This window comes from Geobacter sp. (genome assembly GCF_030834625.1).
In the GTDB taxonomy this organism is placed as follows: domain Bacteria; phylum Desulfobacterota; class Desulfuromonadia; order Geobacterales; family Geobacteraceae; genus Geobacter.
In genome coordinates this window covers 1-57,671 of the sequence record NZ_JAUQXO010000065.1, presented here as the reverse complement: position 1 = coordinate 57,671, position 57,671 = coordinate 1, and the positions used below count along the sequence as shown (strand labels likewise).

The following is a 57,671-nucleotide window of genomic DNA, read 5'->3' as shown; positions in this document are numbered from 1 at the left end:
ACTTCAGCAGGTTGCCAATACGGGTTCCACCGTCCTTCTGCTGGGAGAAACCGGTACCGGCAAGGAACTCATGGCCCGCGCCATCCATAACCTGAGCGGGCGCAGGGATCGTGCCATGATCAAGGTAAACTGCGCGGCACTGCCGGCCACTCTGATTGAGGCGGAGCTGTTCGGCCATGAAAAGGGTGCCTATACCGGAGCCGCGGCACGGCATACCGGGCGGTTTGAAGCCGCGGACGGCTCGACCATCTTTCTTGATGAGATCGGCGAACTTCCCCTTGATCTCCAGTCAAAGCTGCTCAGGGTACTTCAGGAGGGGCAGTTCGAAAGGCTTGGCAGCACCACGCCCATTCAGGTGGATACCCGCGTCATTGCCGCCACCAACCGCGACCTGGCCAGGGAGGTCAAGGAGGGGAGATTCCGGGAAGACCTCTACTATCGCTTGAACGTCTTTCCCATTTACGTACCGCCGCTGCGGGAGCGCAAGGAGGATATTCCCCTGCTTGTCCGGGCCATGGTAAAGGAATTTGCCGTCGCCTTCGGCAAATCGATAGAACGGGTGCCGAAGAATAACATGGATGCCCTGGTGCGCTACTCCTGGCCGGGCAATATCAGGGAACTGCGCAACGTGGTCGAAAGGGCCATGATCCTCAGCAACGGTGCCACTCTGGAAATGGACGTGCCTGACAGCACCGCAACCCCTGCAACCAGGGCGACAGTGCTTGCGGAGGTAGAACAGCTCCACATCCTTTCCATCATGGAAAAAACAGGCTGGCGTATCCGAGGCAGGAACGGAGCCGCGGAGCTTCTGGGACTTAAACCGACCACCCTGGAATCGAAAATGAAGAAGCTGGGCATCAATCGCGGCACCCCCTCCCCCGAAATACCGTAGATCCCACGAAATATCGTATCTTAACCTCTTTCATCGATTATCCTCCATCTCTCGCATACTTATACCAATCTCTCCAGGCTTTACCCCTTCCAGCAGCCAAAGCATCATCCGATATTTCGTAGATCCACATCAACCCAGAAACATAAATACAATCTCATTTTGTCATATAATTGTATATATATCAGTCACTTGAAACAGATAGAGTTTTAATTAAGCTGCTTGGAACAAAGAGTGCAAAACAATGTTTTCAAATGGTGAGAATCGATAACTTGTCAAACAGGAGAGCCAAACATGAATCAAGTGGCCGTCAAAGAGGAAAGCGAGTTTATAAAGCGGATCAGAAATCCTGGCCTCTTTTCCAGGATCATGGATGCAGTAGATACTATCCCGTTTTTCAAGGACGGCATGTACCTGGGATTTTCCGGATTTGCCGAGGGACACCCGAAGACGGTACCGGGCCTGCTGGCAGATCATGTTGAAAAACATGGCCTTGCCGGCAAGATGAAATTCAACGTCTTCACGGGCGCTTCCATCGGAACCGATGTGGACGACCGCTGGGCCAAACTTGGGATGCTCGGCAGACGTTGGCCCCACCAGCAGGGAAACGCAATCCGCAAGGCCATCAATGCCGGCGAAATTGATTACGGCGACCGCTATCTTTCCATGTACGCCCAGGACTTCGGCTATGGCTACTACACGCTGGACAATAACGGCAAGATCGATATCGGCATCATCGAGGCGAGTTGCATTACCGAAGACGGCAGTATCGTTCCCACCCTCGCCGTCGGCATCATTGCCGAGATTCTCGAGCGGGCGGACAAGATAATCATCGAGATCAACAGCAAGATCCCCTCCCTGGAAGGACTCCATGACTGCGTCGGCGTGGCCCTCCCCCCCAACAAGAAGGTCTACAATATCCTGAGCGTGAAGGACCGGATCGGCACCACCAGCATTTCCTGCAATCCGGACAAGATCATTGCCATCGTCGACTCCTACAAGGACCCGGTGGGCCGCCCCCTGGGGGCGCCGGACGGCAATTCGGTGCTGATAGCCAACCACATCATCGACTTCCTCCAGTTCGAGGTAAAAAATGGCCGTCTGCCGAAAAATCTGCTGCCGCTCCAGTCCGGCGTTGGCTCCATCGCCAACGCCGTCATTGGCGGGCTCCTCACCAGCCCCTTCGAAAACCTCAATGTCTGGACAGAGGTCTTTCAGGATAACCTGCTGGATATGTTCGACTCGGGCAAACTGGACTACGTGACCACCGCCTCCTTCTCTCTCTCCGATAACGGCATCAAGCGCCTGCTGGCCAACTGGGAAAAGTATACTTCGCGCACCCTGCTGCGCCCCATCCAGATCACCAACCACGCCGAACCGGTACGGCGGCTCGGCCTGATCTCCATGAATACCCCGGTGGAGTTCGACATCTACGCCCACGTCAACTCCTCCATCGTCAACGGCTCACGGCTGCTCAACGGGGTCGGCGGTTCCGGCGATTTCATGCGCAATGCCTATCTCTCCATCATGCATACACCGTCTACCCGTCCCTCGCAGACGGACCTCCACGGCATCAGCTGTGTGGTCCCCATGGTCACCCACGTGGACCATACCGAGCATGACATGGACGTGCTGGTAACCGAACAGGGGCTTGCCGACCTGCGCGGCCTCTCGCCACGGCAAAGGGCCCAAAGGATCATTGACCACTGTGCCCATCCGCACTACAAGCCCCTCCTGCAGGAGTACTTCGACCGCTCCCTGAAGGAGTGCCTGGCCAGCAACAGTGCCCACGAGCCGCACATGCTCCACAAGGTTTTCAAGATGTACAGAAACCTGGAAGAGAAGGGAACCATGAGGGTGGAAAACTGGGATTGACCTCTGCCGGGCAATGCCGCGCACCGGCTATCCATTCATCGACGGCTGAATATCAGAGAGGAGTATTCCCATGGCAGAAAACAGGAACGATTGGGCAGCGCTTGCCAGCATGCCAAAATTCATCAAGCTCCACAGGAAAAAGAAGGCATTTCTCCTCACCTTGTGGTGCCTGAGCTCCATCATGTTCTACCTGCTTCCGGTCTGCGCCGGTTATGCGCCGGAATTCATGAAGGCGAAGCTCCTGGGCCGACTGAATGTCTGCTACTTTTTCTGTCTCTTTGAATTTGCCATGATCTGGGCCATCGCTCTCATCTATACCCACAGATCCAACACCTATTTCGACCCGCTGACGAAAGAGGTGCTGGCCGATATTACCAAGGGGGAACAGGCATGAAACCGTTACTGATTGCATTGATCCTGTGCATAACCGTTTCTCCCCTCTGCTACGCCGCGCCGGTCGGCGACACCGCCGGCAAACCGGGTAGTGCCTCGCCCACGGCCGCAGTCGCCGGGCCGGCCCAGGGGCCGTCAGCCGCAGTGTCAGCCCCCGTCGCCAAGACCCCGCCCCCCCTGGCAAATGAGGTCAAAACCAACAAGGCCATTACCCTGAGCATGTTCATGGCGATCATCCTTTTGACCGGGGCGATCGTCGTGCGGGCGGCAAAGAGCACCAGGACCACGGCTGACTACTATGCCGCCGGCGGCGGGATCTCCGGCATGCAGAACGGCTGGGCCATTGCCGGTGACTATCTGTCGGCGGCCACTTTCCTGGGAATCGCCGGCATCACTTCCGTTTTTGGCGCCGATGGGTTCATGTATGCGGTGGGACCCTTTTTCTCCTTTGTCACCATCCTGCTGGTTATCGCCGAACCGTGCCGCAATGCCGGCAAATATACCCTGGGCGATATCCTTTCGTTGCGTTCCGCCTCAAAGGTAGTCCGCGGCACGGCGGCCCTGTCGGCGGTGGTGGTTTCCACCTTCTACCTGCTGGCACAGATGGTGGGGGCCGGCAAATTGATGCAGCTGCTCCTGGGAATCCCCTACACTGTCTCCGTCATCGGTGTCGGCGCCCTCATGATCCTCTATGTTACCTTCGGCGGCATGAAGGCCACCACCTGGGTGCAGATCATCAAGGCGTTCCTCCTCGTCCTGAGCGGCATCACCATCACCGTGCTCCTGCTGTGGAAGTTCGGTTTCAACCTGTTCGCCTTCTATGACGCGGTTGCCGCCAGCCCCGCCGTCCAGGAGCACGTTCGGGGGCTTCTGAAGCATGCAACCCCCCAACCCGGTTTCGACTATGGCCAGCGCTTCCTTGAACCGGGGCTGATCCTCAAGAACCCCCTCGACCAGATATCGCTGGGCATGGCGTTCGCCCTCGGCGCTGCTGGACTTCCCCACATCATGATGCGCTTCTTTACCGTGCCCAATGCCCAGGCGGCCCGCAAGAGCGTCGTCATCTCCATGGTACTCATCGGCGCCTTCATGATCATGGTGACGATTATCGGTTTCGGCGCCGCTCTCTTCATTACGCCGCAGCAGATCACCGCCGTCGACAAGGGGGGAAACATGGCAGCTCCCATGATCGCCCAATTCGTTGGTGGCGGCGCAGGCTCCATCGGTGGGGACCTTTTCCTGGCCTTTGTTTGTGCCGTTGCCTTTTCCACCATCATCGCCGTGGTTTCCGGCCTGATCCTGGCGGTATCCGCCGCCGTTGCCCATGACTTCTATGTGAACGTCCTCAAGGACGGCAAGCCCGACCAGCGTGAGCAGATGAAAATCGCCAAGATGTCCGCCTTCGTGATCGGCGCCGTTGCCATTGTCTTTGGCATCGCCTGCGAAAAACAGAACATCGCCCACCTGGTGGTGCTCGCCTTTGCCGTGGTCGCCTCCAGCAACTTCCCGGTTATCCTCTTCGCCCTTTTCTGGAAGCGCTTCAATGCCGGGGGAATCGTGACGGGCCTCTCCGTCGGAGCCATTTTCGCCATCGGCCTCGTCCTCGTCTCCCCCACCATGACCTATCCGAAGAAAGTCGCCGCCGATGCGAAAAAGGTTGTGGACCAGCTGGAGAAGAAACAGGCATCAGGGGTGGCGCTCGCCGACAAGGAACTGACGACTCTGGAGAAGGCAAGAGCCGATTATGTGAAGAACAGGGACGGCAAATCCCTGGTTGGTCTCGATGCACCGCTCTTCCCCCTGAAAAACCCGGCCATCCTCTCGGTCCCGGTCGGCTTCCTGGCCGCCATCGCCGGCACTTTGCTCTTCGGCAGCCGCCGCGAGGAGGAGAAGTTCGACGAACTGTACATCCGGCAGAACACCGGTTACGGCATGGCCGATGCCAGTGACCATTGATCAACGTCCATGACGGCTTCCGCTGTTTATCGGAAGCCAATCCAAAGAAGAAGGAGAGTTCACATGTTAACAAAGGCATTCATCCCCTACCGCGGCTACTACAGCACCCCCTTCGCCAAGTGGCAGGGAAGCCTGGCCAACGAGCATTCAATCGTCCTGGGCGCTGCCACCAGCAAGAGGTTTTTCGAGAGCAAGGGGTGGGACCCGAAGACCATCGAATATGTCCTCGTCGGCAGTACCGTCTATCAGCAGCAGTGGTTCTACAGCGGCCCCTGGGCCGCGGCCATGATGGGGGCCGAGGGCTCGCCCGGCGTGCTCATCACCCAGGCCTGCTCCACCTCTGCTTTTTCCCTCTATCAGGCGGCCATGGGGATCGAAACCGGCATGTTCGGCAACAGCTGGTGCCTCTTGGCCGACCGCTGCTCCAACGGCCCCCATGCCGTCTGGCCCAACCCCGCGGGTCCGGGCGGCAAACCCATAGCCGAGGACTGGTTCATGGACAACGTCAACAAGGACCCCTGGGCAGGTGAGGCGATGATCCGGACCGCCGAAAACGTGGCCAGGGAATTCGGCATCACCCGCGAGGAGTGCGACGCCCTTACCCTGAGGCGCTACGAGCAGTATCAGGACGCCCTGGCCAACGACCGGGAGTTCCAGAAACGCTACATGTTCCCTGCCGAAGTGCAGGTATCCAAAAAGAAGACCATCACCCTGGAAGCCGACGAAGGGGTCATGGCCACCACCAAGGAAGGGCTGGCCGGCCTCAGGCCGGTACTCCCCGAGGGTGTCCTCACCTTCGGCGCCCAAACCTTCCCGGCCGACGGCAACTGCGGCGTCAGCGTCACCACCCGCGAGCGGGCAAGGGAGCTGAGTGCCAACCCGAGCATGGAGATTCAGCTCGTCTCCTTCGGCTACGCCCGCACAAAGAAGGCATTCATGGCCGCCGCCGTGGCCCCCTCGGCCCAGATGGCCCTGGACAAGGCGGGCATCAAGGTGGCCGATCTGAAGGCGGTCAAGACCCACAACCCCTTCGCCGCCAACGACCTGGCCATGGCAAAGGAACTCGGGCTGGATGTGAACACCATGAACAATTACGGATCATCACTGATCTACGGACATCCCCAGGCCCCCACCGGCGCCCGGCTGATCATGGAGGGAATCGAGGAAGTGGCCATCAAGGGTGGAGGCTACCTCCTCTTCTCCGGCTGCGCCGCCGGGGACACCGCCGCCTCAATCGTGTTGAAGGTGAGTTGAAAACAAGAATCCCCAAAAAACGGAGCGAAATCATGTCCTACCAATACATCACCCTGAAAAAAGAAGAGCGGGTCCTGACCATCAGCCTCAATCGCCCCCCCACCAATCCATTAAACGGCGAATTCGGCATGGAGCTTTTCAAGGCGTTCAGCGACGCCGAGCAGATGGACGACGTCACCGTCGTGGTCATCACCAGCGCCCTGGAAAAGGCGTTCATCGCCGGTGCCGACATCAAGGAGATGGCGGCCCAGGGGCCGGCCGAGGCCGAGAACTTCTCCAGGCTGCTGCAAGGGGCCAACAACATCCTTAGCCGGATGAAGAAAGTGGTCATCGCCGCCATCAATGGCCATGCTCTGGGTGGAGGCTGCGAGCTGGCCCTTGCCTGCGACTACCGGCTGATGACCTCCGGCAAGGCCCTGATCGGGCTCCCCGAGGCCGGTCTCGGCATCATTCCCGGCGCCGGCGGAACCCAGCGACTGCCACGGCTGATCGGCCTTTCCAAGGCCCTCGACATCCTTCTGCGCGGCAGGACCATGGGTCCCCAGGAGGCCCTGGCAATCGGGCTGGTCGACCGGCTGATCGAGCCGGAAAATTTCATGGCCGAAGTCATGAAGTTTGCCAATGAACTGGCCGCCGGAGCGGGCAAGGCACTTGGCTACATCAAGGCAGCCGTCTACGAGGGGATCGACCTGCCCATGGAGCAGGCCCTGGCCGTGGAGCGCAAATATTCGGCGGAAAACCACCGGACCCACGATGCAAAGGAAGGGCTCACCGCCTTTATCGAAAAGAGAAAGCCGAATTTCCTGAACAAATAAGATATAACCACCAAAGGAGAAGAAACATGAAACTCGACGATATCAAGACAGTAGGAATGGCCGGGGCAGGCAGCATGGGTGCCGGCATTGCGCAGGTGGCCGCCATGGCCGGCTTTCGGGTCAAAGTGGTGGACGTAAGCGATGAGATCTGGGGTCGGGCCAAGAAAACCATCACCAAGAGCCTGGAGCGGATCGTCAAGAAGGGGACCATCACCGAACAGGAGATGGAAGAGACCCTGTCAAGGATCAGCTTCTCCACCGACGTTGCCACCCTGGCCGACGTCCCCTTCATCTTCGAGGCAGTCTTCGAGGACATCAACGTCAAGAAAGAGCTCTTCGCCAAGCTGGATGCGGTCTGCGGCGCAGACACGGTCTACGCCACCAACACCTCCTCTATCGCCATCACCGAAATGGCAGCCCTGGTGAATCGCCCGGCCAACTTCGTCGGCATGCACTTCTTCAACCCGGTGCCGATGATGAAGCTGGTGGAGGTCATTCCGGCCCTGCAGACCGCGGTCGAGACCAAAGACCTGGCCCTGGCCATGGCCAAGAAGATCGGCAAGACCGCCATCACCTGCAAGGACACCCCCGGCTTCGTCGTGAACCGGTTGTTCGTTCCCTACATCATCGACGCCGTCCGCTTGCTCGAAGAAGGCGTGGCCTCGGCCGAGGATATCGACACCGCCATGAAGCTCGGCTGCAACATGCCCATGGGACCCCTGGAGTTCCAGGATTTCGCCGGCGTCGACATCGGCTACTACGTCAGCAACATCTTCTACGACTACATGAAACAAGAGCGCTTTGCTCCTCCCGGCCTGCTGAGGAACATGATCAAGGCCGGCTATGTGGGACGCAAGGCAGGCAAGGGATTCTACGACTACTCGGAAGAGAAATGAATTTTCTCCCTCCCCCCTTCCCCCCTCCCATCAAGGGAGGGGGGCAAAAACTGGCAACAAGGAGATTTCAATGAATGGCAACCTTCTGAATGGTGGTGAATTTTTGTTGGCCGACACCGCCGGCATGGAAATATTTTCGCCTGAAGAATTTACTACCGAGCAGAAGCAGATTGCGGAAACCACCGAAGAATTCATGAAGAAAGATGTCTTCCCGAATATTGAACGGATCGAGGACAGGGATTTCGGGTTCGTCGTTGAAAAGCTGCGCCAGTGCGCTGACCTTGGCCTTTTTCTCGCCGAGGTCCCCGAGGAGTACGGCGGTCTGGAGCTGGAAAAGACCACCAACATGCTCATGATCGAGAAGGTTGCGCCGGCTGCGTCATTCTGTATGGCATTCAGCGGCCATACCGGCATAGGCATCCTGCCGATGGTCTACTACGGGACCCCTGACCAGAAGGAACGGTACCTGGGAAAACTCTCATCGGGAGAGTGGATCGGTGCCTACGCCCTGACCGAACCGGACTGCGGCAGCGATCCCTTGAGCTCACGCACCACGGCTGTCCTGAGTGAAGACGGCACACATTACGTTCTCAACGGAACCAAGCAGTTCATCACCAACTCGGCCTTCGCGGATCTGTTCACCGTGTTCGCCAAGATCGACGGCAAGCACTTTTCCGCATTCCTCGTTGAAAAGGGATTTGAAGGGTTTTCCGTTGGTGCCGAGGAAAAGAAGATGGGGCTCAAGGGCTCTTCCACCACCCAGCTCCTCCTGGACAATGTCAGGGTGCCGGTGGAGAACCTGCTGGGAGAACCGGGCAAGGGACACAAGATCGCCTTCAACGTACTCAACGTGGGCCGCCTTAAAGTGGCCACCCAGACCCTGGGGATGGCCAAGGGGGCCTTTGCCGAGGCGGCATCCTACGCAACGGAGCGGAAGCAGTTCGGTAAACCGATCGGCTCGTTCGGCGCCATCAAGGAGAAGCTTGCGGACATGGCGGCCGCCATCTATGCCTCCGAGACGGTGATCTACCGGGTCGCTGGGCTCCTGGACAATCGGCTGGCAACGCTGGATCATTCCGGCGATGACTATTACGAGCGCTATCAGAAGGCAATTGAAGAGTACGCCGCCGAGTGCGCCATTGCCAAGGTCTTCTGCACCGAGCAGCTTGACATGATCGTTGACGAAGCCGTGCAGATCCATGGGGGTTATGGCTACATCAGCGAATATGCAGTGGAGCGATACTACCGGGATTCGCGGATCCAGCGGATCTTCGAGGGAACCAACGAGATCAACCGCATTCTTATCCCGACCATGCTCTTTCGCAAGGCCGACGGCAACGGCAGCCCTCTGTGGGAGCTGGTCAGGAAGGCCGGGGATGGGGCTGCAGCTGAAACAGCCTATGCCGGTGAATTTGCCCAGGCAGCCGCAACAATAGCCAGCCTCAAGCAGCTCTTTCTGACCGTGCTTGGTGCTGCCGTACCGGCCAGGGACCATCAGGAGGTGATGCTGGCCATTGCGGATATGATCATCACCATCTTTGCCCTGGAGAGTGCCGTGCTCAGGGCGGACAAAACGTTTGCGGCAGCCGGCGTGTCAAAGCAGAATCAGCTCAAGGCCATGGTGAAGGTGCTCGCCTTTGAATTGTCGAACCGCTTCCAGTCCGCCGCAACCCGCTGCTGCGCCTACGCCTTGTCAGGAAGTGCCCTGGCCGAGATGCGGAAGAACGTCGCCACCCTCTCCGCCTGTCCGGTAGAAGGTCTGCTGGAAGCAAAGCACCTGCTGGCCGAAGCTGCGAAGGATGCCGGCAAGTATTCTCTCTAAGGTCGATTCATTGCACCGCGGTAGAGGCTTCGTCCTTCTCTGCTGGTAAGGTTGTAGGCACAGAACGGCACCAACCTGCCGTCGGTGGATATGACTGAAATGCAGCAGCCCCTCAGCCGCTCCAGGTCCAGGTTTTCGGCATCCTGGAAGGCCATGGCGGATATGGTGAAGCTCCTGGTGGCAACCTCCAGGAGAAACACCTCCAGGTCAAGAGCCCCTTCGACCCGGACCGCGTCCGCGCTGCTCCCGCTCCAGCAGGCGGTTTGTTCCGATAGTGATGAACGGCTGGGAAACGACGCCGCTGATGGCAGTTTCCAGCGACGTGACACGGTATCCACGGTCTTTCTGATTCCACCGCTGCCCCACTCCGACGAACAGCAGCTATCGCCGCCCGTCGCCCCCAGCGAGCGCAGTCCGCCGTCGGCCGAGTAAATGTACGTGGCGTGAAAGGAACAGTGGGCATGTTCACCACCGGGAGGAGAAAAGTCCGCCAGCTTGAGCAGCCCCCCCGTCTGTCCTTCGAGACACCTCATCAGTTCAGGAAGGGTAAAACGGTCCCCGTCGCCGCTTAGCTCCGGAAAGCGGCCGAAATAGCTGACCGGCTGGAAATGGATGCCCCGCACGATCGGGGCGAGATGCAGGGCCTGCCGTACTATGGCTCCGATGGCGTCGGTGTTTACTCCTCGCACGAGGGTCGGGACCAGGACGACACCGAGACCTGCCTCTCCGGCATTCCTGACGGCCTGGAGTTTCTGCTCCAGAAGCGCTCTCCCCCTCAGGGTGCGGTAGATCACATCATCGACCCCGTCGAACTGGAGGAACACCGACGAAAGGCCTGCCGCCTGCAGCCGCTGTGCGTAGTTCTTGTCAGTGGCGAGGCGGATACCGTTCGTATTGAGCTGGATGAAGGAATAACCGATCCGTCGCGCCGCTGCGACGATTTCCGGGAGGTCGTCCCGAAGGGTGGGTTCGCCCCCTGACAATTGGAGATTGCACGGGCCTGCTGCCCCCATGGCCCGTTCCAGCAGCCACGAGATCTTCTCCAGCGACGGATCCTCCGTTTCCCCCTGGCCGGAGTCGGCAAAACAGACAGCGCATTGCAGGTTGCACCGATCCGTCACTTCGAGCAGAACCGAGCAGGGAAGCTGTTCATGGGCGCTACAGAGGCCACAGTCGAATGGGCAGCCCTTGTCAACGGTTCCATAACAGATGTCCGGATGGACAGGTGGCTTCGGCCTCCGCCATTGGGCCATTGACGGTTCTCCGCGCCAGATGAGGGTCCTGAAGTGACCATGTTCTTCACACGTTTTGTCCTGAAAGACCTCGTCTCCCTGTAACAGTCGTGTCGCTGTGATTCGCTTGAGGCAGACAGGGCAGAGGCTTTCGGTTACATCCGGCTTCGCATTTTTCATGACATCATCCATTACTGAAACGTGGGCCCCGGCTTCCGGGCAACCAAAAGAAAATAGCTGATTCCTGAACGGTCGGCCTTTTTTTCTTTATGTCCCTGACCGCACCCCCATGAGTCCGGCAGACACTCGCCGGCAAAGATCATACGGACCGCGAACTCCCTAAGCAGCCGGTCGTGTGCTTCCCACAGGAGAAGGGTAAAACCGCGCCCTGACAACGAGTCAAGGAGCTCCTCCCGCGAGAGAAGCCCATCCGTTCCCTGACTACCTTTACTGAAAACGTCGCTTAGCACCAGATAACCCCCATCCTTCAAGACCCGTGCAAACTCATCGAGAGCCGCCGACGTGTCATCGAGGATGGAGAGGACGCATTCACAAAAGAGGGCATCGAAGGTGTCGTTCCTGAAGGGGGTCTTTTCCGCATGGCCCTGGATGAGTCGAGCCGTTTCGAGTCGGGTGGCAGCTTCGCTGAGGAGCATTTCCGATTGATCGAGTCCCACCAGGCTGTAGAGGCCGGACCGTTCCAGGTGCTGCAGGGTTCCCCCTGAACCGCAACCGATATCGGCGACAAGGGAACCGGCAGGGAGGCTGCAGATTTCCAGCGCCCTCTCAGTGAGAACAGGGCCTCCCGGCCGTATGCACGGCCCCACGATGCGGCCGATCTCCGACCAATTGAAAGTAGTATCGTTCATCATGTCACCGGGAAGGCTACTTGTCTTCCAGAGCCTGCTCCGCCTCGGCCACCTTTCCTGTCGCCAGTTCCTCCTCCACGAGTATGAAACCGCAGTGGGAGCACGCCGGAAGATTGATGGGAAATATGGACTGCATATACTGAAGCCTGACTGTTTGTACTTCCAGGGTAGACTGGCACTGATTGCAGAGCCAGTCGCTGTCACTGCCGGACTTCACCCACTCATTCGTGTTCCCGCCCGACTTCATCACCATCCTGTGGGAATAGGCGGTATGCACCTGATAGTCCTCATCAACCCGGCAATATTCCACCCAGTAGGTGACCGCCTTGGGCCGATAGCAGGCGAGAGAACGGCCGGTGGAAGGGTTGATCAGCTTCTTTCCGGTGGTCTCGGCATGATGGATTACGTTCTGCACGTCTTCCCTCCGGATCAGACGATCCTCCAAAAGACGCTCAACGTCCTCGGCGATACGCAAACGTATCTGCTCATATGCATTCATCTGTGCCTCAATCCTGCGGGGATCTGTCAGGGCTGTCCCTTTTACCACTTCACCACCCGCACCTTCCCCCCGAAGTTCTCTTCATCCGGCAAAGCGATATCTTCATGTTCACAACTCTCGATGCCTTCCAGTTCTTCAAGCATGGCTACGTCGCCGCGCAGCAGATGTACATCCACCTCTTCCCCCGCCGCCACCACCGAAGGCTCTTGTGGAAGCATTGCAACGGCATTGGCCCTGAGCATGGTACGCAGCCTGCAAGCCTTGTGGTCACCGGTAGTGGTGGCAATGTAGCGGCCATTCTCCATTTCTATCCGGACCGACAGGCAATGGACAGTGCCCGGCTTCTTGTGGGTCTCCTCCCGAAGCGTCGCCTTGAAGTACGGCCGGATCACCCGGCGGTGCCCCATCATCCTGAGCAGAGCCGGCCTGACGAATTCCTCGAACGTGATCATGGTCGACACCGGGTTTCCGGGGAGGGAAAAGACCGGCGTCCCACCTTTCATGCCAAAGGCTTTCGGGCCACCCGGCTTTATATCAACTTTCCACAACAGCTGTCGAACCCCCAGTTCGGCCAGCACGCCCCGCACAAAGTCCCGATCTCCGGCCGAAACACCGGCGGTAGTGATCAACGCGTCTGCTTTCAGTCCCGCCAGCATCTGTTCCCTGAGGTTCTCCCTGTTGTCGCGGGCGATGCACAGGATGACCGGCTCGGCACCAATCTCCCTGAGAGCGGCAGCCAGGTACTGGGCATTGCTGTTGATGATCCGCCCGGCAGCCGGCGGCTCGCCCAATTCGACAAGTTCGTCGCCGGTGGAGAGAACCGCCACCCGCGCCTTCTGGTAGACCGGCACCACCGCCTTGCCGAAGGAGGCGAGCACGCTTATCTCCTGGGACTGAATGACCGTGCCCGCTGTCAGCACTATATCGCCTGTTGCCACATCTTCGCCTTGGAAGCGGATATGCTGCCGGCAGCGGACCGGCGCCATGATTGTCACGTGGCCATCGGCCTCTGTCGTCTCTTCAACCGGCACCACTGCATCACAGTTATGGGGGATGGGCGCGCCGGTCATGATACGGACGGCGCATCCCCCCAGAACCGGAGTCGACACGTTGCCTCCTGCCGGAATAAAGCCGGTGATCCGCAGGGTAGCACCTTGCACCGTACAGTCGGCACTGCGCAGGGCAAACCCATCCCTGGCCGAATTGTCGTAGTGCGGCATATCCCAGGTTGCTGCCACATCCTTGGCCAGGACCCTGCCCAGGGCAGAGTGCAGATCGACTCGCTCAACCCCAAGCGGCGTTACCTTGCCAAGAATTATCTGGAGAGCTTCCACTAAACTTGGCATTTGTCCATCCTCCGAATCTATGCCACAACCATGGCAGGTGCGTACCGGACCATCCCCCCCGGCATATCCGGGGGGGCTTAGGGTACTGAATTGGACTCTTACTTCGATGCACTATCACTTTTGTGACATTCGGGCAACAATGTCCGCTACGGTCTGAAGTCCATGTTTCTTGACCAGTGATTCCAAGCCGATCTCCATCTCGGTCACCTCTGTTCTTATGTCCTTCTCTTCCACTTCCTCTTCCCGTTCTTCGTAGATGAGGGCATCGACCAGGCACCACTTGACACAAATGGGCTCGTCTTCGCCATCGCACATGTCGCACTTAAGAGGAAGACCTGAGTCAGGCTCTTTGAACAGGTCCCTGGCGGGGCAGGAAGCCCGGCAGGAGTCGCACTCGCTGTATTCCTTGCCGTCCATTATATACTTGTTTCTGCCCATGCATTCGGACTCGGTATACTCACCAGCGAATACCGGAAGCCAGATGTCCTCGAGTCGGTTCGTAACAATCTGAATACGAGACCGTGCCGGGTTATTGCTGCTGTAGGGCGGAACAGCGTGGAAAGCGGAACACATTATCTCACATGTCCGGCAACCATTGCACTTGTCAGCATTAACCGTGATTGTCCTGATCTTTTTCTTAATTTTGGCCATTGTTTAATATCCCCCTCTTTTCCAAGTCATCGGCAACATAGCCCAGATCCAGTTCTTCCAGTTTTTCTCTCGTGGGAATACCGTCGTGATTCCATCCCTTGAATTTGTAATAGGTGGACAGGAGTTGTTCTTCGATTTCGGGAAACCTTCTTTTCCAATGATCCTTAGGCGGTTTTTCATCGGCCCGTCGTATGCCTTTTCTGTTATTGTATGCCCTGTGTAAATTACGGCTTCTGTTGACAATTTTCTTCAGACCAGCTTCATCCAGATCCATTCCGGTCGCTGCCGAGATCAATTGCGGATAGTTGTGAATATGATAGGGAGGTTTGAAGCAAAACGATGACATACCGCAGCACATGCCGCAGGCATCATCAATGTTGTGCATCATCTCCATCCAATCCACAATTTCAGAGGCTATGTCAGGGGTCGGATAATACGGGATCGCTTTTTCTCCTCGTGGTTCCCAGTCCAGCAGATATTGCTTGAACTTTTCATCGGGAAGCTGGGGCCAATCCCTGACAAACTCCTCCCGCTGCTCCATCGTGGGAAATGCCGACTGGGGCCATTGACCTTCCATCTGCGTAATACTTATCTTCTCGTTCGTGGAATACATGAGGAAATAGAGTGGGTCCAGCGTACCCAGCTTGATGGGGAGCTGCTCATGTTTCTTGATGGTGTTGTGATCGAATTCTTCCGCGCCATTGCCGATCTTACGGGCCGCAAAATAGACGCCGTCAGCCAGCACATCGCCGATACCTTCCCGCCGCACAACCCTGTCGAGCAACCAGAAGAATCGACCCGCCTTATCGGACGGACATCCCGCGAAGTCTTTGTCGGTAAGAATGCCGGCTTCATAGAGTTCGACAGCGAAGGCCAGGATTTGCGGGGTTGAGAAGGAATCGACCCCGTACTCCGTAGCCCGTTGCAGGATTTCCCAGGAAAAATCCAGGTCATCGACATACGCCGCCATGGCATAGGTAAGTTTCCCGAAGCATTTCGCCATGTACCGTGGAGTATCCTTGTGGGAAATCAATCCGCCGCAATGCTGCGGACAGTTAAAGCAGCTTATCAGCCGCTTTACCGCACCATGTTGCGACTTTGTCCAGGAGGCATCGATTTCATCGGTCCAGAAATCCCTTCTCCGGGTGCGGGCATTGCCCCACGCGAAATTTTCGGTGTGCCACTTCTCATCGGTATGCTTCATCTCCTGGGGAGAGCCGATCCCGGACATAATGGTCATAACATCCTTGATGGGGTTGGTGTTCCGGAAGTTTATATAGTTGGTCACATCGTTCAGATGCTTCATAAACTCTTCCGGTCGAGCAAGGAAAACATCGCCTGTGCCACGAATAGCTACCGCCTTTATCTTTTTGTCCCCCATTACGGCGCCGCCCCCGAGTCTGCTGGCGCTCGATCTTGACTGTTCGATGGAAGCCGTGAAAACCCGGTTCTCACCGGCCAGCCCGATGGCAGCTATCTGGGCTTTCGGCTGATTCAGTTCTTTTCGAATGAGTTCCTGGGTTTCAACAGCGCCTTTTCCCTGCAAATGCGTGGCATCACGTATCTCCACCTTGCCATTGTTAACCCACAGATAGACCCAGTCAGGGGACTTGTTCTTGAAGATTATCTTGTCATAACCGGCATACTTCATTTCCGCCGCGAAAAATCCCCCCATCATGGGATAGGCCAACGTGCCCGACTGGGGAGAAACAAAGGAGATGACGGTACGATTGGCACTGAACACCGGCGTACCGTTTAATAACCCGGTACTGAATATGAGCAGATTCTCGGGATCAAAGGCCTTGACCTCTGGGGGAACCCTGTCCCAGTGTTCCTTGACGCTGGTCCCCAGCCCCCCAAGATGAAGCTCCATCAACTTGGGATCGGTTGCTACCCGTTCAATGTTTCCCGTCGCCAAGTCCACTTCTAAATAATATCCTGCCTCTGCGTATCTCATGTTTACCCCTCTCTCCCCTCTCTCATTTAGTCTGCTATCCTGAGGCACGTCTGCAGTGAATGCTGGCAAAAGCCTCCGCACACCTCCTTGACGCTGCGGCCCCGGTTCCCAAGAAGCTCCATCTGCTTGGGGTCGGTTGCTACCCGTTCAATGTTTCCCGTCGCCACGTTAATTTCCAAATAACATCCAGCCTCTTCGCGTCTCATGGTTATCCCCTCCCTATACGTGTTTAGTTAATCTGATACCCCCCCTGCATTAATCTGGCGAATACGTTCGTCTGGTCCTCCCTTCGCCCCTCGGCTAATCAATCACCGGAAAACAAAAAGGGCTCTCTCTGGATAGAAAGGCCCCTTGACGTCCCGGACATGACTCCGGGCCGTTGGGTCCCCTTTGCATAAGGAAGGCAGCGCCGTTTCCAGCGGTACCCATAGGCCGGACCGCCATGAGGGATTTCCCTGTTAGGCGCCGCGGCTCGGAGACTGTTGTCTATTTGTAGTAAATAAGTACTACATTACCATTTTTTGTCAAGAAAAAAATCCCTGGAGGATGAAGGATCTGGTCGCGTAGTACAACGATAGTCCTGCCGTTACAGCAGATGCCGCACGGCTCGCCCCAATCCTTCCAAGGTCAGGGGGAACATGGGGAAGAGCCCTCCCACCGCTGGAACGGTCTCGTAGTGGGTCCAGGTATTCTCCGGCAGGGGGTTCATCCAGGCCCGCTGGGGAAAGGCCTCGGCGGTCTGCCGGAGCCATTCGATCCCCTTGGTCGTGTTCCCATGAAAATGCTCCAGCGAGCCGGAGTGGTAAAACAGTTCATAGGGCGCCATGGCGGCATCGCCAACCACGATGAGACGGTAGTTCTTGCCGTACTCGCGGAGGACATCGGCCGTGGGAACGAACTCGTCGGTTTCCAGGTCGGCATAGAGCTTTTCGTACACGCAGTTGTGAAAATAGAAGGCGCGGAAATCCTTGAAGTGGTTGAGCTTGTTGGCCGCGGAAAAGAGACGTTCGGAGAGGGCGCGGAAAGGCTCCATGGAGCCACCCGAATCCATCACCAGCAGAAGCCGGACATTGTTCTCCCGCTCCCGGGCAAAGACCAGGTCGATCTCCCCGGCGTTCCTGCAGGTCTTGTCGATGGTGCCCCCCAGATCCAGAGCCTCTTCGGCTCCGGAATCCTTCAGATCCCGCAGGCGCTTCAGGGCCACGCTGATCTGGCGCACATCGAGCGTCAGGTCGCTGCGCAGGTTGCGGTACCGGCGGGCAAATGCCTGCAATGCGGCACTACCGCTGCCTCGCTCCGAAGCGAAGGAGATGCCGGACGGATGGCTGCCATTGAAACCGAACGGACTCGTTCCCCCTGTGCCGATCCACTTCCGGCCTCCGTGATGGGCTTCATCCTGTTCCTTGAGCCTTTTCTCCAGCTCACGCAGCAGCTCATCCAGACTGAGCGACTTCATCTTTTCTATCTCTTCGGCGGAGAGCCGAAGCGGCGCCAGCTGACCCTGGAGCCACTCCAGAATCTTATCCTTGGTCGCCAGGTCCTCGGGCAATGGTGCATCCTTGAAACAATAGGCAAAGGCCTGGTCAAAGGCATCATAGTGGGCGACGTCCTTCACGAGCAGGCTGCGGGAAAGGTAATAGAAGTCATCGAGGCTCTGGTTGTGGAGCCCCTTGGAAAGACCCTCCAGCAGGGTAAGCCACTCGGTGAGACTGACCGGTACCTTGAGAGCCCGCAGAGAGTGATAGAGGGCCAGGAACATCAGCGAAAGAACCTGTGGCCGGCCGTTCGTACGTCCGCAGGACGGTTGGCGTGACGGGTCAAGGTATCCACATCCTCCTCCATCTTGACGAGGGCGCCCAGGAACGGGACGGATTTGAACGGAGGGGTCTCCTCCTCCGGAAGTCGCGCACCACTGGCCAGAAGCGCACGGATCCAGTCAAGCAGCTCGGAGGTCGAGGGGCGCTTGCGCAGGCCCGGCACTTCGCGCAGGCCGTAGAAAATAGTGCAGGCGCTCTGCAGAAGGTCTCCGGAAAGCCCGGGGAAGTGGACATCGATGATGGCGCGCATCTGCGCCTCATCGGGGAAATCGATATAGTGAAACACGCAGCGCCGCAGGAAGGCGTCGGGCAGTTCCTTCTCCGAGTTTGACGTGACAATCACTACCGGGCGATGGTTGGCCTTTACCCACTCGTCGGTCTCCAGCACGTGAAAGCGCATCTCGTCCAGCTCGAAGAGGAGATCGTTGGGGAACTCGATATCCCCCTTGTCCACCTCGTCGATGAGGAGCACCACCCGCTCCGGACTGGCGAAGGCGCGCCCCAGGGGGCCGTGCTTGATGTAGTGGCGGATGTCCCGCACGTCCCCGTCGCCGAATCGGGCATCGTTCAGGCGCTGTACCGTGTCGTAAGTGTAGAGTCCGTCGCGGGCCTTGGTGGTGGACTTCACGTTCCAGAGGATGATCTCCATCCCCAGGGCCTTGGCGATATGGTGGGCGAGGAGCGTCTTACCCGTGCCCGGCTCCCCCTTGAGCAGGAGCGGCCGCTCCAGGGCAATGGCCACGTTGACCACGTCCTGGAGTGCCCGGGAGGCCACGTACCCCTCGGTGCCGCGAAACTGGTGGAACGGCAGATTGTTCATGGTTCGTCTCTCCTCGAATTGAATAGTCAGTGACGATTACGCAGCCTTTCTGATGTTGCAGAGCAGCCCCTTCCACTGGGGATACCCCATGATCGGCTCCCGGCACTGGGCATCGGTCAGACGGTTACAGTTCGCCTCCCCCTCCCAGCCGTGGGGGACCAGCACCACCCCCTCCATGGTCCGCTCGTTCACGTCCGCCTTCATCTTCACCCAGCCGCGGTCCGTCTCCACAATGACGTCATCCTTATGGGCGATGCCGAAGGCCTCTGCGGTCCGCGGACCGATTTCGGCCCGGGGGAATGGCTCGAATTTCTTGAGCGATTCAATATTGTGGAGCTGCGTTCCGTTGTAGTAGAGGGTCCGCGTCCCGGTGGACAGGACCAGGGGATACCTGCTGCCGAGCTCTTCCCAGCGCGGTCCCTGGGGGCTCTTGAACGGCTCCAGGTACGTGGGAAGCGGATCGAACCCGGCATCCTCGAAGGCGTGGCTGTAGATTTCGATCTTTCCAGACGGGGTGGGGAAAGGACGCCCCTGGAGCCCATAGGTTTTCTCGCCAAACAGAGCACCACCCTTGCTCGCCAGCAGCGTCTCGAAATCGAGCCCGCTCGGTTCCACCTCGTGGGCGATCAGCTCTTCATCGGACTTCCAGGGGAAGAGCTCGCCAAAGCCGCACGCCTCGGCAAGGCCGGCATAGAAGTCAAGGGTCGTCTTGCTTTCCGCCAAAGGTTCAACGGCCGGCTCCCGCAGCATGAGATAGGGGAGGTTGTGGCAGACGTTGTAGTTGTAGCCGAGCCCCCAACCTTCCAGATGGTGGGCGGAAGGGAGCACGTAATGGGCATGCTGGGCCGTCTCGGTCAGGAACTGATCGTATACCACCAGCAGGTCGAGCCGGTCGAAGGCCTCCTGCAGGGCGTTGGAGTCCGGCATGGTCACCAGGGGATTGCCGCCGGCAACGATGAAGGCCTTGATCTTGCCGGGAATGCTCTCGGGGACCATGTTCATGACGCCGTAGGGGCTCGTCCTCCCCCAGAACTGATGGAAGAGCGGGTACTCGTCCGCACCGAGGGGGGTGCCGGGAATGGGGAGGGTGATGTCCGTCAGTCTCAGGCGCGGGCCGGAGACCCAGCCGCCGGGTACATTGATGTTGCCGGAGATTGCCTGCAGAATGGCGAAGGCGCGGTCCGTCTGGCTCCCGTTGGCGCACTGGTCCTGGGTGCAGGTGCCATGGTAGATGGCGGCCCCTTTGGTGCCGGCAAAGAGCCGGGCAAGGGCCCTGATGTCGTCGGCTTTCACCGAGGTGATCGCCTCTGCCCACTCGGGAGTGTACTGCTGCACATGGGGAACCAGCTTGTCGAAGCCGTAGGTCCATTTCTCCACGAACTCGGCGTCATAGAGCTTCTCGTTGATCATGACGTTGATCATCGCCAGGGCCATGGCGCCGTCCGTTCCCGGCCTGATGGCCAGGTACATTTCCGCCTTGTCGGCAATGGCAATCCGCCGGGGGTCGATGACCACCACCTTGGAGCCCTTTTTCAGGTTCTCGGCGATGGCCATGGCCAGCGGGAAGTCCGACGCGGCCGGGTTGTGCCCCCAGAGGATGTAGAGGGGGGAATCCAGCTCCTCCACCACGTATTTGCCGAAGGTCATCTGCCGCGTGCGGACCCGCATCCGGAAACAGATGCTTTCCACGGAGAAGAAGTTCGGGGTGCCGAAGGCCCCCTGAAAGCGGTGGGTCAGGGAGACGATCTCCAGGTTTTCTACCCCGATGGAGCCGCAGAAAAAAGCGAGCGTTTCCGGTCCGTACTGCTCCTTCAACCCGTTCAGTTTCGTGCCGATTTCCGAGAAGGCCTGCTCCCAGGAGATCTTTTCCCACTCTCCATTCACCTTCTTGAGTGGATGGGTGAGGCGCTCGGGATGATAGAGATGCTCGACTGTCGCCCGCCCCTTGGGGCAGAGTTTTCCTTTATTGAGCGGATGGGATTGCTGCCCCTGAACAGCGGTCACCCTGCCGTTTTCGACCGTCACCTCGGTGCCGCAGCTGTGGTAGCACAGGGTGCAGGCGGAATAGACTGTTTTCTTGCTGTTTTCGGACATTTGCTTTCCCTCCGTTTCATTGGTGCCTGGGAAGTTGATTTGAATTATCGTTATGTACCGCTATAAATCGAGCTGTTGTCGCCGGTCGGTAATCCGCCTTTTCACCACACCGGTCGTGAACCACTCAGCATCGCTGAAGGTAATGCTCCCCATGGTCAGTTCCCCCCCATGGAAGAGGTCGGCGAGGGGCCCGGCATGCAGGAGAGCGGCGCCGGCCTTCCAGGCGACCCGCTCCTCTGTCCCTTCCTTCACCTGGAAACAGAGGTGAAGCTGCGCCTGACCGGCGTCCCCCGTTATCTCGGCCGTGAAGTTCAGCACATCGGCAATGGGGAACAGTGCCTCGTCAAGGGCGGCCATGGTCAGGTGCGAGCCATTGCGGAGGGCAATCTCCGCCTCGATTCTCCCATTCACCCGCCCCAGACGTTTCAAGATCGTGCCGCAGGGGCAGACTCCGGGGAGCACCCTGGCCCGATCCCCCGTGCGATAGCGCACCAGGGGCATCCCCCGTCGGGTCAGGGTCGTGAAGACCACCTCACCCTCTCCCCCTTCGGCCACGGGGTGGCCGGTGAGCGGGTCGATGATTTCCGTGTAGAGGTCCGCCTCCCGCAGGTGATACCCCTCCCCCGCCGCGCACTCGACGCCTCCCCCCAGGCCGGTCTCCGTCATCCCGTAGTGGGTGAAGACCCGGCAGCCCCAGCGACGCTCCAGTTCCTGCTCGATGGCCGTCGACACGTAGTCGGTGGAAAGGAGAACGCTGGCCACCCACCCCCGGGGTATCGCCCCCGCCACGTCACCACGGGCCAGGGAAAGAATCTGGGTGGGAATCCCCACGAGACAGGGGGACCGATGCCGCAGGATCTCCGCCCTGGCGGCCGCCAGGTCACGCACGGGCCCCCAGGGTACTGGCTTCACCCCGATCCGGGTGAGGGCCCGCGCCAGCAGATCCCCCACGCTGTCGGGCCGCTCCCCCGGCAGAAAGATGATGACCGTTGCTCCAGCCTCCACCATGGTGGCCATGCCGTGGCTGAAGAAATCGACCGTCGCCTCCAGATCCTCCCCCGTAAAAAAGACCCGTTTCGCCTCCCCGGTTGTGCCGGATGTCTGGAGGGTAACGACCCGCTCGATCTCATCCTGGGAGGTGCAGAGCATCCTCCCCCCCTGTTCCCGCAGATCCCGCGGCGTCGTGAACGGCAGACGGGCAAAGGCCGCCAGACTCTCCACGCCGTTTTCATCCACACCGGTAAAAAGGTCGCGGTAAAAGGGGCTCTCCTGTCGGGCATAGGAGACCACTTCCCGCAGTTTTCGCAGCTGGTATTCCCCGAGGAGCTCAGGGGTCAGTGTCCCGTCGTCGTGGGGGAGCAGGCGCTTTTGAATCCATCCTTCCAGCGGCGTCTTTTTCATGGGAGCGGCTCCTGTCGCCGGCGGTACAGAGTCTCGGCTGTTGCGCTCGTGGCGGTTTCCACCAGTTCCCGGATCTTCTCCAGCGCCGCCAAGAGCAAATCGAAGCAGGCTCGCTTGTCGGGGCTTGACGCCAGGATATCCTCGCATCGCGTTCCCCCGTATGAAGCGGTTGCCCGCGCGGTAAACCACTCCACAAGCTCGATGAGGAGCCCGGGAAGACGGGCGTCAGGCTGTTCCTCGGCTGAGTCGCCTCCCAGGCAGAGCGACAACGCACATGCCCCGCCGGTGAGCACGCCGCAGGTTCCACCGGAGTAGCCGGTTCCAAAACAGAGAGCCGCCATTGACCTGACAAGATCCGCGTTGTCCCGCCCAAGTTCGCGGAGCATGAGTTTCACCATGATCTGGCTGCAGCAATAGCCTCTCTGCTTGAGAAGCAGAATTTCCATATGGGGGCCGTCAAACTGTATGGTAGGGGGCATCGCTATTTGTCCTCGAGCATCCTCTCGGCCAGGGCCATTTTGCCAACTGCGACCTCCTCGCTGACCAACACCCGCTGACAGGATGGACAGGCCGGAAGATCAGCAACAAAGTTCTCGTCCAGGTACGCCATCTTGACGGCCTCCAATTCCAACGCGAGGCCACACTTTCCGCAGAGCCAGCCAATCTCTTCAGGCTTCTTTTTGGATGGCATATTGAAGCCTTCAAGGATCTTCATCCGGTGGGAATAGGCGCTGTAGATCCGATACCTATCTTTTTCCCGCCCATACTCGACCCAGTACGTAACCTTGGATGGTGTGAAGCAGGCCAGCCTGTGGTCCGTCTCTTTCTGCGCATGAAAGAGCCCCTCCCGTTCCGCAAACGACAAGACCTGGCGGATGTCCTCTTCCCGGATACCCCTCTCTTCCATCATCTCCCGCACCCCGGGCTCCAACTGTATCGGCATGGTGTCAATCCGGTTCATGGTCAGCACCTTATCTCCCCATCCGTATTTTGCTCATCAACTGAAAAAAGGGGCCTTCCTGGATGGAAAGGCCCCTTGACGGTCCCGGAAATAATCCGAACCGTCAGGTCTCCTTTGCAAAATGGAAGGCTACACCGTTTCCAGCGAAGCCCAATGGCCGGATGCCTTGAGGAAAATCCTTTTAGGCGGCTCGGCTCGGAGATGAAAATTATGGTATGCCGTTATGAAGACTGTCGTAGCCTGGGAGTATTCTGTTCGGCAGTCTCCCTCTCATCGCTTCGAAGTTTGTAGTAGTCCTCCGGTGTGTTGATGTTGACGAAGGAGTTAAACTCCTGGTCAAAGAGAGCTACCTCTGAAGCTTCAACCTCCCGCACCATCAGCAGCGGCAGGAGCGAAAGTACGCGCTGTTCTCCGTTCTGCAGAAGCTCTTCCAGCACCGGAATGCACCCTTTGCCATAAATGGCGTGGATTGGTTCAAAACCGCCGTCACTCTTGGGAATGACCACATCCACACCCTGGTACTGTTCGGCAAGGTGGCGGATCAGATCGCCATTCAACTGCGGCATATCGCAGGCGACCGTGAAGATGGCCGGTTCACTGCACTGGCTGAGCGCTCCATGGATGCCGGCAAGCACACCCTTTCCCGGATAGATGTCAGGCACCTTCCGGCAGGGGAGGAACTGGTAAAGCTCCGGTCTGTTGGTAACGACGATCACTTCCTCGAAGAGCTCGGACATTTTCCGGTAGATTCCCTCGATTAACCGGCCGCCACGGTGGAGGAGGAGTGCCTTGTTGTTTCCCATCCTGCTTGACGCACCACCAGCCAGGATGACCCCCGTCATCCCCTTTATTTTCCCACCGTGCTCGGAGATGTCCAACCGGTCCCGATGAGAAAAAATTTCGAATCTTTCTGCCCGCACATAGCCGATCAGGGTAATCCCCGCCTCCGTCGCCATCTTCACCGCCGTTTCCGTCGGCGACGTGCGGGAGGCGACCAACCCGATCCCGAGAAGTGCCGCCTTGGCCACCAGTTCGGTGGAGATCCGCCCTGAGGTGACGAGCATCATGCCGGTCAGATCAATCCCTTTCAGGAGTGCTTCGCCGGCGATGCGATCGATGGTGTTGTGTCGCCCCAGGTCCTCGGCAAAGAGACAGAGTGAGCCGTCGCCCACCGCGGCGGAATGGATGCCGCCATGGCTGCGGTAGCCCTCCGCTTTCTGGGCCATTGCGTCCATCATGGCAAAGACATCGCGGGGGGCGAAACGCCTGGACAAGGTGACATTTCCCTTCCGTGCCATTGCCTGGGGGATGGTAAAGGAAATGCCGGTGCCGCATCCGGACGTCAGCACCGGCTTCAGAGTTTCCGGAAGCTCCCCCTTGATCTGAACCCGGGCGATACCGAAATCGTTGCAGACGGAGAGCATGTCGAAATCCTCCACCCGCTCCACCAATCCCTGGAGGCGGAGAAAGCCCGCCACCAGGAATCGCAGGTCATGGGGAGAGGCGATGAGGGTCGCCATCTCCCTGCCATTGACATTCAGAAGCAGGGGGACTTCTGCGACTACTTCCTTCTCCCCTGCCGACAGTCTGCCCTTGTCATACCTGTAGACAACGTTCATGGCTCACCTCTGAAAGCGATTTACCGTTGATACACCAGTGCGGTTAAATTCAGGCAGCGGCCGAGGCCCTGCGCACCGAACACATGAGGGATTTCACGTCCGGATACCCCAGGATCTTCTCCCGACAGTCGGTATCGGTGAGCAGGTTAGCATTGGCATCCCCCGACCAGCCATGGGGGACGAACACGCATCCCTCCGCTACACGCTCATCCAGAGCCAGCTTCATTTTTATCTGGCCACGATTGGTTTCTATGACGATGTCATCACCGTCGGCCAAGCCGAACTGCTTGCCTGTCGCCAGCCCCATTTCGGCAATCGGCCCCGGGGATTCAGCTTTGAGGGTATCGACACCGCGGAACTGGCTGTGAACGTAATAGTAGTTACGGTGGCCGGTGGAGAGAATAATGGGGTACTTCTCGAGATACTTCTTGTTGCTGCTCTTCGGGCTTCGTTCGGGCTCGATGTAGACCGGCAGGGGGTCGGCACCCACATGCTCCAGCGCCGCACTGAAGATCTTGATCTTGCCCGTGGGAGTGGCAAACATGCCGTCCTTCACCACGTATTCCTTCTCGCCGTAATAGGCTCCTTCAGGCTGGTCGTTCAACAATTGCTCAAAGGTGATGCCTGAAGGACCGAGTTCGAACCGTATCAGATCTTCTTCGCTCTCCCACGGGAACTGTTCGCCCATCCCCAGCCTTTTGGCAAGCTCGGTAAAGACCTTCCATTCCGACCAGCTCTCCCCGATCGGCTCGATGCACTTCTTGCGCAACATCAGGTATGGCAGGCAGTGGCAGACGTTGTAGGTGTACGCGAGCCCCCATTTTTCCAGGTGCGAACAGGCCGGGAGCACATAATGGGCCTCCTGGGCAGTTTCCGTCATGAACATGTCGTGCACCACAAGGAGGTCCAGACGCCGGAAGGCATCGCGGAAAGCATTGGAGTCGGCCATGGAGACCAGTGGATTCCCACCCACCACGTAGAACGCCTTCAACTTATCCGGAATCGCCTCCGGCACCATGGTTATGACGCCATAGGGGCTCTTTCGCCCCCAGACCTCGATGAAGAGCGGGTACTCGTCCATCCCCAGGGGATCACCCTCCACGTTGAGCCCCACATTGCCGAAGTACGGCCGCGGGCTGATAACCCAGCCTCCGGGAACATTGATGTTACCGGTAATGATCTGCAGAACCGAGAAAGCGCGGCTGTTCTGCGTGCCGCCGGCAGTCTGGTCCTGGGTGCAGGTCCCCTGATAAATGGATGCCCCTTTGGTGGTGGCGAACAGGCGGGCCAGCTCTCTGATCTTGTCAGCAGGGACCCAGGTTATTTCCTCGGCCCATTCAGGAGTGAAGGGCTCCACGTGCGGCACCAGCTTTTCGTAGCCGGAGGTGTACTTGTCAACGAAGTCATGGTCGACCAGATCTTCCTTGATGATGACGTGCATCATCGCCATGGCCATGGCGCCATCGGTGCCCGGCCGGATCTTCAGGTACATGTCGGCCTGGTCAGCGTAGGGTATGCGCCGGGGGTCGATCACCACGAGCTTGGACCCTTTGGCCAGATTCCTGTCCAGGGCAAGCTTCAGGGGAAAATCGCTGGCATCGGGATTGTGCCCCCACAGGATGTACAGCTTGGAATCCAGCTCCTCGGTGGGGTATTTGCCGAAGGTGATCTGCCGGGTGCGGATGCGCATCCGATAGCAGATACTTTCCACCGAAAAGAAGTTTGGTGAACCGAAGGCTGCCTTGAACCGCTGGGTCAGTTGCGCCATTTCCAGGTTTTCGACACCGATCGAACCGCTGAATACTCCCAGCACACTCGGACCGAACTCCTCTTTCAGCTTGAGGAGTTTTGCGGAAATTTCATCCAGCGCCTGGTCCCAGGATATGGCGACAAACTTCCCGTCCACCTTCTTGAGCGGGGTCTTTATCCTTTCGGGCGAATAAATGTGGGTCAGGGCCGCTTCCCCCTTGGGACAGAGCTGCCCGTCGTTGATGGGATGGTTTTCGAGCCCTTCCACCTTGACTGCCTTGCCGTCTTCGACGGTCACCTTGGTGCCGCAGCTGTGGTAACAGAGTGTGCAATCAGTCAGAACCTGCTTTGATGATCCCATATTCAAACTCCTTTCGAGTCTTGCAGAGTTGCATAATGGTAATTGTGTACCAATATACCATTTTTTACGGATAGTATGTCAAGCGAAATTCCAATCGCCCCAAAAGCCGGGATTGCTCCTGCTGCAGGGGATTCAGCCTTCAGGATATGTATGCTGCCAGAGCGATGGTAAGCAGCATGGTTTCGGCCGAATCGGAGCGGGATGTGAGCACGATCGGCGCCTTGGCACCCATGACTGCGGTGGCGATCCGCTGCTGGGTGTAATAGACCAGACATTTGCGCAACGGGTTCGCCGAAAGCAGGTTTGGCGCCATGATGATATCCGCCTGGCCGGCCACCTCGCCCTTGATTTTCTTGTACCTGGCCGCCTCCTGGGAGATGGCGTTGTCAAAGGCCAGCGGACCCTCAACCAGGCATCCTTCGATCTGGCCCCGCTCCGCCATTTTGCTTAGGGCCGCCGCTTCGATGGTGTCGGGCATGGCCGGGTTCACCACCTCGACGGCTGAGATGACGGCAACTTTCGGCAAGTGATTCCCCAATTTGTGGGAAAGCGACACGGCATTTTCGATGATCTGCTTTTTCTCGTCCAGGGTCGGCTGGACGTTGATGGCGCAATCGGTGAGGAAGCGAAAGCCACCTCCCGGTGCGTCGACGATTTTTTCGTAGATAGTGATCTCGCTGATTACCCTGTTGTCGTTCAACCCCTTCTGCTTGTCCAGGATTGCCCGCATGAAGGTGGCGGTGGGGAGGTTGCCTTTCATGATGGCGTTGGCGCTCCCCACGACCACCAGCCTGACCGCTTCTTCGGCAGCATCCTTGTGATCCGGAATGTTTATTATGTTAACAAGATGGGAATCAAATCCGGCCTCCGCCGACATGGCCTTTATCTTCTCCTCGTCGCCCACGAGGATGAACTCGGCAAGATTCGCCTCAAGGGCCTGCTTGACCAGCTTCATCACCGTCGTTCCCTCCGGCGCGACGATGGCGATCTTTTTCTTCGGTTTTGCCTGTACGGCAGTGATCAGTTCATCGAATGATTTAAGCATTTCCATCTCCTCTTTAGTAAGTTGAAAGCTGCTCAGTGCCCTGAAAGAAGCGCATGGCTCCGGCGGCAAGGGCATCCATTTCATTTTCGCCCGGATCGAGATGGACTTTGGCAATGAATGAAACTTTCGCTGTCAGACTGTCGGTCAGTCTCTTGGAATAGGCCAGGCTGCCGGTAAGGGCTATGGCGTCGACCTTTCCTTCAAGTATCGCGGCACAAGCGCCGATCTCTTTGGCAATCTGATAGGACATGGCCTCGAATACCTCCGCCGCGACAGCATCCCCCTCGCTGATCCTTTTTTCTATCTCAATGCCGTTGGTCGTCCCCAGATAGGCAACCAGCCCCCCACCCCCCTGCACAAGCTTCATTGCCTCATCCAGGGAATACTTGCCGCTGTAGCAGAGCTTGACCAGGTCGCCCGCAGGGAGCGATCCGGCCCGTTCGGGAGAAAAGGGTCCATCGCCGTCCAGGGCGTTGTTGACATCCACGACTTTCCCTTGGCGGTGCGCCCCAACCGAAATGCCCCCGCCGAGATGAGCGACAATCAGGTTCACTTCGTCATACCCCTTCCCCAGCCTGGCGGCTATCTTCCTGGCAGTTGCCTTCTGGTTCAGGGCATGAAACCTGCTCTGTCTCTCCAACTGGGGAATTCCGGAGTATCTGGCTGAAGGGCACAGCTCATCCATGGTTGGAGGATCAACCGTAAGCGCCGGTATGTTCCTCTGTTTGCCCAGATCGTATGCCACCATGCCGCCGTACATGTTGGGATGAAGGCCGTATTTCCCGCACTTCATGTCTTCGATCATGTCCGAGGTTATCCGGTAAATGCCGCCGGGTATCGGCTTGACATTGCTTCCCCTGCTCGCGATACAGTCAATCTCGTCCAGGGAGATGTCATGCTTTGTCAGAACACCTAAAATGCTCTTCTTCCGCAATTCATACTGGTCAAAAATAGTGCTGAACTGTTTCAGTTCTTCGGGTCCATGCCCCACCGACTCAGCCATCATCATTATTTCGGATTCATACACAGCGACTTTTGTAGACGTAGAGCCAAGATTGAGCACCAGTATCTTCTTTTTCTCCATGACATCCTCCCTCTCTCAAACCAGGTGTAATGGGTGTTTTCCAATTGCGGGTACAATTTAAAAAGCTGTTTGCAATATCAACTCCATAACACCAGACAATGGAATTGTCGCACATAAACAAATATAACATATCGTTTTATATATGTTTTTTATGGATGGATTTATTACGATGGTTTACCAGGCGGGCTACGGACACATGTGAGGTGTAAAAATGTGATGAGAGACGTAAAGGTTTGAGATGGCGGGTCAGACTTCAGTCTTCTTCAAGCCCGTATTCCTTGAGACGGCGATCGAGAGTGGGCCGCGAGATGCCGAGGATCTCGGCCGCCCGTTTTTTCTCGTTGTGGGTAAAGGCAAGTACCTTCTGGATATGTTCCCGCTCAATTTCGTACAGGGGCTTGAGCCCCAGGGGAAAGACGTCACCCTCACCTCCCTCATCCAGGTGGAGAGACTCGGGCGATAACACAGTGCCGTGGGAAAGAAGAACGGCACGCCTCAGCGTGTTCTCCAACTCCCGAACATTTCCCGGCCAGGGGTGGGAAAGGATAGCGTTCATGGTCTCATGGGGGATGATATCCACCCGCTTGCCGGTTTCATGGTGCAGCTTTTCCAGCAGATATTTCACCAGAATGGGGATATCGTCCCTGCGTTCCCTGAGGGGCGGAAGATCGATGGAAACCACTTTCAGGCGATAATACAGGTCATGGCGAAATATGCCGCTATTGGCAAGGGTAAGAAGATTCTTGTTGGTGGCGGCGACAATGCGCACATCGGCCTTGATGGTCTCGATTCCCCCTACCCGCTCGAACTCCCTCTCCTGGATGAAACGGAGCAGTTTGACCTGCAAATCGGGACTGATCTCGGATATCTCGTCGAGAAACAGCGTCCCCCCCTGGGCCAGCTCGAACTTCCCCGGTTTCGTTCGATACGCCCCGGTGAACGCCCCCTTTTCATGGCCGAACAGTTCGCTTTCGAGGACCGTTGGCGAAAGGGCGGAACAGGCCACGGCAATGAACGGACGATTGCGGAATTTGCTGTTGAAATGGATGGCACGGGCCACCATCTCCTTGCCGGTGCCGCTCTCTCCCTGGATAAGAACCGTGGCCCGGAAGTCGGCAATGGCTCCAATGGTTTTATACACTTCCTTCATTACCCGGGAGCGGCCCACCAATATGTTCTGTTCAAAAGGCGCGTCAATGGAGTCGCACAAGGCGACACCGGTGCGGGACAGGTCACTCATTTCGAAAATCTTTTCGATCACCTGGTCCAGATGATCAAGGTCGACGGGCTTGCCAAGATGATCGATGGCGCCGAGACGGATCGCCTCGATTGCGGTCTGCATGTCATCGTAGGCCGTAACCATGATTATCGGCAGTGAGGGTTTCCTTTCCTTTATGAGGGTCAGAACCTCGAAACCATCCATGCCGGTCAGCCGCAGATCGAGCAGCATCAGGTCAACGTCCCGGGTCAGGGCCAGTTCGACTGCATCGTTACCGCTGGTTGCCGTGATGACCGCATAGCCCACCTCACCAAGATGCAGCTCCAGTGTTCGACGAATGGCTCTGTCGTCATCGGCGATCAAAATCGTTTTCATGGCAGGCCATCTCCTTTCTCGGTGGGCCCCCTGAGGGGAAGTGTCACGGTAAAGGTGGCACCCAGACCAGGTTCGCTGTCAACTGAAACCGATCCGCCGTGGCGCAGGACAATTGTCTGAAGAATCGACAGACCCAATCCGCCACCGGAAGCCTTGGTGGTAAAAAACGGCTCGAAAAGCTGGTCGAGCTTGTTGGGCGGAATACCACCACCGGTGTCACTTACCCTGAGCAACGCGATCTCGTCCTTGCCATGGGCGGTGATGGTGAGCACCCGCTCGCCGATCGGTTTCTCCTTCATGGCTTCAAAGGCATTGACTACAAGGTTCAGGAGCACCTGATGAATCTGCCCGGGGTCGCAGACAATGAGCAGGGGAGAGTCGATGCGGACCTCGGTCCGAATCTCCAATTCTTCCATCCGCTGAGACATGAGTTGCATCAAGCGGTTGACAATCTCGCCCAGTTCCACTGTCTCCAGCCGCAACGGCCGGGAACGGGCGAAATCAAGGACATCGCTGAGCAGTCGGTTAAGCCGCTTGATTTCCTCCTCGACAATGGAAAAGTTTTCCCTGAGCGTACCGGCCGGTTCGATCTTTTTCCGGATCATCTGCATGTTCATCTGGATCGCCGAGAGGGGGTTGCGGATCTCGTGGGCCAACCCCAGGGCCAGGTGTCCCACGGCGGCCACCTTTTTTGCCATCAGCAACTCGTCAAATGTGGCCTCAAGCCGGGAATGGGCTTCACTCAAGGCGCTGGTGTGATAGTCAACCCGCGCGGAGAGAACCCGGTTCCAGTTAACGAGAAACCCCAACAGCAGTGTTGCACCTCCAATGACCGTCACCAGCAGGGTGGTAGCGAAGGCCTCCTGCCGGTGCATGAAGGTGGACAAGAGCTCATCCACTTCCCTCTCGGGGGTGGAAATTCCCAGTACCCAGAGGCGATTTTCGATCCGGAACGGATAATAGCTCCCCAGCTTCCGCACTTGCTGATCAGGGATTTCCGCATCCAGATAATCGTACCATCCGCTCCCCGGCTTCCCGTTTTCCATGGAGATGAGAAGATTATAGAGACCCGGCCATCGCGGGAGAAACGCCTCTTCGAAACTTTTCCCCATCAGCCTGCCGCTCGGGCCTACGAGGACAGTCCTGTTGCTGATATCCGCAAGCCAGGCGCGGCCATGCATGCCGACATGTATGGGAAGAATGTGCTTGCGCGCAAGTTTTTCAAAGTCAATGACACAGCTGACGACTCCGAGAAACTCCCCCCGGGGGCCATAAATCCCCTCTGCGACGATCAGGGCCTTTTCCCCTCGACGCTTCCCACCCTCAAGGCGCGTGAACGGGGAGAGGTACATCTGCCCCGGTTTTCCTTTTTCGCGGGCCCAGTGATAATAGTCACGCCAGGCATAGCTGCGTCCCGTGGTGTACGGATCAGCCGGCTCTATGGCAACGGCTGTTCCCCTGCTGTCAAAGACCACCAGGTCAATTACGGGGGTGTTGGCGAGAGAGCCGTAAATCTTTTTCAGGCGTACGCTGACTTCTTCGGCCCGCTGCCGGGTGACCGCATTTCCTTCGAAAAGATTCACCACCAGATCGAGGTTGCGATGAAACGTTGCGAACATCTCCTCGAGGGTGTGGGAGGCCAATTCGGCCATGAGGGACTGCTGCCGGTTGTACTGCTCGAAGAAGCGCTCCCGCGCTTCGGCGCGAACGGCGTTGGTCGTGTGCCTGATCCAGAGGAGGGCACCAAGGGCGGTGGCAACCACAAGGACCAGAATTATCACAAATTTGAGTTTGCGAAGATGAACTTCGCCTTGTCGCCCCACCATCACCGTATCCCTGCTCCCATCCAGCTCTTGCGGTACTCTGCGGTCTTCGCCTATCCGAATATCCACCGGCACTAAAGATTGAGCAGCTTGGCGGCATTCCCTCCCAAAATTTTTTCCACACCTTCTGCCGGCAGAGGCAGGGCGCTGATGGCCTCCATGTTGCGTTTTATCTCTGACGCCCCCGGCCAGTCGCTGCCAAAAATAACCTTGTCCGTATTTCGCGCCAGTTCCGGGAAATAGGTCATCAGTTTCGACGGGGGGAGTCCGGAAACCTCCATGTAGAGATTGGCATGCAGCTTGGAGAGGAAAAAGGCCCGGTCATACCAGAGACCCCGCCCCGAATGGGCCATCACCAGATTCAGGGACGGAAAATCGTTGGCCACATCGTCCAGATGAAGCGGATCGCCGTATTTTATGCGCGATCCCTTGAAAACCGAAGAACCAGTGTGAATCAGCACCGGTATTTTCAGGTCCTGCGCCGCCTGGTACAGGGGGTATATTCTCCGGTCATTGAGATAGTAATGCTGGTAGGTGGGGTACAGTTTCACGCCCCGGAAGCCCTCCACCTCAACCTTGTGGCGGAGTTCGCTCCCCAGGTCGGTGAAGAGATGGGGGTTGATGTCGCAAAAGGGAATCAGCCTCTTTCTCCCTTGGCAGAAGGCCTGCACCTGCTCGTTGGTGCAGACACCGGTTGTGCTATGGCTCAGTTCCGCCAGAATGCAGGCGTAATCGACCCCTTCGGCCGTCAGCAGCTCCTCGAACTCCCCCGGATCGCTGTAACGGTTGATATATGCCTCATATCCCGCGGGATCGGGATGGGACTGCTTTATCCATTCCGTCACCCATGGCTTCTGGTAGGTATACAATCCCAGGTGCACGTGGAAATCGATCCGCAACCTGCGTGAATCACTGTCTCGTATTTCATGGGCCATATGGCTTCCACCTCATCTTCCGACCTCTCGTCAATCAAACAACAAACCTTGGATAATAGTACCGTTTTGCGCTTTTAACATCAAGAGAGGAAATCATCCCCACCCCCGACCCTTGCAGGCAAGTGGCGTTCATCATCCGTTTCCCCGGCAGTGGGGTGGGGATGGCTTTGAGGTGTACGCGGATCAGAAGAAATAATAGGCTGCAAAGCGCCCGATGTTTACAGTGCCGGAGTCCGCAAGCCCTGCCAGGTTGCCGGTGCCGTTGGTGACATTGCCGTACTGGGTATTGATGTTCTGGTATTCGGCGGCAAAACGGACCGCGGCGTTCAAGTCATAGGTTACATTGGCATAGATGACGGAGTTTGATTTCTCGAAGTTGGAGACGCCGTTGTAACTTGAGTAGTTATAGGCATTTCTCCGTCCGTAGCCGGCCGTAATCCCCAGATCCTGGGTCGGGTAGAAAATGAGCTGCCCAAAGAGGCCGTACCCCTTGGCGGCCGACCTGTCGCCGGCGGGGCCCACCACGCCTATCGCCGTTGCGCCGATGGTGCTCATATTGGCTGCCATGTATGCCTGCCCTTCGAAGGAAGCGGTCATGGCGCGGTTCCGGCCATCCTTCGACGACAAGAGCGGCACGAAAGTGTAAAAGCCATACCCCCAGCTGTCCATTGAGTCGCTGTCCCCTGCCACGTCCTGGTTGCCGTAAAGGCCGAAGAAGCCAGCGGTAAGAGAATTCATGGACATGCCGTAGTAGCCCGGCGCGACCCCGAGAAGCTTGCTGATCAACATTGCCTGGCCGGCCACGTTTACCTCTGCCCCCCATGAGTCGCCATTTGCCCCGCTTTGGAGGTTGGAATTCTGCACAGGATTCTGAACCCCCAGGATCAGCCGCAAAGAGTTGTTTTCATTCAGCTTCACGCGCTGGGTCACTCTGATTTGTGGAACCCGCGGATTGTTCGGAACGCCAGTCATGGCTCCTTGACCAAAATCAACCGTGGAGGCAGTGGCCGGACCGAAAATGTCGTAGGCCTGTCCCAGCACCAGCTGGGTGTTGGCCCAGTCCAGCGAAGCGTTAGCCAGGCGGAGCCGCATGGTGGAGGTCTCATTGGAAGAGCCGCCCGAACCATAGAAGTCCGTCTCGATGATGGCGTTCGTCTTTGCCCCGAGGAAGGTGGGCCCGGCAACCTTCAGCCATATCCGTGACGAACGGGCGGTAAAGATCGACTGGTCCTGCTGGCCGGCAGGGGAGCTGCTCTTGGGAATGCCCCTCTGAAGCGTGCCCAGGGCACCGTTCGACCCCAGGTTTACCGAGTTGTAGGCGTAATCGAGCTTGACGTAACCACCGATGGTCAGGTTGAATTTGCTGTAGACCGGCGAGGCCATCTTGCCGTAGATGCCGGGAGCTACTTCACAGTTAGGCTGAAAATCGCAGTTATAGGCCGGCGCGGTGACCTGTGGCACCTCCTCGGCCATGGCCGGAGCGGCCAGCAGTAAAATGGAAACAGCCGCCGTGAGTCCCTTTTTCTTCATGTTTTCCTCCACACACTAGAAATGAGCTGTAACTTTCTCGTTATCCGTCGCACACATGACATGTTCCACCACTCCGCTTTCTCCCTGCTCCCCCTTTCGCTATTCGATACCCACCAGATCGGACGTGCGGGCCCCTTCTCCCTCCCTGATGGTGCCGTAGGCGCCGTTGGGGCCCACGAAGCCGGTTACCTCCAGGGTCCCGATCCTGCTTCCGGGGTCAAATCCCAGCCCTTTGACCCCCTTTCCGCCACGGTAGATCCTCAACCGTTGACCTATACCGATGCCGCTTTCCCTGCCGGCGTTGATGTAAACCTTCTCCCCCTCCACCGCCACAATCCCGCACAGCCACGGAACATGCCGCGCAACTCCACGGACCTTTTCCGCCACGGAATCAAGGGAAGCGGAAAGGGCAGCCCCCCTGGACACCGCATCATTCTCCGGATGGACCGGAATGGGAACCTCGATCCGGCGAAGCAGGATTCCACCCATGCCGTCATACAGCTCGGCCACCAGCACGTTTCCGGCCCCCTCTCCCTTCTGGGATCCGATGAATACGACAGCATTGAAGTCCCTGCTCCGGTTGAGGCTCAGAACGTAGGCACCGCGTTCCTCCATGGTCGCAGGAACGGAAAGAGCGCCTTCCGGCCGTGGCTCACCAACAAGGGCGGAGCTTCTCAGCTTCTCGCCGAGTCCCGCCGCCAACTCATTTCCCCCCATCTGCAGAACGGCGATACGCAACCGTGGTGAGACCGCTGGTGAAGTCGGAGCAGGCGTCTCCTTCCCAACCACCTCCTCGTACCCCTTTTTCAGCAATTGACTGCCGCGGGGAATACCGCTCTCCACGTACCGGCGGGGGACCCAGATGGTGGGCGATGCATTGGGAGACATGGTGTAGGCCGGGTTGTCTATCTCCACATACTCTTCCGACGGGCCGGCAGCGGTCCGGGGACCGGCACAGGCCGTGACGCCCAACAGGGCCAACAACGCGAAATATCTGAGAAATCCCATCTAATGCTCCTTTCTTGATGTCTAGCCTCCCCCAAGGAGGGGGAGCATGGTGATCTCATCACCGTTGCGGACGGGAAATGCCGCTTCGTTCTCAAGGACCACCGTGCCGTTGACAATCAGGCTCATGGATCCATCTTCGAGTTTGTCCACGGCACGGGGGAGCCTTTTTGCGAGCGCATCTCTCAGCTCCGCAGCGGTTGCCACGGGCTGATCGACAATGACTGCCCCTTCAGGAGCCCCCGGGAAGCCAAAGGGGAGCTTCACCGTGACGGCAAATCCGGTGGCAACCAGGGCAAGACGGCGGTGCCACTCCAGGGACGGAACACCCGCGCTGTTCAACCCCGTGATTGAATAAAAGCGGGCCTTCATCTCTTCGAACTGTGTCCTGTCGATCTTCTCCCCGGCAAAGGGGCCGACAGTGATTTCCTCGTCGAACCACCGGTCGGGGAGCGTGTCGTCCTTCTCGGTCAATCCCAGGCGGGCATTTATGAGCCGCTCGATTCCCGTGATGTTGCGCCCCACCTCGTCAAGCTCGCCAGGGGTGAATTCCTCTCCTGTCAGCTCCTTCAGCTGCCGGGCGAAATCATCGTAGTCGGCGGTGGAAGGGGAGTTGAACAGCTTGGTCGCAAAGCGGCAGATGCCGACGGCGTCGCCGACAGCGTAGATGTTCTCGCAGCGGCGCACGGCATATTCCTTCCCTACGTAACTGTTGGGCTCCGGCGCCACATGGCCGCCATAGAGAGCGGTCTTGAGCTCCCGGTTGTCGTTGATCTTGGCGTTGATCTCCAGGGTGGGGCGGTTTCGCAGGTGGTCCATGCCGCGGGTCGCGACTGCAAGACCCAGGGCGAACCCCTTGAGGATCCTGGCATCGTGGGGGTCCGACTGGAACAGGCCCTTGACGGCCATTCGGTATTTCAACGCCTCCGCAGGATATTTGCCCCGCTCCACAGCCCTCGTGGAGTCGGCGATGACGTCGCCGAACCCTTCCCGCCGGGCGGCCATGAAGAGGAGTCTCTCGACCACTTCGTAATTCCCCCAGGTGAGCTCAAGCCCGCCGGTATCCTCCCTGGTGATGATGCCCCGCTGATAGAGCTCCATGGCCCAGGAGATGGCGCTGCCGGCACTGGCCGAATCGAGGCCGAGTTCGTTGAGGATATTGTTCAGACGCAGCACCTGTTCCGGTGCGCTGATGCCGATCATCGGCCCCATCTTCTGCAGGGTGACGTATTCGGGGCCATCCCCCTTGTCGTACCGGTCGAACGTCCCGTCTCCCCTGATGCCGTTATAGGCCTTCTCCTTCTTGTGCTCCACGTCAGCCTGGCGCTGGTCGTAGCTGGCATTGCCGGTCAGCCCCTTGAGGGCGTTGGCCCCCCACCCCCCTTTCCCTTCCGGAGTAAGGTCGTTAAGCGGACGGCAACGGACCGGGCACCGGAGACAGCCATCCATGCCGGGCCGATAGACGTCGAAATTATCGGCGTCGAGGGAATCGCCCCAGCTGGTCTCCTGGTTGTTCTTTGTCCCCATGGCGCCGAGGATTCGGCTCGGTTTGTAGAGAAAGGGGGTGCCGACGGTCTGCAGGGCATTCTTGATAACGCTGGTGGAAAGTATCTTTTTGGCTATATCCTTATTGTTCTCCTTGAAGGATGGCGACAGGGAGGGGTGATCGCACTTCCCGAGGATCATGACCGCCTTGAGCCGAAGCGAACCCATCTTGGCTCCGGCTCCTCCCCGGGCATAGATCGCCTTGACCCCGCCCATGATGCCGGCACAGAGGGTGAGGTTCTCACCGGCGCTGGTGATCCGGACCATGGCCATATCCTTCCGTTCGGTGCAGGAGAAATCCCGCTCTACGGCATGGGCAAGGTCGGAGTTGTCCATTCCCCGGTAGGGAGTGGCATCGTGAAAGGAGACTTCCTGCTTCGTTACCCGCAGCAGGGTCCATTGGGGAGAACGGCCAAAGAGGACCAGGTGGTCATAGCCATGCTGCTTGAGATAGGTGGGAAAGGCGTCGCCGCAGCTGCTGTCGAGGATTGCGTTGCTTTCCGGCGAGATGCCGCTGACGTTGCCGCGGGTTGCGGTCGGAACGACGCCGGTCAGGGCTCCGCTGCCGAAGATCAGTGGGATCTCCGGGTCCAGCGGTTCCTTGCCGTCGACCATGAGATTGTAAAGCAGGTACATGTTCCCGCCGCGATTGGTGAGAAAGGTGCGCACCGCCTCCACCGGGAGGTATCTGGAAAAAAATTCCCGGCGTTCCAGGTCGACGAAAAGTACCGCTCCCTGGGTTGGATACTGAGGCTTGTCGTGCATGCGCGCCGACAGCTGCTCAACTTTTGCCCTGATGTCCATGACAATCTCCTGGCAAACATCGTTGTCTGCAATCTTGTCCGGCAGAAATACAATGCATCAATAGTTAGGTTTTTACATATTTTTCTAAATAGTTGTATTTATAACTCTGTTCTATCAGTTTAAATAGATACTAATAAACCCATTCACCGTGCTTGGTGGATGGGATGTGAAAAACCGGGGCAGGCATGGCGTCCTGCCCCTTGAACCAACAATGAAAGGAGTAACTACTGGTACTTCCTGAGCCTTGGGTTGTGCCGGCTCTATGGTAAACCGCTCACGTTCAGCGATCTTCCCAAACAACGGGGCGCTTGCCGAGGAAGGCATTCAGACCTTCAACGGCGTCATGGGTTGCCATCAACTCTTCGAGATACAACTTTTCCACCGCGGCTATTTTCGCTTTGGTCCGCTCAAGAACGCCGATCCGTGCCGCGCGCACGGCGAACCGGAGGGAACTGGCGCTGAGCCCCGCAAGGTGTTCGTCGAAATAGGCAACCGCTGCCTGCTCCGGATCTTCGGCCACCGCGGTAACCAGACCGATGCGGAAGGCTTCCTCCGCGCTGATGCTGCGGCCCGAGAAGAGGAGATCCTCGGACTGGGTCTTGCCGATCCTCTCCGGCAACAGGCAGGACGCAGCAGGGGCAAAAACGCCGATCTTGATTTCCGGCTGCCCCAGCATCGACCCCGGAGCCGCAAAGATCAGATTGCCTGCCGCAGCCACCTCAAGCCCGCCCCCCAGACACTGGCCGCGCACCGCAACCAGCAGAGGGACCGGGCATTCCAGCATCTGCACAACCAGGGCATGAAGCGTTTTCAGCATGGCGGCGCAGGAGTCGGGCATGTGTTCTTCAACGCTGGCGCCAAAGCTGAAATGGGGGCCTTCCGCGTCCAGAAGCACGGCCCGAAGCCGCGCACTGGACAGATGCTCCGTGAGTGCTGCCTGCAGTGCCGCGATCATTGCGGCATCCACGATATTCGCCTTGGGACGGGCCAGCCGCAGACGCAGCAGCTTCCCGTCCTTTTCCAGCCATACCTTGAGAGGGCTCTCGCTCATGGTTATATACTCCTCCACGCTATCAGAATTTCTGCTGTTTCGCGGGGCATCGCTGCCCCGCCGATTATTATCGGAAACTTACCGACCGGGAACCAGGATGGCCCGCCGGGTCAGTTTGTGGGCATGGGCCGCGTCAAAGACCTCGTTGATTTTTTCCAGGGGATGTTTCTCGATAAATGGCGCCAGGGCGATCTTTTTGTCGAGCACCATGTCGAGCGCTGCCGGATAGAGCTCGGTAAGACAGCCCCAATTGCCCAGAGCCCGGGCATGGAAGGCCATCAGATTGGAGAGGCGAAGTTCGATCTTGTCCATGGTGAAACCCACCACCGACAGGGTTGCGCCAAAGGTCATCAGGCCGAAGGCGGTGTCCTGGCCAGGGGCGCTGCCGGAGCATTCGAAGATCTTCCAGCAGGTTTCCGGCAAGCCTTTTTCCTTGACGAAGTTCTGGATGACTTTTTTCAGCTCTTTCCCCTGAAGCTCCCGTGCATTGATGGTGAGGCCGGCGCCGTACTTGGCCATGTTGTCCAGCTTTGCCTGGTCCACGTCGATGGCAACGACAGTGGCACCCATGGCATGGGCAATCTGTACGGCATAGCCCCCTACGCCGCCGATACCGATCACGATGGCCAGATCACCCTTTTGAACTTCCGCCTGAACGACAGCCTGGTAGGGGGTGGTTACGGCGTCGGCGACGACAGAGATGTCCGCCAGTTCAAAGCCTGCCGCGGCAAGTTTTTTTTCATCGACGGCACAGAGGCCCCGGGCCGGCACCTTGATATGGGTGGCAAAGCCCCCCTGGATGTCGTTGCCCGGCATCTGCTGCTGGCGGCAGATGGTGCCATGCCCTGAAAGGCACAGATCACAGACTCCGCAGGGAATGACCGCAGGGATCAGCACTGCCTTGCCTTGCCAGGCCTCTGCCCCCTTGCCTGTGGCGACCACCCTGCCGCTGATCTCGTGCCCAAGGGCCAACGGAAAGCCATTGTTGACACGCACGCCATCGTAATAAAAACCCAGGTCGGTATGGCATACCCCGCAGCCGGCAACCTCAACCACCACTTCATTGTCAGACGGCGGAGTCGCGTCAAAATCCGCCTTAACCATGGGTTCGCCCACGGCAGTCATTGTCCAGCGATGCGGTGCAGTGCTCATTGTCCTTCCTCCTTGTCACGTTTTTTCACTCTAAGTGCGTATGAATCATCTGCTTACAATCCGAACCAATATATGCAACTTGGTACCTGTTTACCAATTTATAGATAAATTTGTCCCCTGAAGGTGAAAGAACCCGGGGTAGGCACGCCTGCCCTACCCCTTTGTCAGGACATGTCAGTTATCTGTGAGTTCTATTTCTGGAGCATTCCCGTCAAGGCCGGCACAAACTGCAGGACATCGGCAACGACCAGTACGTCTGCTACTTCGCCGATGGGTGCATCCTTATCCTTGTTGATGGCTACGATAAAATCCGACTTCTTCATTCCCGCAAGGTGCTGAATTGCACCGCTGATGCCGCACGCCACATAGAGCTTGGGACTGACCGTCTGGCCCGTGGTCCCCACCTGGTGGCTATGCTCGACCCACCCGGCATCCACCACCGGACGGCTTGCTCCCAACTCTCCACCCAGGGCCTTGGCAAGGCTCGCGATGACCGGCACGTTTTCCTTTTTCCCAACTCCCCGCCCGGCGCTGACGATTACCTCGGCCCGGGTAAGATCCACATCCTTCTTCTCCGCCGGCTCATAGCCGACAAATTCCAGACTCGAAGCCCCATCGGCAAGATCGATCCGCTCCAACTGCGGAACCCCCTGGGAGGCGTCGGTAACACTGAAGGCCCCGGCCTGGATGGTAAGAACTGCCTTTCCCGTCGTCGGGGTAACGTTCCGCCGAAGTTTGGAATTGCAGATGCCGACCTCGAATTTTCCATCAACAATGTTGACGATCTCGGAAATCTGGGCGGCTTTCAGGGTTGCGGCAACACGCGGAGCCAGATCCCAGCCATAGGAGGAATGGACGAAAACGATGTAGTCCGGATTTTCCCGCTCAACCGCCGCAAGGACGATCTTTTTATGGACATCCGGATTGTATTCGCCGTATTTGCCGGCATCGGCCAGATAGACCGTGCCATTGACCTTGGGAACCTCAGCCTCGCTCCCGATCAGGACCATCGCCTTCTCGGCCCCCAGCTTATCGGCAAAGGCCGCCAGTTCGTAGCTTGCGTCGAGGAGTTTTCCTTCCCGGTATTCGCAGATGAGTAGCGCTTTCATGCCTTACCTCCTATCTCAGTACTGCCGTTTTTTCTTTGAGGATGCCAATGAGCTGTGCCGCCATATCGTTCAAGTCCCCTTCCAGAACGATGCCGCCACCCTTTCTGGCCGGAGGATGAACACTGGTCGTGGTAGCCAGCGCCTCTTCCTTGAGAATGTCCGCAACCGGAATGGACAGAATTTCCTTCTTCTTCGCCTTCATGATATTGGGCAGGGTTGGATAACGGGGGACATTAAGGCCAAGTTGGCAGGTAACCAGCGCCGGCGTCTTGAGCTTCACCACCCCCTTCAGGCCCCCTTCAAGCTCCCGCTTCGCCGTGATGACACCATCGCTGCAGGCAAAACCGACCAACGTCGTGGCACAGGAATAGCCGAGCTGCTCGGCAACCGTTACACCCACCTGGGCCGACCCCCGGTCCTGGGACTGCATGCCGGCAAAGATCAGGTCGAATCCCTTGTCCTTGGCAAATGTGGCAATGATCGAGGCAATCTGCCACGGATCCTTGAGGGACGAAACCGGGTCCTGGACATGCACGCCCCGATCGCACCCCATGGCAAGGGCCTTTTTGAGCGCTTCCTGAACCCTGTCGGGGCCAATTGAGATCACGGTCACATCGGCCGCGTCTCCCAGTTGCTCCCTGAGTTGCACGGCCTGTTCTACGGCATACTCGTCATACTCATTCATCCTGAAGGCGAGATCTGCTTCGTCATACCAGTTTCCTGAACTGTTTGCCTTGAACCGTGACTCCATGTCGGGAACCTGCTTGATACACACGAGTACTTTCATAGAAACCTCCACGATCTTTACCTTGGTTCGTTATCCTCAGCTCCATAACCCTTGAACCCACTGGTTCAGCAAAATCCTGCTGACCAGCAAAACCCGTTTAACGCTTAATTTGGTATAAAGGTACTATTTTACTTTTTAGGTGTCAAGCAATTATTTTTTCGCCGCATGGGAATATAAAACATATTATTGCATTGAAACGTTAGCCCGTGGCGCTACTGGGATTGCGAACAGAAGGAGGATATGCGTAATTTTTTGGATTCTTCGGTAGGGAGTTCGGCGCATAAAATGAAAAAGCGTTTGCCCCATAGCCGGGCATCTACAACCTGCCCAGGAACATCTTTCGGAAATCGATGCTGACCCTCTCCTCGACTTTTTGCAGTTTGAATCCCCGCCTGAGGACATCCTCTTCGATCTCTTTCATGTGCAAGGCTCCCCAAGGGATGACGACGGTGTCGTAGCGTTCAAGGGCCTTCCCCAGATGGCGGATCACTTCCCTGTTCCTCCGGTAGAGGATGTCGTCCATGATGACCTCATACATGTGCGGGGTGATGCTCTTCTTCGCCCAGGTGTTGATGGTCATAAGCCCGTTCACGAGGGAGGGGCTCTCCTTCAGGTGCTTGCCGATGGTGTCGAGGAAGAGGATGGTGGGCGGACGAAAGGTACTCACATCCACATCGGCCCTGAGGATATCGGCCGGTCCCGCATGCTTCTCTTCCCCCGCGCCACGAGCCCGGACCTGCGGAGCCTCAAGAGCGTCCTCCTCGATGAGCCTTCCCCGGAAAAGCATCGTGTCCTGGGAGGTCAACCCCAGGAAACCGGCAACTCTCCCGTAATCCAGCCTGTTACGCAGCAGGTTGCCGTTGTCGGTGACCCCTTCGGCCAGCACGATGGTCCTGCCCGGAGGGATTGATCCCATCAGTCCGTCATAGTATTCCTTCTCCCCCATGTGAATCATGCTTACAAGCCGTATTGTCCGGCTGTCGCGCCGGTAGACCCGCTCGGCCATGGAGAGCCCGCAAGGCCCAAGGCGCATGAAACCCGAGGTATACTCGGCCATGTACGAGTTGGCCGCGGAGAGTATGAGCATCGTCAGGGCAACAGGAATGACAAACAGGTTAACCGCACTGAAGATCAGGGTGTTCCTGAGGCTGAATAGCGGGGCGTCAAACATCGTTGGAGGCATCGTCAGACTGCGTCCCCCCGCATTTCGGAAACGGGAGAGGGGGAGCATGCAGAGCGCGAGCTGTGCGGCCGCAGCAAAGAGTCCATAGGCACGGTTTCCGGCGAGAGACGAAAATAACCAGGTGAACAGGGGGCACAAGAAGACAAACAGGGGGATAAAAACCCGCTTGGGGAGCCGCCGGTCGATGCCGAGGCAGAGATAAACCGCAACCGCCATGAAGATGACCGCGTTGGCCAGGATGCTTCTGGCTTCCGCAAGGGGTAACACCGGAGAAAAGAGAAGGGACACGATCTCGTCAAGAAGGGAGATCCCCCCATCAGCAAGAAACAGGATCAGGAACAGGTTGGCAAAGACCCTCATCGGATAGCTTCCAGTATCAATGAGGGATCCACTGCCCCATCACCAGGTTCAGGATTTGCGCATGATGATATAGAGAAAGTCATTTGTGACCCGCTGGCTTCCCCTTCTTCCGCTGGACAGCGGCAGATCGCAGGAGGCATTGAGGCAACCTACGGAACGCAACCATGATGTGAAGACTCGCTCATCCCGCAGACTGACGCCGCCTCCAATCAATATCAAGGGTTCGAGCGCCGATCGACGCCGACGGCTGGACCTCCAGTCCGAGGGACCGGATCTGCTGGAGATTCTCCTGCCACCAGCGGCGGGCTTCCGAGTCCGACCATTCGTTGGCAAAATCCATTGAAGCCAGCCGGGTGGCGACCTCCCCGGCACTGCTCGGACGATCATCGGGGTTTTTGGCCAGGCAGGCCAGAACCAGCTCATCCAGCGCGGCGGGAATGGGGACCGCGCAGCGCTCCGAGGGGCGAGGCGGCGGGGCATGCACCACCTGGTTGCAGATTTCGGTGTTGCTGGACCCGGGAAAGGGAATGTCGCCGGTCAGCAGGAAAAACGCCACCGCCCCCAGCGAATAGATATCGGCCCGGGCATCGGTTAGCTCCGGGTTGGTAAGCCGTTCGGGAGCTATGTAGCCGGGCGAGCCGAAAACCCCCTGGCCGGACGCTTCCACGGGGTCGGGCCGTTTGGCCTTCTGCACCAGGCCGAAATCGAGCACCTTGACGAAATCGGGAATGCCGCCGCGCTCGCAGAGGATTATGTTTTGCGGCTTGATGTCACGGTGGATCAGGCCGCGTCCATGGGCCTCGGCCAGCGAGGCGCACACCTGGCGAAGAATGTGCACCACCCGCGCCGGGGGGACTGATTTTTCGAGCCTGACCAACTGATCGAGATCAATCCCCGGCAGGTATTCCATGGCATAATAGAAAACCCCATCGGGAGTGCGGCCATAATCATAGACCGTGACGGTGTTGGGATGGGTCAGTTCGCTGGTGAGATGAACCTCTTTCTCGAAACGGGCGAGGCCATCGGTATCGGTCTGGTCCCCTTTGAACAGCTTTATCACCGTCGGGCGACGCAGCATGGCATGGCGTGCCAGGTAGACCGTGCACATGGGCCCCTCGCTGAGCTTCTCCACGAGGGTGTACTGGCCGAGTTGGACGATGTGGCGGCGCAGCTGTTTAATAATTCGGAAGGAAATGGCAAGGGCGAGGAGAAGCGTAGCGAGCAGGGCCAGAAGGCCCCAGAAGACCAGACGGATGGGCCACAGCGCCTGCAGCGCCTCGACCCGGCTCAACTCGGTAGCCACTCCAAAGTCGTATTCGGTCAGCCAGCGCCAGGCCCCGACTGCGGAGACCAGCAGGATGGTCGCCATGACCGCCCAGAGCAGGCCGCGGCGACCGGCAGTGCGATTTTTCGGATAGGCGACCGGCTCCTGGCCCAGCTCCCGTCGAGTTCCACCACGACTTTGAGCGCGGACTGAATTTCCACCGTCTTTTGCGGGAGCGGTGCCAGCCCCTTCGTCTTGACCTGGAAAACGCGCATGCTCTCCTGCTGCTTGTGGGTCCGCTTGTTCCCCGCCTCGCCCATGAGATGGAGGACCGGGTTGCACTGCCCCAGTCAGTTCCACCACAGCTTCGAGCTCGGGCCGAATTTTCGCCGTATCTTCCGGGAGCGGTGCCAGAAGCTGGGTCTTGACCTGAAAGGCGCGCATTCCATTTTCGACCTGCTGTTTATGGGCCCGCTCGTACCACCCCTCGCGCATGAGATGGAGGACCGGGTTGCCCAGCCTCAGCGAGTCGCGCTTGGCCTTGTATTCGATATTGATCTCCTTCAGCTGCCGATCGAAGGCTTCGAGGAACTTCCTGGCGGTTTCCGGGCTGGTCCGGGTGGTGAACTCTACCCTCAACAGGTAGCGGCTGGCTTCCTCGTCGGCCTCGGCGCGGAAGTGCTCGGGGGTGGTGCCGGTCTCCCTGGCGGCCTCCTGCACGGCGGTTATGACCTGGTTGACGCTGACCTTTTCGCCGGTCAGGTTGGTCATGCCGCGCCCCTTGCGCTGAAAGACGATCTGCGGGGTCTGGTTGTAGCGCCCGGTTACCCGAATGACGTCGTTGATGTCGTAGCGGTAGAGACCGCCGGTGGTGGTGATGAGGATGTAGTAGTCCTTCTCCTGCTCCAGTTCGCCGACGGTCAGGACATTCCACGATTCCGGGGAGTCCGGTTTCGCCTCCAGGTCCTCCACCGGGACGAACTCGAAAAAGTTGCTGGCCACGGTCAGCACCCCCTGGCTCCCCTCGTCGGAGAGAGGAACCGAGCAGCGCGCCTCGCTGGAGAGAAACCCCCAGTCCCGCACCGGTACCGGGCGCCGCCCCTCGGGGTCGAACCACTCGGGGAACGTATCCAGGTAATGCCCCACCGTACCACCCTTCCAGCAGCCGATCAGGCTGAGCCGTGGCCAGTAGTCGGCCGGGATGAGACGGCCGTCCCGCCGCCTGCGGGCCTCTTCCAGACGCCGGGCAACGGCCGGGTTCGGCTTCAGCAAGTGCTGCAGGGCCTGGCGGATTCGTGGTTCGACATCAAATTTTTCCGACAGAGTGCCGTCGCGAAGGTCGCGGATGAACTCTTCGCTGAACTCATCGGCCTTTTCGCATAGCTTGAGTATCGAGGAAGGGTTGGCGGTGGCCAGAAAGCGGATGTCCTGCTCCAGGGCGAGGCGCATGACAGCGTAATACTTGGCGGTATAGTCGGAGATTTCGAAGACGTCATACGGAATGGCATAGGCGCGCTTGACCAGGCCGGGCATGTTCCTGTACATGTGCCCCGAGGTGGCGCCGAAAGGAAGCCCGCAGGTGGTATGCCCCTCGATCGCCGGCGAGACCAGGGTGACCACCTTCGCATCGAAGATATCGGGGTGGTCGCGCAGGGCGTGGGCCATCCAGGTGCGCATGACGTCCTTATGCTCGCGCCCCTGGCAGGTGGGGGTGACCGGGATGTATTTGGGGTCGCCGGTGGTGCCGCTGGTCTGGGCGAACATGACCGGATCCTCGGCGGTAAAGATGTTCTTCTCGCAGGCCACCACCCGGTCTATGTCGGCCTTGATATCCTCATACGTGATGACCGGCACCTGCTTCTGGTAGTCGGCGATGGTCTTGATTGAACCGAAACCGTAGCGACGGCCGTACTCGGTGTCGGCGTTCCTGCGGACCATGTCGAGAATCTTTTCCTGCTGGATGCGGGCCGGGTCGCAGGTGGCCGCTTCGAATCGCTTTGCGGATTGATGGCTCACGAACCGCATTGCCAGGGAAGCGAGGGACATGGTTACTATCTCCTTACTGTGTGGGCTTCCCTCTTCGGGAAAATGTACCAAAACCTTTAAAATCGGCCTGAGTTGTTGCAAGTATGCCCTTGCCTGTTAAATTGTCAATGTAAGTGCTCATGGCTAAAGGGTAATCAACACTGGCAGATAACTATGACAGGCAATCCCATGGGAGCTGTAATCCGACACGTTTTACTTCTGTTGCTGTCCGTTCTCGCCTCCGGCTGCGTGGCTTCCATTCCCCCATCTGGGCCTGCGGATCTTTCCGAATCCTGGGGAAAGGAACTCCCCCTGCCGAAGGAGATGGCCGCAGCCCTGGCCAAAGGCGAGGTAGCCTTCCTGCCCGGGCCGGGGGAGGCTGCCATCCCGGTGCGGATTTTCGGAGCAGCGGGGACCCTGTCGCCGGTGCTCATGACCCACGGGCTCCAGAGCCATTCCGGATGGTTCGTCCAGTCGGCCGCCCTCCTGGCCGCCCGGGGGCACCCGGTCTATGCCTTTGATCGCAGCGGTTCGGGACTGAGCCGGGCCCCCCGCGGCGACAGCAAGGACTTCATGGCCTGGGCCCGGGAAATCGATGCCGTCGCCCAAGAAGCCATGAAACGGCACGGCACCGGGCAGGTCTACCTGCTCGGCCACTGCTTCGGGGCGATTCCGGCGGCGGTTTACGCCTCCGGGCATCCCGACCGGATCCGCGCGCTCATCCTCACCTCCCCGGCGATCTACACCCATACCACCCTTGCCTGGCGGCAGACCGTGAGAATCCTTCTCTGGCCGGCCGGAAGCATGGATTTCGCCGTCCCCTCCCCCCTGGAAACCGAGTGGTTCTCCGAACTGGACGACTACAAACGGTTCATTGCCGCCGATCCCCTGGCCCTGCGGGAGGCCACGGGAGATTTCTACTGGCAGATCTTCCGGGCCCGCCGCTACCTTTCGGCGAATACCGAAAAATTGACCATGCCGGTATTCGTCGCCCTTGCCGGAGCGGATCCCATTTCCGACAGCGAGAAAAACAGCGCCTGGTTCGAGAGCCTCCCCGCCGCACGGAAGGCGCTCATCCGCTATGAGAATGCACGCCATATCCTGGAGTTCAGTCCCGACCGGGACCGGTTTTTTGCCGATCTCGATCACTGGCTGGCTTCGGTCGAAGAGCCCTGACCATGGCCGGCATCGCCCAGTTCGAGCTCTTCAGTGTCGACCTCCCCTTTCGCAGGCCCTTCGCCCACGCGGCGGCCGTGCGCACCACCTCCGAAAGCCTGATACTCAAATGCGTGACCACCTCGGGCCACACCGGCTTCGGCGAGTGCCTTCCCCGCCACTATGTATCCGGGGAAACCCGCGACAGGGTTTTCGACCTGCTGGCGAGCAAGGTCCTGCCGCGCCTCAAGGAGATGAATTTCGCCGGCTTCGAGGAGGTCCTCGCCTTTCTGCGCCAGTGCGACGGCAAAGCGCCTGCCGACTGGGTCCCCCCACACATCCGGCAGACCGCAGCCTGGGCGGCCGTGGACCTGGCCCTGCTCGACGCCTTCGGGCGCGAATTTCAAACCCCCATCGAGCTGGTGCCGGGGGCCCGACTTCCTGCTGATTTTCGTTACAGCGCGGTCTTTTCGGCGACCCCGGGCCTCACGTTCATGAAAACCGCCCTTGCGTGCCGGCTGTACGGCATCCGCCAGGTCAAAGTGAAGGTAGATGACGAAGGGGGGGAACGGATGGTGGCTTTCGCCCGGCGCCTGCTGGGGACCGGCTGCGACCTTCGGGCCGACGCCAACATGGCCTGGGATGTGGAGACCGCCCTGCAGATCATGCCGAAACTTGCCCGCAACGGGGTACGAATGTTCGAACAGCCCGTCGCCGCCGACGACCTTGCCGGACTGGCCCGCCTGGTCCGGGAAACGGGACTCGGCGTCATGGCCGATGAGAGTCTCACCGATGCCGAGTCCCTCGAGACCCTGATCGCTGAAAAAGCCTGCACCGCAGTCAATGTGCGCATCTCCAAGTGCGGAGGGTTGCTGGCCTCGTACAACCGGTGCCGGCGGGCGCTGGAGGCGGGCTTGACGGTCCAGATCGGCTGCCAGGTCGGCGAGAGTTCGCTCCTGAGCGCGGCCCAGCTCATCCTCATCGCCGCCGTCGGTCAGGTCACCTACGGCGAAGGGTGCTTCGGGCGGCATCTGCTGCGGCACGATCCGGCGGTCCCCCTGCTGCAGTTCGGCTACGGCGGACGCCCGCCGGAACGTCCCTCGGATGCGGGTCTCGGCGTTTCCATGAATGAAGACCGGCTACGGCCCTTTGTCAGCAGGAGGGTTATCGTGTGAGAAGGAGTGATGATGAATCGAGAGGATAGTTAGTTTAAAGTAGAGGAAACCGGACGCTCTACCCGATGCGCGGCGCTGACTCGCCGGCGTGGCTTCTTTCATTTTTCATTTTTGTACAGAATAATTTTGTTGCTGCAACACACAATAACCTAGCGTTGACAATACGCTATAATCTAGTTACCGTAAGTCACAATAATCTAGCAATGAAAGAGATATGCAATGGCAACAACACCGGCACAACGCAGGCTTGCCGATGCTTTAACTGCCCTGAAAAAATTGCAGGACGACGGAAAAACCGCCATAAAATCAGGTGACTTGACGCGTATCCATCGCGAAAGTCTTGTCAAGAACGGTTTCCTCCGACCGATTGTCAAGGGTTGGTATATGCCCTGCCGACCTGGCGAAGAGACCGGTGAAAGCACACCATGGTATGCGGCGATGCGTGACTTCATCCAGAGCTATTGCACAGAGCGGTTTGGTGATCAATGGCATGTGTCAGCAGAATACTCACTGTTTCTGCACACGGGAAAGAGTATTACACCGCAGCAGGTTGTGATCCATTCGCCGCTTGGTCAAAACGGCCTGCTGAAGCTGCCTAACAATTGCTCGATTCTGGACTACAAGGTAAAGGATAATATTCCCGCCGGGAAAATCCAGGTGGTGGAACGAATCCGCGTTCTAACACTGCCGGTGGCACTCATCCGGGTGCCGGAAGCATTTTTCACTACCTATGCCCAGGATGCCCATATCGCTCTTCATCAGTTGCGGGATGCGTCGGATCTCAACCGGGAACTGCTTGAAGGGGGCCATAGCACTGTTGCCGGGCGTCTCGCCGGGGCCTTGCGGGCGTCGGGGCGCGGAGATCTCGCGGACAATGTGCTGGCAACCATGCGAGCGGCAGGATTTGTGGTCAATGAGTCAAATCCCTTCAGTGTCACACCGCCAAGCCTGGCGTTCTCCAGAGCCCAATCGCCCTACGTCCTGCGGATGCGTCTCATGTGGCAGGCAATGCGAGAGACCGTTCTGGACTCTTTCCCGCCAGAGCCCGGCATTCCGACCGACATTGAGAAATTCATGGAAGCCGTCGAGGAAAACTACAAGACCGATGCCTATCACTCTCTCTCAATCGAAGGGTACCGCGTCACCCCGGAACTTATTCAAAAAGTTGCCACCGGCGACTGGAATCCGGACAGTAATGACTCTGACGCGGAAATGAAGAACGCCATGGCAGCTCATGGCTACTGGCTTGCCCACAATGAGGTTAAGGCAACGATCAGAAGCATTTTGACAGGGGCAAAACCCGGTGCAGCTTTCCGCCGGGATCACCCTTCATGGTATCGCAGCCTTTTCGCGCCCAATGTCGATGCCGGATTCCTGAAACCGGCGGATCTTGCCGGTTACCGGACTGACAAGGTATTGATCAGGGGGGCAACCCATGTTCCGCCTTCCCAGGATGCAGTCCGTGACATGATGCCGGAATTGTGCGACCTGCTGGAGACTGAACCCAACGCAGCAGTACGAGCCGTTCTGGGACATTTTCTGTTTGTGTACATCCATCCGTATTTTGACGGCAATGGGAGATTGGGTCGCTTCCTGATGAATGCCATGCTGGCTTCTGGCGGGTATCCGTGGACGGTAATCCGGATTGAACAGCGGAGTGATTACATGGCGGCCCTTGAGGCAGCAAGTTCGCGTGGGGAAATTAAACCGTTTGTGGAATTTATCGCAAGTTCGATGCCGTTACCGCAAGGCCCCAATCTGAAATTGCGTCGTTAGGCGAGAGCAGCAGCGTGTTGGACAGCATCCTGGAATGAACGCTGCCGAGCTCATTCGGAAAAGGTTTCCGTCACTCCTTCGCTCCAGGCGGTCAGCATCCGCTTCCCTACTTCCTGAAACTCCGGGTGCCCCGCCATGTACGCAGCCACCATGTCCCGGGTGTCGTTCACTCCCTCCGCCACCTCTTCGATAATGTGCCCCACCTTACCAACCGGCAATGCAAGGTGAGTCACAGCAAATTTCTCCAGGGTCTTCCGGGGCCACCACTTCTTGGTGCCTGTCAGGGAGAGCGCAGGGACATCCCGAGGGATGTAGGCCGTCGTTGTTGCCATATCGTACACGGGTGCCAGCCGGACCGGCTGCCCGGGCCGTTCGTACAGTACACCGAAATTCTTCAGGTGGGCATCGCCATTCCGTATCATGCAGGACAGGACGAGGGAGGCGAAAAACTGTTCGCGGGATGACTGCAGGAACTCCCCCGATACGAAATCCTTGATCGACCGCGCTACCCGTTCATAGGTGCTGCCGTATTTCTGTGCCGTGCCCACGGCCTGCAGTGAGCACATATCCTCGAAGCCCAGGGGAGATCCTTCCGGGTCCAGGTCGAACCGCTTCATCACGAACAGCCCGCCGTTTTCCGAGAGATGGAATTCCGGCACCGGCAAGCCGGCCCGCCTGGCTGCGGTCATGCAGAAGAATTCATTCGCCGCCAGGTGCGGATAATCGGCTCCCCATGATTTCACGATGTAACCGCCGACGGCGGCGGTTCCCCGCTCCGTCGCGTCCAGCATGACCTTCGGCTGCACGCCGGAGATGCCGGACCGGAGGGCATACCTGGCTACCAGGTCGTGAAACAGTTCCTCCGTGTCGGGGTAGGACAACAGCTCTTCCAGCGATTCGGCAGTTTCCGCGATGCCGGGAGCAGAATCCTCCGGCAAGGAAAAGCGGTTGCGTCCGATCTGGTTGCCGCCGGTGATGCGGAGTATGGTCAGATCGTCTTCACCGGCGAGCTTTGCGATGGCGCGTCGGATAGTCTCAAGGAGCGCCCCTTCCGGCAGGTTCATCTGGAAAACAGGGTGGAGATCCCGACTCAGCCAGCTCTCCAGGCGCACCGGCATGGTGAGCGATACCTGGGCATCCAGTCGCTCGGCGGCCTGATCGTAGGCAAAGACATACTGCCGCTGGTCCATGGTCCGATCCAAAAGGCCGGCCCGGCAGGCAGCGGCCCATACAGCCAGAGCATGCGCGCTCATTTCTCGCCCCTAAGCTCATCCAAGGTCGGAGGGGCTCCAGCAGGCCGCACCCGCAGCTCCAGGCTGAGATACTCCAGTATCCTGATCAGCTTGCGGACGCCGATTTCCTGGACGGTTCCCGACTCGATCTGGCTGATCGTGGCGCGGCTCATCCCCAGATCCCTCGCCATCTTTTCCTGGGATATCTTCCGGCGCTTGCGCTCTTTGCGTATTTCTTCACCGATCATGAACATCATGGATGTATCATATGTGATGCAATAAACGCTTTCAAGTAAATATTGTTTTATATAGGGAACATTTTGGAGATGCCGCCAGCAGGCTCCCTTCCCCGCGCCAGGCGATTTGCAAACGTATCGGAGCGTGCATTTAGGTGTTGACGCATAATTGATTGGCAACCAATCCTTGACTCACCGATATACCGGTTATATTTTCGCTGAAAACACTAAGTGTATCGGTGGCCGATCATGCAGACGACACCGGCTCGGGAGCTGGCCTGTTTCCAGAAACCGCTGGAAGGGCATGAAGCCGCAGAATCAATACTGGTGACCAACGACTATGAAGATGTAATCGATACCACTGGCGGCAGGGTTCAGTGCATTCCGGCGGTAAAATTCATCATGGGATGAATGAATCCTACCTGGAGATATTCGGGCAGTGTGAGACACAATGCTGCTTTGAAACGCTCCAGTTCGAGGATTACGACAAGGTTGTGTTCAACTATTTTGATCCGGAAGAACAGAAGCAGCGTTGTAAAACCGTATTCCCCGAGGATTGCCGGAAGGCGTATGAGCTTGGGACAAGGCTGGTAGCGAAAGGTTGACCAATTGAGTATTAAAAAACCGGTATTCACTGCCTACGAAAAATTCGTCATCGCAATTCTTTCACTGCTGCAGTTCACCGTCATCCTGGATTTCATGGTTCTTTCACCCCTTGGCGCCATCCTGATGCCGGAGATGGGTATATCAACCTCGCAGTTCGGACTGGTTGTTTCAGTCTATGCGTTCAGCGCCGGGACATCAGGACTGCTTGCCGCCGGATTTGCCGACAGTTTCGACCGCAAAAAGATGCTCCTGTTCTTCTATCTCGGCTTTGTCCTGGGAACTCTCTTCTGCGGCGTTGCCCATACGTATCCGTTGCTGCTCTGCGCCAGAATTATCACCGGGATATTTGGTGGAGTCATCGGCTCGATCTCAATGGCAATAATCACCGACGCTTTCAGGATGGAAGTCCGTGGCCGGGTTATGGGCTTTGTGCAAATGTCCTTTGCCGCGAGCCAGGTCCTTGGCATTCCGATCGGTCTCTACCTTGCGACCAGTCTCAGCTGGCATGCCACGTTTCTGATGATTGCGGCACTGGCAGCTGTAATCGGGGTTCTCATTGCCCTGAAATTGAAGCCGATAACCGGCCACCTCAGTAGAAAGCATGACAAAAGCGCATTTCAGCACCTCTGGCATACGGCATCCAACCCCTTTTACATCCGCGGCTTCATGGCAACGATCCTGCTTGCCACCGGCGGCTTCATGATCATGCCGTTCAGCAGCGCGTTTCTGGTAAACAATGTCCTGATCCCGGAAACCAGGCTCTCGATAATTTTTTTCATCACCGGACTGTTTACCATTGTTACCAGCCCGATCCTGGGAAGACTCAGTGACCGGCTGGGGAAGTACCGAATCTTTGTTTTCGGCAGTCTGTTGTCGATGGTGATGGTGACGATCTATACCCACCTGGGACCGAATCCGATCTGGATAGTAATCCTGACGAACGTAATCCTTTTCATGGGGATCTCTTCCCGGATGATTTCATCATCCGCACTCATCTCCGGGGTGCCGAATGCCGAAGATCGCGGCGCATACATGGGGATAAACTCAGCGATACAGCAGGTCTCTGGAGGTATTGCCTCATTCGTGGCAGGGCTCATTGTCTTTCAGCCCGCACAGAACGCGCCGTTGCAGCATTACGATACCGTTGGCTATGTCACTGCATGTACCATGCTGATTACGATGGTTATGATGTATTTAATCGACCGGGAAGTAGCTAAAAAACTTAATATTATTCATGTCTGAACGGAGGAACGTATGTCCAAGGTAACAATAGTGGCAAAGGTCACGGCAAAGAGTGATCAGATAGAAGCGGTAAAGGCCGAACTCCTGAAAATGATCGCCCCAACCCGGCACGAGAATGGGTGCATCGAATACCGGTTGCACCAGGACAATGATAATCCGGAAGTTTTCATATTCTATGAGAACTGGGAATCTGCCGAATGTGTCGAAAGGCACATGAACTCACAGCACTTCAAGGCATACGTTGCCGCGGTGGCAGATCTGATCGCTGACAAGGCAGTGTACAGAATGACGGAAACAGTTTGAGAGACAAGAAGCGATGAACAATTCACTGCTCGATCATCCAACTCTTTCCGCCCGTTATTTCTATCCCTGGCCGAACCATTTCGAGAATCCGTTTTTCGTCACTGGCGATGGCTACCGCCTGGGGTGCCGCTACCTGAAGGTTTCCGATAATTTCCCGACGATCATTCATTTCCACGGCAACGGCGAGAGTGTTCAGGATTATCTGGGGGATTTCGAGCAGCGCATTGCCGGGTTGGGAGCCAATCTGTTGCTGGCTGAATTCCGTGGCTACGGCATGTCGAGCGGAGAGCCAGCGTTGGCCGCCATGCTGGAGGATGTCCGGCTGATCGTTGAAGCAAGCGCCATCCCGCCGGAAGATATCATCTTCTTCGGCAGGTCGCTCGGCTCCCTGTACGCCCTGCATGGCGCTTCACTGTATCCGCAGGCGGCAGGACTCATCATTGAAAGCGGGCTGGCCGATCCTCTTGAGCGGATTCTGGTCCGAATCGAACCGCGTGACGTGGGCGCAACTATGGATGAACTCAAGGCTGCAGTTGGCCGTCATTTTAACCAGCAGGCAAAAATCTCCTCGTTTACCGGCAGGGTGCTGATCATGCACACCCGCAATGACGACCTGGTATCGGTCAGTCATGCCGAGCGGCTCTACGAGTGGGCCAATGAGCCAAAGGAGCTGGTGATATTCCAGCGGGGCGACCACAACACTATCCTGCCGGCCAACGAAGAAGAATATTTTGCGAAAGTCAGAGATCTGGTCCGCCAGGTCTCGACAGGATTGCCAACGAAGAGTGATTCGTGAAAGCCATGGCTTATGACAAGTCAATTGAACTGCGGGTTGACTGCTTGATCAGGGGGACCAATGTCTGAACGGAGAAAGGTATGCCGGAATTACTGGATAGAGATGTGAGTCTTATTACATTCTTAAGGTCCGCAAGGTCATCAACCACATCCTTGAGGTGGATCTCCCCTTCGTGAACCGGATCGAGCCCCGGCAGATTTCCAAGATAAAAAAACTTCTCTACCTGCTGTCAACCGGTGTACCATTCGTGCCGAACATTCCCAAGCTGGCCGAAGCAACGGATATTTCCCGCCCGCGCCTGTACGAATACCTGGAAAAATTGCAGGATGCCCGGCTGCTGAATCTTGTCAGTTCAGGGAAGAGGCTACGAGGTTCTGACCAAACCGGAAAAGATCCTGCTGGAGAACAGTAACCTGATGTATGCCATTTCCGAAGAGGTAAATACCGGTTCACTGCGGGAACTGTTCTTCGTTAATCAGATCCGCAATGCCAGTACCATTCATCCGCAGTTGATCGAGAGCACTGTTGAGGTGTCGGGTCAAGGGGACTTTATCGTCAAAGGGCAGTACACCTTCGAGATCGGTGGCAAAGTGAAGGGCTTCCGGCAGATTAGTGGTGTTGAGAATGGGTATGTGGTGGCGGATGATATCGAAGTTGGTTTTAAGAACAAGCTGCCGTTGTGGGTGTTTGGGTTTATGTACTGACAGAGGAATTAGGTATGATGTCCCTGGAATTCCCCCGGAATTCCCCCGTCAGACGAGCTGGCTTTCAGATTAGGTAGCCTCGCTCTAAACCGTGAGCTACACCACCTTCCCAATCACTGGTGAGGAATGCACGAACGTTGTTGAAACAGTGAATGACCACGTCAGCGTAGATCGGATTCTTGACGTAATCCTCATCGTATCTGAATTCACGGTCTGTATTCTTCTGTTTTCTGAGAACATAAATTTGATCAATCTTAAACTTTTTTAAGTTAACTGCATCCGTGAGCTTCAACCACTCTGCTATTACTATGTACACAGCGTTTGGGTTTTTCTGTTTTAGTTGTTCTGCAGCTGTAGATGCGTCCTGAAGCATCGTTTTATCCAGATATGTTTTGCACTCTATTGCAACAGCTGGGATATCCCAATCATGCTCCTCTGGGACCTCAGAACCAAGACATTTCATTACAGCATTGACTGTAACTCCTATTGCAAAGTCATGATCTTTTCTCTCAATCAAAGCATAAGGAGTAAGTATCATTTGATTATACGAGGTGGCTCTAAAAAATATATCTTTGAAGGAATGAGACTTGCCAATCAAGGCAAACTCAGATATGGCGGCGACCATGTCTTTGAACAAATAGTACATGAACTCTTCTAAAACAGAAGAATGCAAGTTTGATCTGGAATCGAACTTCTCCGCATAATGCTGTTGATCAAGAAAGTCTTTATACTCGTTATTACCACGGCAATTAAATAGTGCATAAAAAGCCGGTTTGTGATATCGTTCGGGCATGGAAAAGATCGATGCACGAACACTGAATCAAGAAGCGCAGGAGGCCTTGCGGAACCAGATCATAAGGCTGCGCAGGGCTGG

Annotated in this window: 46 protein-coding genes, 2 pseudogenes and 2 riboswitches (1 of these 50 running past the window's edge); of the genes and pseudogenes, 17 read left to right on the top strand and 31 right to left on the bottom strand. The window is 57.7% G+C overall.

The genetic code is table 11. The features are described 5' to 3' along the window. The 8 genes from RCH91_RS15415 to RCH91_RS15380 form a co-directional block, all read left to right on the top strand. A protein-coding gene (locus RCH91_RS15415; RefSeq protein WP_306535872.1) for a sigma 54-interacting transcriptional regulator crosses the window boundary here: on the top strand, window positions 1-892 show its 3' end. Its footprint begins 1,115 nt before the window's first position; 892 of the gene's 2,007 nt are visible here — the last part of the coding sequence; the start codon falls outside the window, past its left edge; it ends in the stop codon at window positions 890-892. A gap of 291 nt (window positions 893-1,183) precedes the next feature. After that, entirely contained in the window at window positions 1,184-2,764 is a 1,581-nt protein-coding gene (locus RCH91_RS15410; protein ID WP_306535871.1) for an acetyl-CoA hydrolase/transferase C-terminal domain-containing protein, read from the top strand. A 70-nt stretch (window positions 2,765-2,834) separates the two neighbouring features. Beyond that, window positions 2,835-3,158: a DUF485 domain-containing protein gene (locus RCH91_RS15405; RefSeq protein ID WP_306535870.1), complete on the top strand. Its 324-nt coding sequence runs from the start codon at window positions 2,835-2,837 to the stop codon at window positions 3,156-3,158. Then, the gene (locus tag RCH91_RS15400; protein WP_306535869.1) at window positions 3,155-5,113 is read left to right on the top strand and encodes a cation acetate symporter; all 1,959 of its coding nucleotides are present in this window, start codon (window positions 3,155-3,157) and stop codon (window positions 5,111-5,113) included. The genes RCH91_RS15405 and RCH91_RS15400 overlap by 4 nt, the downstream gene beginning before the upstream one ends. Window positions 5,114-5,176: 63 nt before the next feature. Continuing rightward, window positions 5,177-6,367 (top strand): thiolase family protein, encoded by a 1,191-nt coding sequence (locus tag RCH91_RS15395; protein WP_306535868.1) that lies wholly within the window; start codon window positions 5,177-5,179, stop codon window positions 6,365-6,367. Window positions 6,368-6,399: 32 nt separating this feature from the next. Then, window positions 6,400-7,182: an enoyl-CoA hydratase/isomerase family protein gene (locus RCH91_RS15390; RefSeq protein WP_306535867.1), complete on the top strand. Its 783-nt coding sequence runs from the start codon at window positions 6,400-6,402 to the stop codon at window positions 7,180-7,182. Between the two features lie 26 nt (window positions 7,183-7,208). Further along, the gene (locus RCH91_RS15385; RefSeq protein WP_306535866.1) at window positions 7,209-8,078 is read left to right on the top strand and encodes a 3-hydroxyacyl-CoA dehydrogenase family protein; all 870 of its coding nucleotides are present in this window, start codon (window positions 7,209-7,211) and stop codon (window positions 8,076-8,078) included. A gap of 70 nt (window positions 8,079-8,148) precedes the next feature. Then, entirely contained in the window at window positions 8,149-9,900 is a 1,752-nt protein-coding gene (locus RCH91_RS15380; protein ID WP_306535865.1) for an acyl-CoA dehydrogenase family protein, read from the top strand. Here the strand turns inward: RCH91_RS15380 and trsS are convergent. The 28 genes and pseudogenes from trsS to RCH91_RS15240 all read right to left on the bottom strand — a co-directional run bounded on the left by trsS (window position 9,897) and on the right by RCH91_RS15240 (window position 47,593). Then, complete coding sequence (trsS, locus tag RCH91_RS15375) at window positions 9,897-11,312, bottom strand: radical SAM (seleno)protein TrsS (protein WP_306535864.1); 1,416 nt, start codon at window positions 11,310-11,312, stop codon at window positions 9,897-9,899. The genes RCH91_RS15380 and trsS overlap by 4 nt on opposite strands. Window positions 11,313-11,323: 11 nt before the next feature. Then, on the bottom strand, window positions 11,324-12,001 hold the full coding sequence (gene trsM, locus RCH91_RS15370) for a DVU_1556 family methyltransferase (protein ID WP_306535863.1): 678 nt from the start codon (window positions 11,999-12,001) through the stop codon (window positions 11,324-11,326). 16 nt (window positions 12,002-12,017) lie between these two features. Beyond that, a complete protein-coding gene (locus tag RCH91_RS15365) occupies window positions 12,018-12,416 on the bottom strand; it encodes a DVU_1557 family redox protein (RefSeq protein WP_306535862.1) in 399 nt (132 codons plus the stop codon). Window positions 12,417-12,541: 125 nt separating this feature from the next. Next, entirely contained in the window at window positions 12,542-13,846 is a 1,305-nt protein-coding gene (gene glp / locus RCH91_RS15360; RefSeq protein ID WP_306535861.1) for a gephyrin-like molybdotransferase Glp, read from the bottom strand. A gap of 114 nt (window positions 13,847-13,960) precedes the next feature. Beyond that, window positions 13,961-14,497: a (4Fe-4S)-binding protein gene (locus RCH91_RS15355; protein ID WP_306535860.1), complete on the bottom strand. Its 537-nt coding sequence runs from the start codon at window positions 14,495-14,497 to the stop codon at window positions 13,961-13,963. Further along, the gene (locus RCH91_RS15350; RefSeq protein WP_306535859.1) at window positions 14,484-16,454 is read right to left on the bottom strand and encodes an aldehyde ferredoxin oxidoreductase N-terminal domain-containing protein; all 1,971 of its coding nucleotides are present in this window, start codon (window positions 16,452-16,454) and stop codon (window positions 14,484-14,486) included. The genes RCH91_RS15355 and RCH91_RS15350 overlap by 14 nt, the downstream gene beginning before the upstream one ends. Window positions 16,455-16,822: 368 nt before the next feature. Next, window positions 16,823-16,944, bottom strand: a riboswitch (molybdenum cofactor riboswitch). Window positions 16,945-17,040: 96 nt separating this feature from the next. Beyond that, a complete protein-coding gene (locus tag RCH91_RS15345; RefSeq protein WP_306535858.1) occupies window positions 17,041-18,213 on the bottom strand; it encodes a VWA domain-containing protein in 1,173 nt (390 codons plus the stop codon). After that, the gene (locus tag RCH91_RS15340) at window positions 18,213-19,091 is read right to left on the bottom strand and encodes a MoxR family ATPase (protein ID WP_306535857.1); all 879 of its coding nucleotides are present in this window, start codon (window positions 19,089-19,091) and stop codon (window positions 18,213-18,215) included. The genes RCH91_RS15345 and RCH91_RS15340 overlap by 1 nt, the downstream gene beginning before the upstream one ends. A gap of 36 nt (window positions 19,092-19,127) precedes the next feature. After that, the gene (locus RCH91_RS15335; protein ID WP_306535856.1) at window positions 19,128-21,185 is read right to left on the bottom strand and encodes a molybdopterin-dependent oxidoreductase; all 2,058 of its coding nucleotides are present in this window, start codon (window positions 21,183-21,185) and stop codon (window positions 19,128-19,130) included. A 60-nt stretch (window positions 21,186-21,245) separates the two neighbouring features. Next, complete coding sequence (locus RCH91_RS15330) at window positions 21,246-22,586, bottom strand: DVU_1553 family AMP-dependent CoA ligase (RefSeq protein WP_306535855.1); 1,341 nt, start codon at window positions 22,584-22,586, stop codon at window positions 21,246-21,248. Further along, on the bottom strand, window positions 22,583-23,065 hold the full coding sequence (locus tag RCH91_RS15325; RefSeq protein WP_306535854.1) for a DVU_1555 family C-GCAxxG-C-C protein: 483 nt from the start codon (window positions 23,063-23,065) through the stop codon (window positions 22,583-22,585). The genes RCH91_RS15330 and RCH91_RS15325 overlap by 4 nt, the downstream gene beginning before the upstream one ends. Before the next feature lie 2 nt (window positions 23,066-23,067). Further along, window positions 23,068-23,547, bottom strand: coding sequence for a DVU_1557 family redox protein (locus RCH91_RS15320; protein WP_306535853.1), 480 nt, complete (start codon window positions 23,545-23,547; stop codon window positions 23,068-23,070). 93 nt (window positions 23,548-23,640) lie between these two features. Further along, window positions 23,641-23,760: riboswitch (molybdenum cofactor riboswitch) on the bottom strand. An 8-nt stretch (window positions 23,761-23,768) separates the two neighbouring features. Continuing rightward, complete coding sequence (gene fdhD, locus RCH91_RS15315; protein ID WP_306535852.1) at window positions 23,769-25,166, bottom strand: formate dehydrogenase accessory sulfurtransferase FdhD; 1,398 nt, start codon at window positions 25,164-25,166, stop codon at window positions 23,769-23,771. Between the two features lie 49 nt (window positions 25,167-25,215). Then, a complete protein-coding gene (locus tag RCH91_RS15310) occupies window positions 25,216-27,276 on the bottom strand; it encodes a molybdopterin-dependent oxidoreductase (RefSeq protein WP_306535851.1) in 2,061 nt (686 codons plus the stop codon). Window positions 27,277-27,415: 139 nt separating this feature from the next. Beyond that, window positions 27,416-28,321 (bottom strand): bifunctional enoyl-CoA hydratase/phosphate acetyltransferase, encoded by a 906-nt coding sequence (locus tag RCH91_RS15305; protein WP_306535850.1) that lies wholly within the window; start codon window positions 28,319-28,321, stop codon window positions 27,416-27,418. A gap of 13 nt (window positions 28,322-28,334) precedes the next feature. After that, window positions 28,335-29,405 carry a butyrate kinase gene (gene buk / locus RCH91_RS15300; RefSeq protein ID WP_306535849.1) on the bottom strand — a complete coding sequence of 357 codons (1,071 nt, stop codon included), beginning with the start codon at window positions 29,403-29,405 and terminating at the stop codon, window positions 28,335-28,337. 253 nt (window positions 29,406-29,658) lie between these two features. Then, window positions 29,659-30,999, bottom strand: coding sequence for a sigma-54 dependent transcriptional regulator (locus RCH91_RS15295; RefSeq protein ID WP_306535848.1), 1,341 nt, complete (start codon window positions 30,997-30,999; stop codon window positions 29,659-29,661). Continuing rightward, window positions 30,996-32,780, bottom strand: a complete 1,785-nt coding sequence (locus tag RCH91_RS15290; protein ID WP_306535847.1) for an ATP-binding protein — start codon at window positions 32,778-32,780, stop codon at window positions 30,996-30,998. The genes RCH91_RS15295 and RCH91_RS15290 overlap by 4 nt, the downstream gene beginning before the upstream one ends. 116 nt (window positions 32,781-32,896) lie before the next feature. After that, window positions 32,897-33,757: an amidohydrolase family protein gene (locus RCH91_RS15285; RefSeq protein WP_306535846.1), complete on the bottom strand. Its 861-nt coding sequence runs from the start codon at window positions 33,755-33,757 to the stop codon at window positions 32,897-32,899. A gap of 183 nt (window positions 33,758-33,940) precedes the next feature. Beyond that, window positions 33,941-35,287, bottom strand: coding sequence for a hypothetical protein (locus RCH91_RS15280; protein ID WP_306535845.1), 1,347 nt, complete (start codon window positions 35,285-35,287; stop codon window positions 33,941-33,943). A 99-nt stretch (window positions 35,288-35,386) separates the two neighbouring features. Then, window positions 35,387-36,295, bottom strand: a complete 909-nt coding sequence (locus RCH91_RS15275) for a hypothetical protein (protein WP_306535844.1) — start codon at window positions 36,293-36,295, stop codon at window positions 35,387-35,389. An 84-nt stretch (window positions 36,296-36,379) separates the two neighbouring features. Further along, window positions 36,380-38,602, bottom strand: a pseudogene (locus tag RCH91_RS15270) (aldehyde ferredoxin oxidoreductase family protein); the annotation flags it as partial. 319 nt (window positions 38,603-38,921) lie between these two features. After that, window positions 38,922-39,692 carry a cyclohexa-1,5-dienecarbonyl-CoA hydratase gene (locus RCH91_RS15265; RefSeq protein WP_306535842.1) on the bottom strand — a complete coding sequence of 257 codons (771 nt, stop codon included), beginning with the start codon at window positions 39,690-39,692 and terminating at the stop codon, window positions 38,922-38,924. Between the two features lie 78 nt (window positions 39,693-39,770). Next, window positions 39,771-40,844, bottom strand: coding sequence for a 6-hydroxycyclohex-1-ene-1-carbonyl-CoA dehydrogenase (gene had, locus RCH91_RS15260; protein ID WP_306535841.1), 1,074 nt, complete (start codon window positions 40,842-40,844; stop codon window positions 39,771-39,773). 191 nt (window positions 40,845-41,035) lie between these two features. Beyond that, a complete protein-coding gene (locus tag RCH91_RS15255) occupies window positions 41,036-41,953 on the bottom strand; it encodes an electron transfer flavoprotein subunit alpha/FixB family protein (RefSeq protein ID WP_306535840.1) in 918 nt (305 codons plus the stop codon). Between the two features lie 10 nt (window positions 41,954-41,963). Continuing rightward, window positions 41,964-42,740 (bottom strand): electron transfer flavoprotein subunit beta/FixA family protein, encoded by a 777-nt coding sequence (locus RCH91_RS15250; protein ID WP_306535839.1) that lies wholly within the window; start codon window positions 42,738-42,740, stop codon window positions 41,964-41,966. 316 nt (window positions 42,741-43,056) lie between these two features. Then, window positions 43,057-44,283, bottom strand: a complete 1,227-nt coding sequence (locus tag RCH91_RS15245) for a hypothetical protein (protein WP_306535838.1) — start codon at window positions 44,281-44,283, stop codon at window positions 43,057-43,059. A gap of 181 nt (window positions 44,284-44,464) precedes the next feature. After that, window positions 44,465-47,593 (bottom strand): GH3 auxin-responsive promoter family protein, encoded by a 3,129-nt coding sequence (locus tag RCH91_RS15240; protein WP_306535837.1) that lies wholly within the window; start codon window positions 47,591-47,593, stop codon window positions 44,465-44,467. 168 nt (window positions 47,594-47,761) lie between these two features. Between RCH91_RS15240 and RCH91_RS15235 the strand changes: the two genes are divergently transcribed. From RCH91_RS15235 to RCH91_RS15225, 3 genes are all read left to right on the top strand, one after another. Further along, window positions 47,762-48,748, top strand: coding sequence for an alpha/beta fold hydrolase (locus tag RCH91_RS15235; protein ID WP_306535836.1), 987 nt, complete (start codon window positions 47,762-47,764; stop codon window positions 48,746-48,748). A 2-nt stretch (window positions 48,749-48,750) separates the two neighbouring features. Beyond that, entirely contained in the window at window positions 48,751-49,902 is a 1,152-nt protein-coding gene (locus RCH91_RS15230; protein WP_306535835.1) for a mandelate racemase/muconate lactonizing enzyme family protein, read from the top strand. A 219-nt stretch (window positions 49,903-50,121) separates the two neighbouring features. Beyond that, a complete protein-coding gene (locus tag RCH91_RS15225; RefSeq protein WP_306535834.1) occupies window positions 50,122-51,678 on the top strand; it encodes a Fic family protein in 1,557 nt (518 codons plus the stop codon). Window positions 51,679-51,728: 50 nt separating this feature from the next. Here the strand turns inward: RCH91_RS15225 and RCH91_RS15220 are convergent, their stop codons facing one another. After that, entirely contained in the window at window positions 51,729-52,931 is a 1,203-nt protein-coding gene (locus RCH91_RS15220; RefSeq protein ID WP_306535833.1) for a type II toxin-antitoxin system HipA family toxin, read from the bottom strand. Continuing rightward, entirely contained in the window at window positions 52,928-53,167 is a 240-nt protein-coding gene (locus RCH91_RS15215) for a helix-turn-helix domain-containing protein (RefSeq protein ID WP_306535832.1), read from the bottom strand. The genes RCH91_RS15220 and RCH91_RS15215 overlap by 4 nt, the downstream gene beginning before the upstream one ends. A 228-nt stretch (window positions 53,168-53,395) precedes the next feature. On the opposite strand from RCH91_RS15215, the gene RCH91_RS15210 reads away from it, so the two are divergent. From RCH91_RS15210 to RCH91_RS15185, 6 genes are all read left to right on the top strand, one after another. Further along, entirely contained in the window at window positions 53,396-53,557 is a 162-nt protein-coding gene (locus tag RCH91_RS15210) for a hypothetical protein (protein WP_306535831.1), read from the top strand. Between the two features lie 198 nt (window positions 53,558-53,755). Further along, entirely contained in the window at window positions 53,756-54,994 is a 1,239-nt protein-coding gene (locus RCH91_RS15205) for an MFS transporter (protein WP_306535830.1), read from the top strand. A gap of 12 nt (window positions 54,995-55,006) precedes the next feature. After that, window positions 55,007-55,297 carry a putative quinol monooxygenase gene (locus tag RCH91_RS15200; protein WP_306535829.1) on the top strand — a complete coding sequence of 97 codons (291 nt, stop codon included), beginning with the start codon at window positions 55,007-55,009 and terminating at the stop codon, window positions 55,295-55,297. Window positions 55,298-55,310: 13 nt separating this feature from the next. After that, window positions 55,311-56,093, top strand: coding sequence for an alpha/beta hydrolase (locus RCH91_RS15195; RefSeq protein WP_306535828.1), 783 nt, complete (start codon window positions 55,311-55,313; stop codon window positions 56,091-56,093). A 172-nt stretch (window positions 56,094-56,265) separates the two neighbouring features. Next, entirely contained in the window at window positions 56,266-56,505 is a 240-nt protein-coding gene (locus RCH91_RS15190; protein ID WP_306535827.1) for a hypothetical protein, read from the top strand. Between the two features lie 4 nt (window positions 56,506-56,509). After that, the gene (locus RCH91_RS15185; protein WP_306535826.1) at window positions 56,510-56,797 is read left to right on the top strand and encodes a hypothetical protein; all 288 of its coding nucleotides are present in this window, start codon (window positions 56,510-56,512) and stop codon (window positions 56,795-56,797) included. A gap of 64 nt (window positions 56,798-56,861) precedes the next feature. On the opposite strand, the pseudogene RCH91_RS15180 reads toward RCH91_RS15185, so the two are convergent. After that, a pseudogene (locus RCH91_RS15180) lies at window positions 56,862-57,533 on the bottom strand (Bpu10I family restriction endonuclease); the annotation flags it as partial. Between the last annotated feature and the right edge of the window lie 138 nt (window positions 57,534-57,671).

Bases quoted from the DNA above. Each gene is read 5' to 3' on its own strand.
- RCH91_RS15410 (WP_306535871.1), top strand. From the start codon at position 1,184: ATGAATCAAGTGGCCGTCAAAGAGGAAAGCGAGTTTATAAAGCGGATC.
- RCH91_RS15405 (WP_306535870.1), top strand. From the start codon at position 2,835: ATGGCAGAAAACAGGAACGATTGGGCAGCGCTTGCCAGCATGCCAAAA.
- RCH91_RS15400 (WP_306535869.1), top strand. From the start codon at position 3,155: ATGAAACCGTTACTGATTGCATTGATCCTGTGCATAACCGTTTCTCCC.
- RCH91_RS15395 (WP_306535868.1), top strand. From the start codon at position 5,177: ATGTTAACAAAGGCATTCATCCCCTACCGCGGCTACTACAGCACCCCC.
- RCH91_RS15390 (WP_306535867.1), top strand. From the start codon at position 6,400: ATGTCCTACCAATACATCACCCTGAAAAAAGAAGAGCGGGTCCTGACC.
- RCH91_RS15385 (WP_306535866.1), top strand. From the start codon at position 7,209: ATGAAACTCGACGATATCAAGACAGTAGGAATGGCCGGGGCAGGCAGC.
- RCH91_RS15380 (WP_306535865.1), top strand. From the start codon at position 8,149: ATGAATGGCAACCTTCTGAATGGTGGTGAATTTTTGTTGGCCGACACC.
- trsS (WP_306535864.1), bottom strand. From the start codon at position 11,312: ATGAAAAATGCGAAGCCGGATGTAACCGAAAGCCTCTGCCCTGTCTGC.
- trsM (WP_306535863.1), bottom strand. From the start codon at position 12,001: ATGAACGATACTACTTTCAATTGGTCGGAGATCGGCCGCATCGTGGGG.
- glp (WP_306535861.1), bottom strand. From the start codon at position 13,846: ATGCCAAGTTTAGTGGAAGCTCTCCAGATAATTCTTGGCAAGGTAACG.
- RCH91_RS15355 (WP_306535860.1), bottom strand. From the start codon at position 14,497: ATGGCCAAAATTAAGAAAAAGATCAGGACAATCACGGTTAATGCTGAC.
- RCH91_RS15350 (WP_306535859.1), bottom strand. From the start codon at position 16,454: ATGAGATACGCAGAGGCAGGATATTATTTAGAAGTGGACTTGGCGACG.
- RCH91_RS15345 (WP_306535858.1), bottom strand. From the start codon at position 18,213: ATGTTCCTGGCCCTCTATCACTCTCTGCGGGCTCTCAAGGTACCGGTC.
- RCH91_RS15340 (WP_306535857.1), bottom strand. From the start codon at position 19,091: ATGAACAATCTGCCGTTCCACCAGTTTCGCGGCACCGAGGGGTACGTG.
- RCH91_RS15335 (WP_306535856.1), bottom strand. From the start codon at position 21,185: ATGTCCGAAAACAGCAAGAAAACAGTCTATTCCGCCTGCACCCTGTGC.
- RCH91_RS15330 (WP_306535855.1), bottom strand. From the start codon at position 22,586: ATGAAAAAGACGCCGCTGGAAGGATGGATTCAAAAGCGCCTGCTCCCC.
- RCH91_RS15325 (WP_306535854.1), bottom strand. From the start codon at position 23,065: ATGCCCCCTACCATACAGTTTGACGGCCCCCATATGGAAATTCTGCTT.
- RCH91_RS15320 (WP_306535853.1), bottom strand. From the start codon at position 23,547: ATGAACCGGATTGACACCATGCCGATACAGTTGGAGCCCGGGGTGCGG.
- fdhD (WP_306535852.1), bottom strand. From the start codon at position 25,166: ATGAACGTTGTCTACAGGTATGACAAGGGCAGACTGTCGGCAGGGGAG.
- RCH91_RS15310 (WP_306535851.1), bottom strand. From the start codon at position 27,276: ATGGGATCATCAAAGCAGGTTCTGACTGATTGCACACTCTGTTACCAC.
- RCH91_RS15305 (WP_306535850.1), bottom strand. From the start codon at position 28,321: ATGCTTAAATCATTCGATGAACTGATCACTGCCGTACAGGCAAAACCG.
- buk (WP_306535849.1), bottom strand. From the start codon at position 29,405: ATGGAGAAAAAGAAGATACTGGTGCTCAATCTTGGCTCTACGTCTACA.
- RCH91_RS15295 (WP_306535848.1), bottom strand. From the start codon at position 30,999: ATGAAAACGATTTTGATCGCCGATGACGACAGAGCCATTCGTCGAACA.
- RCH91_RS15285 (WP_306535846.1), bottom strand. From the start codon at position 33,757: ATGGCCCATGAAATACGAGACAGTGATTCACGCAGGTTGCGGATCGAT.
- RCH91_RS15280 (WP_306535845.1), bottom strand. From the start codon at position 35,287: ATGAAGAAAAAGGGACTCACGGCGGCTGTTTCCATTTTACTGCTGGCC.
- RCH91_RS15275 (WP_306535844.1), bottom strand. From the start codon at position 36,295: ATGGGATTTCTCAGATATTTCGCGTTGTTGGCCCTGTTGGGCGTCACG.
- RCH91_RS15265 (WP_306535842.1), bottom strand. From the start codon at position 39,692: ATGAGCGAGAGCCCTCTCAAGGTATGGCTGGAAAAGGACGGGAAGCTG.
- had (WP_306535841.1), bottom strand. From the start codon at position 40,844: ATGAGCACTGCACCGCATCGCTGGACAATGACTGCCGTGGGCGAACCC.
- RCH91_RS15255 (WP_306535840.1), bottom strand. From the start codon at position 41,953: ATGAAAGCGCTACTCATCTGCGAATACCGGGAAGGAAAACTCCTCGAC.
- RCH91_RS15250 (WP_306535839.1), bottom strand. From the start codon at position 42,740: ATGAAAGTACTCGTGTGTATCAAGCAGGTTCCCGACATGGAGTCACGG.
- RCH91_RS15245 (WP_306535838.1), bottom strand. From the start codon at position 44,283: ATGAGGGTCTTTGCCAACCTGTTCCTGATCCTGTTTCTTGCTGATGGG.
- RCH91_RS15240 (WP_306535837.1), bottom strand. From the start codon at position 47,593: ATGTCCCTCGCTTCCCTGGCAATGCGGTTCGTGAGCCATCAATCCGCA.
- RCH91_RS15235 (WP_306535836.1), top strand. From the start codon at position 47,762: ATGGGAGCTGTAATCCGACACGTTTTACTTCTGTTGCTGTCCGTTCTC.
- RCH91_RS15230 (WP_306535835.1), top strand. From the start codon at position 48,751: ATGGCCGGCATCGCCCAGTTCGAGCTCTTCAGTGTCGACCTCCCCTTT.
- RCH91_RS15225 (WP_306535834.1), top strand. From the start codon at position 50,122: ATGGCAACAACACCGGCACAACGCAGGCTTGCCGATGCTTTAACTGCC.
- RCH91_RS15220 (WP_306535833.1), bottom strand. From the start codon at position 52,931: ATGAGCGCGCATGCTCTGGCTGTATGGGCCGCTGCCTGCCGGGCCGGC.
- RCH91_RS15215 (WP_306535832.1), bottom strand. From the start codon at position 53,167: ATGATGTTCATGATCGGTGAAGAAATACGCAAAGAGCGCAAGCGCCGG.
- RCH91_RS15210 (WP_306535831.1), top strand. From the start codon at position 53,396: ATGCAGACGACACCGGCTCGGGAGCTGGCCTGTTTCCAGAAACCGCTG.
- RCH91_RS15200 (WP_306535829.1), top strand. From the start codon at position 55,007: ATGTCCAAGGTAACAATAGTGGCAAAGGTCACGGCAAAGAGTGATCAG.
- RCH91_RS15195 (WP_306535828.1), top strand. From the start codon at position 55,311: ATGAACAATTCACTGCTCGATCATCCAACTCTTTCCGCCCGTTATTTC.
- RCH91_RS15185 (WP_306535826.1), top strand. From the start codon at position 56,510: ATGTATGCCATTTCCGAAGAGGTAAATACCGGTTCACTGCGGGAACTG.